A 57,671-nucleotide genomic window follows, 5' to 3' on the forward strand; every position below is an offset into this window, starting at 1 on the left:
CACGGTCAGCGTGGTGGTGACGGGGTCAAAGCCGGTTCCAGTCGCCGCCTGGACCACGAACCCCGAGGAGGCATGAAAGGCACCGGCTTCGCATTCCGCGGCTTCGAAATTGTGCAGGGCGGCTTGCAGCAGTGGCAGCTTGAGCGCCTCGAACCAGCCGGCGGTGACGTTGAAGACACCCATCGTCACGCTCTTTCTCAGGCGGATATAGGTTTTGTCGACGTCCAGCTCGACCTTGAACTGATCCTTGAGGGCCTTGACCAACAACGGCCGGGCGAAGGTGTCGATGTCCTGCAACTGGGACATGGCGTTGTCCAGCGTGCTCTGGGCCGTGAAGCCGGCGGTGATGCAGTCCATAAGCGACTGGCGTTGCGCCGCAGAGGCGTGCTGGTACCAGTCTGGCAGTGCGTCGGGCGCGGTCTTGAGTGCATCTAACTGTTGCGGCGTGGCTTTTTTCAGCCAGTCGGGGATGGCGCTCTCGAGGAAAGTGGTGTGCACACTCTCCGAGACGGCTGGGCGAATCTCGTCCATTGGGGGTAAAGCTGCCATGAGTCACTCCTTGGATTTGGGAGCGGACAGCACATCACCCGCGCAGGGACATGACGCGGTAGATAGGTATGCACAGGCAGATTAACTATCTACCGCCACCTGCAGGTGGGGAAGGCTCAGATTCAGTCTTCCTATGCTTCAGGAGCATCACCATGACCGACGAAACACGCCCAACCTCCGCTGCGACCCCTCTGCCGTCTTCCTCCGTGGGAGTGTCGTGCCAGAGTTTGATGCAGTCCCAGCCACTTTTGACCTCATTACTGCACTACACACGGCTTCGCGCTCGTATGCGTCAGCACCTCGGAATGTTTGTCGAGCAGATGCAAAGCACGGATCCGCTGGTCTACTCCCACGCCGATCCGAGGTATCAACTGTACTTCATGAAACACTGCGGCTTCTTGCCCGATGCACCGCGTCTGCAAGTGTTGGGGGGCGGGCAGGTGTACTTCGATGATCTGATTGCTTCGTCCACGCCGCCCATAAGGCTGCCCCTGAGTGAGCAGCAATTGGCGCGAGGCGAAGTGCTGGAAGAAGTGCTGCGCGTGTTGCAGCGCAGCGATCCAACCCTGCAGAAAATACCTGGGGAAGAGGGTGAGACGTTGGCGGTGCGCGCCGGCAAATTGCGCGAAACCCTGGGTCGCTATGCGGGTTGCTTCAGACGTGAGCGGATTGATGCGCTCATGCAGGCCCTCGCCAGGCAAGTCTGCCGGGACGTGCGCAGTGTGCTCGATGCCTGTCCCCATCTATCTGCGCCCATCGCTCAGCGGTTGGTAGCGACATTGAATCCCGAGCAATTACGGGCGTTTCGTAGCAGCGGTCTGTTGCCGCAGGTGCAGGCCGAACAGGCCAGGGTGTGCGAACGGTTCATCCGCGAATTCTGTCTCTATGAGGACCTGCAGTACGGTACACCGCCGGCCCTGGACAGCATGCGCTTGGGCTTGCGCTTGCTGGAGACACTGCCCGGCTGGGAACCGGGCACTCGCATTGAGCTCAAGCAGCAATTGGGGGGCGCTCCCGTGGATGCCATCGGGATCGAGACGGCTGAACCCGGCAGGATGCTGGAAGTGCCCGTCCAGGAGGATAGGCGGGATTTCTACACACTGGTCTGGGACGCATTGCGGCCCCAGGAACGCAGCCGCCTGCACTTGTCGAACCCAGAGCAATTGAGGGCTGCCGTGGAGGCGGCGGTGCTGCCTGAGACTCAGATGAACAGTCTACTGGAGAGCCCGCCCGTCGAGGATGTGACCCGCGACCTCTTCGAGTCGATCACCCTCGGCAGGGGGCGCACGAACGGACGGGGCGCGGAGCCTGGACAGCACACGCGTAACCGCGTTGACGGGCGGATAAATAGTTAACCCCGCTCCCTCCTGCGGGGGGGCTAGGATCCGGTGATCTTCAAGTCACACAGTAGTCATCCCATGTCCAAGTCCCTCGCAGTGGAACCCTCCGCATCGTCCGCACCCATCGATCAAGGCCAGCATTACACGCTGATCAAACAGGCCATCGCACCATGCCTTATCCAGGCCTCGCCTGAGCGTCGTCAGGCCCTCAAAGAGACTGCGCCGCAAATTCCCGACTGGTACGCCGCCGCCTCCCAGGTCCAGAAGGACCAGCTCAAGACCCTGATGGATGCGCGCTGCGATGCGCTCAACCAGTTGGAAAAGTCCATGGGCAAATTGCAGTCAGTGACTGCGTTTGCCCAGCCGTTGCTGGAGGCGGCCTTGAAAAAAGCGGGCTTCGAACTGGACGTCCATCAAACCTGGCTGCGGCTTTATTCACCGGTGGAAGATGCCTTCGGCCGGCCAACGGGCGGGTTCAAGAGCAAGTCCTTTTCGTTGTTGCAGGCGGCGTTGAACAACTTCGAAGCGCGGGAGGCCGAGAAGGGATTTTTCAACCAATCCTCAGGCTTTATCACCCCACCCGATGCGCGCGGCCAGTTCGAACGCCATGCCACTTCGTTGCAGATCGAAACCTTTGTGCAATTGTGCCGTGACCTGGACCTTGGCGCGCAGTACCAGGCCTACCTCAAGACCTTCCTGGAACCCCAGGACGCGGTCGCCGAGGGCTTGCTGCGCGAGCGCTACCTGACCCACCAGAAAGCCGCGTTCAAGGCGGCGGCCTACCTGGCCCTGGTCAAGGGTGATATCGACGCGAGCGATCATGCCTTGCTGATGCGTGTGCTGGCCGGTGAACAATCGATCATGCTGGGCGACAAGCAAGTGTGGTACCGCGTGCCGTGCATGATGAACCTGCGCATGAGCGATTGCCTGGTCATCGACCCCTGCGTCAAATATCGCTATTCCCAATGGGTGATCATCTACGTCCCGGACGACCCCGAGCATCCGATCAAGCGGTACGCGTCATTCGCCGACTTCAGCAACGCCGTGACAGCCCGTCTTACTGCCGGCACGCAGACCCATGGCGACCGCTCCGTAGAGTTACCGGTTACCGAATACCAGCGGTTCTACAGCCGGTTCATTGATTACCGGCATCGCCCCTACTACTTTCGCCGGCTCACCGAGCTGGTGGTGGATGCACCGCCAGGATCGTTCATCGAGGATTGGTTGCGGTCCGAATGGGGCCAGTACCTCACGTCACTGGTGACGCCGTCGTACCTGCAGAGTATTCCATCGATTTTCGGTGAGCCTCGGCAGCAGATACGGGTGCCGATCAGCGCGCCGGAATTCAATATCGGCGCGAATGCGATCAAGGGGCTGTGGGAGGAAGTGGACCTGTGGCCCCATCGCTACGAAAGCTTGCGCAAGCGCCTGTCTGCCGATGCGCGGGCCCAGGCCGTGAGCACTGCCGACGCGGACGATGCTGAACGTGCGCGGCGTCTTGAGCATTATCTGAATACCGGCCTGTTTGCCGTGAACCTGCTGGGCATGGTGGTTCCGCCGCTGGGGGTGGCGATGTCCCTGGTCACGGCGGGGCAGTTGCTATACGAAGTGCTGGACGGTGTTATCGAGTGGGCACAGGGGGACCGCGAAGCCGGTTGGGCGCATATCACCGATGTGCTGGAAAACCTGGCCCTGCTGGCGGCCGGTGTGGGCGTGGCTCACTTGACCCTGTCGCCCTTCATCGAGCAGCTCAAGGCGGTGCAGTTGCCCAGCGGCAAGACCCGGCTGTGGAAGCCCGATCTGTCCATCTACGAGCATACTTCGCCGTTGCCCGCCGGTTCCGTCGCCGACGCACAGGGGCTGCACCAGGTCGACGGCAAACAGCTGCTGGAACTGGAGGGCAAGCGCTATGCGGTGCGGCAAGACCCGCAGACCGAGCGTTTTCATATCGAGCACCCGTCACGGGACGATGCCTATTTGCCGCGCCTGACCGCCAATGGCGAGGGCGCCTGGAACCATGAACTTGAGCAACCCTTGAAGTGGCAAGGCGCTACCCTGATGCGCCGCCTGGGGCCGGTGATGGACGGTTTCAGTGACACCGAGCTGGAACAGATCCGCCACGCCAGTGGCGTGACGCAAGACCGCTTGCGTCGGGTGCATGTCGAAGGTGAGCCGGTGCCGGCGATCCTGCTGGATACCGTTCGCCAATTCCGTGCCTATCGCGATGCGGGGACGGTGGCCGAGGAAATCGGCGCGGGCAAGCATTCCAGCGCATTGTGCAGCTTTCCAGCCTCACTGGCCGTGGACCTCACGGGTTGGCCGCAACAGCTGGCGATCGAAGCGTTTTCGGACACCGAGCCAGGCAGCCCGTCGGTGAAGTACGGCGCTCCCGGCGCTTCCACCCGCGACACCCTGCGGATCAGCCGTACAGAACTGATGAACGGCCAGTTACCCGCGCGGGTGATCGCTTTTCTCGATGAAGCCCAGATCCACACCTTGTTGCCTGGCTACACCCCCAGGACGCCGGAACTGCGCAGCGCGGCCCTGAAGACGCGCCTGCAAACCTTCGCGGTCACCCAGCGCGCGCGATTGATGCGCAGCCTCTACGCCGAGCAGCAGCCGCCCACGGACGCCGCAACCCAATTGATCAAGCGCCAGTTTGCGCGGGTCCCGACGCTGATGGTCCAGGAGTTGTTGGGAAGCGCTACTGCGCAGGAGAGAGCAGTGCTCGACACCCAGCAGCGTGTGCCGCTGCGGCTGGCGCAGCAGGCACACGAACTGCAGCAGAACATGCGCCTGACCCACGCCTACGAGGGCCTGTACCTGGAGGCGCTGGCGGATAAGGACACCGAAGCCCTGGTCGTCAATTCAGTGCCGAGGTTGGCGGGATGGAAGGACAACCTGCGCCTGGAAGTGCGTGAGGCAGAGCTGGACGGTGAGCTACGGGCCAGTTTCGGCCCGCAGCAGGCGACTGAACGCAAGGTGTTGGTGCGGGTTGGAGAGGGCCGTTACCAGGCACGCAATGTCCGCGATGAAACCCTGCATGAGCCCGACGACCTCTACTCAGCCATCCAGCACGCCTTGCCCGACGAGCACCGCCAGGCCATCGGCTTGCCGAACATCAAGCAAGGGCAGGAGCTGAAGGCCAGGATCATTGCCGCGGCGCTGCCCCGTGACCAGTTGCGCACGGTGCTTAAACTCCAGCAGCGGCGGTACCTCTTTTCACATCGGCCGTCACTGCGCCTGGCGAGCGGGAAATTGGGGTACCTGGCCAGCAACCACGGTCAGAATACGGTCTGGGGGCATATCATCGAGGAGCGCGTGCGCACCCTTTTCCCTGGGTTTACCTTCGAGCAAATAAACGCGTTCATCGACGACATGGGGTTGGAGTACCAATCCCGGCTCAAGGCCCTGGAGCTGGAGTACAAGACACTCGACAACACGTTGCAGAACTGGCAACGCGAACACTTCAACCAGGTCACCGAGGAGCAGCGTCGTTCCGGGGCGTTCCAGCAACAACGGTTCGCCCGGCTGCGGATCGTCAAGGCCTTGCGCGAAGCCTGGCGCCGCACGGGCCCCGAGGATGTGGATATCAGCGGGTATGCCCATGGGCAAGTCCTCGACCTGTCCGGCGAAGACCTGCACGGCCAGCTTGAGCAACTGCCGCTGTTGACCGCCAATTTCGACCATGTTTCGGCCCTTGAGCTATCGGATGCGAAAATCTCGACCGACCCTAGCCCCTTCCTGCGTTATTTCAAGCGGCTGCGGCGGTTGGGCCTGGATGGCAACAAACTGAGGGTGCTGCCGGAGCCGATAGGTCAGATGCAGCGATTGACCGCACTGGACCTGTCCGATAATCGGATCGTCCTGGACACGAACGCCGTCAACCACTTGAGTGGGCTTACGGAGCTGAACTACCTGGGGCTGGAAAGCAATCCGCTTGGCCGCGCGCCCGACATCGGCCGCATGCCGGACCTGGGCATGCTGCTGCTCAGCAACAGCGGGCAGACCACCTGGCCCACGGGCTTGTTTGAGCAACCACGGGCGCGTTCGTTCGTGCTGGACCTGAGCGCCAATCGGTTGGACAGCGTTCCCCAGGTCGAACCTGGGTCAAGCCACGCAAACACCGTGGCACGTACCCGTATCAGCGTGGAACCGACGTTCATTTCTGCGCAGAATCTGGAGATCGTCAGGGGCTACCGACTGTCCGTCGGGCTGGAGCCGGACCGTACCTATCCGCTGCGTGGGGTGATGGACAGCATCCATTGGCGCAGCGGCCTGAGCGATGAGCAGTGGCAGGCCAAACAGGACACCTGGGACGCCCTGGAAAATGAGCACGGGTCCGAGCCGTTTTTCGATGAGTTGCGCAAACTGTCCGAATCGGCAGATGCACTTGAACAAGAGGGCGCGGCCAAAATCGATCTCACGCGCAAAGTGTGGAAAATGATCGAATCCGCGGCCGCCAACACAGCCTTGCGTGAAAAACTGTTTGCCATGGCCGCGGCGCCCACCACCTGTGTGGATGCCGGTGCCCAACTGTTCAATGCCATGGGCGTTGAAGTGCTGGTGGCGCGGGCGTACGACTCGCTTCTCCCGGACACGGTGGAGCGCGACTTGCTGGCTGTGGCGCGCGGCAAGTCACGCCTGGATGAACTGGGTCGGATCGCTCGTGCCCGGGTCGATGCGCTGCTGGCCGAAGGGCGCAAATACCCCGAGCGCGACGCCGATGGCGAACGCATCACCCATCGCGATGCGCAGGGCAATGCGATGCGCGACATCGACGAGGTAGAGGTCTACCTGATCTACGCGACCGAATTGGCGCCCCGGGACAAATTGCACTTGCCCTGGCAATCCGCTCGGATGATGTTCTCGGAGCCGGACGTGACCGCGGACATGATCGAACAGGCCCGCAAGCGAGTGCTCGCCCTTGAGGAAGGTAACCTGTTGCGGCAATCGATCAGTGAGCAGCCGTTCTGGCTGGATTATCTCCGGCAGGCCCACACAGAGCCCTTCAGGACGCTGCAAGGCAAGGCAGAGGCCTGGCTGGATCTGCGCGATGCCCAGCAAGCCTGGCTCGACGCCGCTGATCCGGTGCAAAAGGACCGTTGGCGCAGCGAGGTACTGCGGCTGGCGGAACACCTGGGCAAGCCGGCCGCCGAGGTGCCGCCGGGGGCACTGATGACCCAGGCGCAGCTCGACGCCGAAATGGAGAAACTGGCGGCGCAAGACCGGGCCCAGGTGGAAAAGCTCACCGACGAAGCGTTACAGCGCGCCAAGTTGGACAGCATCGAAGACTTGTACCAGGACTTGTAACCGGACGCAGGCCGTACACCTCAGAACAGGAAGTAACGCTGGGCCATCGGCAGCACATCCGCCGGTTCGCACCATAACAGCACGCCGTCGGCCTTGACCTGGTAGGTCTGGGGATCGACGTCGATGTCGGGCAGGTAATCGTTGTGGATCAAGTCGGTTTTCTGCACGTCGCGACAACCCTTGACCACGGCGATCTGCTTTTTCAGGCCCAGGGCCTCGGGCAGCCCGGCGTCACGGGCCGCCTGGCTGATGAAGGTCAGGCTGGTGGCGTGCAAGGCGCTGCCAAAGCTGGCGAACATCGGCCGGTAGTGCACCGGTTGCGGCGTGGGGATCGAGGCGTTGGCGTCGCCCATGAGGCTGGCGGCAATCGCGCCGCCCTTGAGGATCAGCGTCGGCTTGACCCCGAAGAACGCCGGGCGCCACAGCACCAGGTCGGCCCACTTGCCCACTTCGATGGAGCCGACGATATGGCTGACGCCGTGGGTAATCGCCGGGTTGATGGTGTACTTGGCGATGTAGCGCTTGATCCGGAAGTTGTCGTTGCCTGCACCGTCGCCCGGCAGCGGGCCGCGCTGTCTTTTCATTTTGTCGGCGGTCTGCCAGGTGCGTGTGATGACTTCGCCGACGCGGCCCATGGCCTGGCTGTCGGAGCTGATCATGGAAAATGCGCCAAGGTCATGCAGGATATCTTCGGCAGCGATGGTCTCGCGGCGGATACGGCTTTCGGCGAAGGCGACGTCTTCGGCGATGCTCGGGTCGAGGTGATGGCAGACCATCAGCATGTCCAGGTGTTCGTCGATGGTGTTGCGGGTGAAGGGCCGTGTCGGGTTGGTGGAGCTGGGCAGCACATTCGCAAAGCCGCAGGCCTTGATGATGTCCGGCGCGTGGCCGCCACCGGCGCCTTCGGTGTGGTAGGTGTGGATGGTGCGGCCCTTGAGCGCGGCGAGGGTGGTTTCGACAAAGCCGGACTCGTTGAGGGTGTCGCTGTGGATCGCCACTTGTACGTCGTACTCGTCGGCCACGCTCAGGCAGTTGTCGATGCTGGCGGGGGTGGTGCCCCAGTCTTCGTGCAGCTTCAAGCCGATGGCGCCGGCCTTGACCTGCTCGATCAATGGCTCGGGCAGGCTGGCGTTGCCTTTGCCGGTGAAGCCGATATTCATCGGGAATGAGTCGCTGGCCTGGAGCATGCGCGCCAGGTGCCACGGGCCAGAGGTGCAGGTAGTGGCATTGGTACCGGTGGCGGGGCCTGTGCCGCCGCCGATCAGGGTGGTGACGCCGCTGTTCAGGGCCTCTTCGATCTGCTGCGGGCAGATGAAGTGCACATGGCTGTCGATGCCGCCGGCGGTGAGGATCATGCCTTCACCGGCGATCACTTCGGTACTGGCGCCGATGGCCATGGTCACGCCGGGCTGGATATCCGGGTTGCCGGCCTTGCCGATGGCGTGGATGCGGCCATTTTTCAAGCCCACGTCAGCCTTGACGATGCCCCAGTGATCGATGATCAAGGCATTGGTGATCAGGGTGTCGACCACTTCATGGGCGAGCAACTGGCTTTGGCCCTGGCCATCGCGGATCACTTTACCGCCACCGAATTTCACTTCTTCGCCGTAGACGGTGAAGTCCTGTTCGACCTCGACGAACAGCTCGGTGTCGGCCAGGCGGACCTTGTCACCGACGGTGGGGCCGTACATGTCGGCGTAGGCTTGGCGGCTGATTTTCATGTGGTTGCCCTGAAGATATGTGTTGAATGTGAGATCGCTATCGGAGGCAAGCCCCCTCCCACCTTGATGTGTGAACACGGTCAAAATGTGGGAGGGGGCTTGCCCCCGATAAGGCCCTAAAGATCACCCATGATCCGACCTGCAAAGCCGAATACCCGCCTGCCACCACTCAAATCCACCAACTCGACCTCGCGACTCTGTCCCGGCTCGAACCGCACCGCCGTGCCCGCCGGAATATTCAGGCGCATGCCACGACTCGCCGCCCGGTCAAACGTCAGTGCGTCATTGGTCTCGAAGAAATGGTAGTGCGAGCCCACCTGAATCGGCCGGTCGCCACTGTTGGCCACGCTTAGAGTGACGGTGCGCCGGCCCACGTTGAGTTCGATGTCGCCAGGCTGGATCCGGTATTCGCCAGGAATCATGCAGGTTGCCCCAGTTTCTTGAAGTAAATGGCGGTCGGGCTGTAGCGCCCGTCCGGGCTTTGGCAGTAGTCGGGCAGTTCACCGAGCCTGGTGTAGCGCAGCGACTGGTAGAAGGCTTCGGCCGGTGAACCGGCTTCGGTGTCCAGGTACAGCAGGCCGCGCTGGTGCTGGCGTGCGGCGAGCTCCAGGGTGTGCATCAGTTGCTGGCCCAGGCCATGACGCCGCGCGCTGCTGTGTACCAGCAACTTTTGCACTTCGGCGCGGTTGAGGCCGTTGGCTTTTTGGCACAAGGCCAATTGCACACTGGCGATCACCTGTTCGTCGCGTACCACGACCCAGAGCAACAGGCTGGCGTCTTCAATACTCGCCTGCACAGTGCTCAGGTAAGCACGCGCCTGGGCCTCATCGAAGTCCGCCATGAAGCCGACCGATGCGCCGTGCCTGACGGCATCCAGCAACAACTCGATCAAGCCCGGGCGGTAATGGGCAAAACTTTCTGCATTGACTCGACGCAGGTGCGTGGCGTTCATCGTTTTCACTCCTGGGGCGGTTCGGCGCCCGGGTTCAAGGCCAGTTGCATGAAGGTCAGGTCCAGCCAACGGCCGAACTTGATGCCTACCTGCGGCATTTGCCCGGTGGTCACGAAGCCCAATCGTTCATGCAGGCGCACGGAAGCCAGGTTGCCGCTTTCGATGGCGGCGACCATCACGTATTTACCGCCTTCCCGCGCACGTTCGATAAGCGCTTGCATCAGGCGTGGGCCGAGGCCTTTGCCACGCTGGTCGTGACGCACATACACCGAGTGCTCGACGCTGTAGCGGAAACCTTCGAAAGGGCGCCAGTCGCCGAACGAGGCATAACCGGTGACTTCATCGTTTTCCAGCGAGACCAGGATCGGGTATCCCTGGGCATGCCGCGCACTGAACCAGGCCTGGCGATTGCCCAGGTCCACCGGCTGTTCGTTCCAGATCGCTGTGGTGTTGAGTACCGCATCGTTGTAGATATCGCGGATCGCCGGCAAGTCGTCTTGGGTCGCATCACGAATCATGACCAGGCCTCACGCGATGGGTTGGTGGACGGTGACCAGTTTGGTGCCGTCGGGAAAGGTGGCTTCCACCTGGATGTCCGGAATCATTTCCGGGATGCCTTCCATCACCTGTTCGCGGCTGAGCAACGTGGTGCCGTAGTGCATCAGGTCGGCCACGGTGCGGCCGTCGCGGGCGCCTTCCATCAGCGCGGCGGAGATGTAGGCGATGGTTTCCGGGTAGTTGAGCTTCACTCCGCGCGCCAGCCGGCGCTCGGCCACCAGGCCTGCGGTGAAGATCAGCAGTTTGTCTTTTTCCCGTGGGGTCAGGTCCATGGTTCAGGTACTCCAGATTCGTGGTGAAACGGCTTCCCGGCCGAGCACCGCCGGGCGCAACAAGCGCCATAAATCGATCAGCCATGCCCGCGCCAGCAGTGCTTCACTGGCCAGGCAACGGGCGACCAGCAAGCCGGGCAATTGGGTCAGGTCGCCGCGTACTGCATGGGGCAGGGTGCGGCAGTGTTCCAGTAAGTCTGTGTCGATTTCACCGGTGAGCAGCAGCGTCGCGAACACCGGCTGGCCATCCAGCCCGATGGGCGACTCCAGCAAGCCGTCGGCGCCCACAATGCTCTGGCGTTCATGCCAGAGCAACCGGCCGTCGCGGCGGATATCCAGATGAGACTGGAAATGCCCCAGATCGAAGCGCTCGCCACTGGCCGGGCGACCCAGGGCGACCACGTCCCAGTAAAACAGACGGGCATCGCCCTGCAGGTCGATGCGCGTGGTGAGCTCGGCCTGGGCCGCACTGAACACGATGGTTTCCTGGGGCAGCCATTCCAGGGTGGCGCCGGCTTGCACGGTGAGTTTCAGTTGCTGATAGGCAGGGCCGCTGGCGCGATACCACTTGGCCGCGCCGGGGCTGGTCAATTGCGCCCAGGCGCCTTCGGCGACATGCGCGCGGATATCCAGGCGGTCACCGCCGGCAATCCCGCCGGGCGGGTGCACGATGATGTGCTGGCACACTTCGGGGCCCTCGGCGTACAGGTGCTTCTGCACCCGCAGCGGGCCCAGGTGGCGACGCATCACCGGGCGGGTGGTGTCACCGATACGGGCGTAGCCGAGTTCCAGCTCGGCATGCCAGCTGGGGGTGAACAGGGCGGTGGAGGCGGGCAGGTTCATGGTGAATGCAGGTGGTCTTTTTTTAGGCCGTGCCTGGGTAAAGCAAAGGACGTGCCGGGGGCAAGCCCAACGTCACGGTGGGCAGGCGCAGTGAATTGCGCCGTATTGGTGCGCCATGGTCGAGCGCGGCCCGCTCGCTGAGCCGTTATGGTGCGCGCACATTAGTTATCTAACGCCTGCTCTCTGCGCCCCTCGCCAAGATGGTGGCACTGTAAGGGTGGTGGTCCACCCTTTTATCAAGGAGTGAACTGCATGACCTATTCCGCCCAGACCCTGTTGCACCGCCTGAGCCCACCTTTTGGCGCGTTGAATGATGCCGCACGTTACGCGGCGGCGCAGATCGACAGGACCAAGGGCCGATCCTGCGGCGGGTATATCTTTACCGACGCGCAGGGCTACTGTCGCGCTTCGTCCCCTCAAGAAGGGCGGTTGGAGGATTTTCTGTTCAGCGATGTCGAGACCATGGTCCCGGCCTTCGTTCAGATGCGAAACCATGGCTATCAATACGAGGCGTACTACTTCTGTGATATCGACCGTCATGCCCAGATCAGCCGCCTGCGCCCGGGCTGGTCGGCCTCCCGCATTACCCTCACGCAAAGTGTCCCCTGCTTCGAGGCCGTATTGGCGACCAGCTTTTTAAGGGTGTTCTACACCGTTGGGCCGCAAGGCTCCCTGGTCAGGTTCGTGCTCAATGAGGGGCCGATGCCACAGGACTTTGTCCTGCGCATGCGGGCTCGGCTGAAGGGGCAGGCGACACCGGCGCTACCCTTGGACAGCGAGCCGGTCGAAGCCTACATCCAGGAATTGCTGGCGGTCGGCCAAGTATCGGTGGTCGTCAGCTCGCCGGTCTGGGCGGGGTGGCGTGCAGACCTGTCCAGCCAGTGGCGTGCCTACTTGCCCAATCCGAACCCCATTGTCCAAGAGCCTTACCTGGGGCCGATCCTGGACGACCCCGAAAAGGTCATGGCGCTGGTCCATGAGCAACTGCTGCGTAATCCCGACGCGCAGCAAGTCGGATTCATCCTCAAGCACCGCAGCCGCCAGGCATTCATGGCGACCGAGCCGGTAGTGGTGGCTCAGGTGCAGTTCGATCCAGCGGTTGTGTTTCGGTCGGACAACGACGGCAATTTCTTTATCCCGCATATCTGGACACTTGTGGGGGCCTATACATTGTGTGCCGATGTGCCCGCGCCGCCGAAGGTCAGGCAACCGTGGTTGTATGAGCGCTTTATCCAACCGCTGCCGTTGGCCCATGCTATCAATTTGTCCAGGGTGGTCACCGGCGGGCCCGGGTTCGGGTTTTATCTGAGCACTTATGACGGTGCGCAACTCAAGTTGCTGTTCGCCAATGCCCAGGCGCAGTCGCCATTTTTCAATCCAACACCGACGTCGCAGCGCGGCATCGACAACAACCTGAATGCGGGGTTGGTGGCGGGCGTTATGACGCCCCTGGAGTTTGTACGGAAAGTGGCTGCAGCCAGCGAGCTGACGGTGCTGCGCACCAGCCTGTTGTGGGACGTTCCCGGACGCGTCGGTGCGCAGTGGAAACCCTATGCCCGTCATGCCCTGACCTTTGGTCCGGCGTTCGTGATGGCTGATGATGCCGCGCGCTACGCCCACGAGCAAATCGGCAGCCGGCGCGATCACAGCTACATCGGCCTGATTCTGCAGCGTGATGATCACCGCTTCGTCGCGACCGAGCCGTTGGCAAACCCAGGCGGGCGTTTCGACTTGAGCCAGGTCTACCCGCTGGACCGCCATGGCCAGCTCATCTTGCTGCCGAAGGGGCATCGTGTACGGGGTATCTATAGCTCGCGCAGACGCGCCGAGAACGGCGCTTTCAAGTGGTCTGAAGAGGAAGCGGCAATCGCGGGCCAGATGTTTACGGACACGGATTTGCATGCTGTGTTCGGCCTGCAACAGGACGTCCCGCTGGCCTACCTGTCGGGCTCGGCGGACAGCCTGCTGTGCTATGAGCCGTTTGCGCCGGGCATGGCCCATGACCTGCGTGCCCGCGTCGCCCCTGGCCCCGGTGGCAGTGAAGTGCAGCACCAATTGCAGGACGGCACGTTGCAGCCTGGCGACCTGGTGCGCGAAACGGTCTTGGGCGGGTTGCTGCGGGTGGTGGTGGGCAGCCGGGTCTGGGGGCCTGCGGGCAAGGTGGAGAGCGACTGGTCCGGGCCGTTCGAACCCGATGAGTACCGGGTTGCCTCACCACCGGAACTGGGCCCCGTATTTGCCACTGCCGCCCAGGCCGTGGAGCACGCCTGTGCCCGTGGGCGCACGCGCTACGCCATCGGCGCGAGTGGCCTGGGGTTGGTGATCAAGCATGTGACGCTGGATGAGTTCGCTGCCACGCCTGTCCTGCCGGGGCACTTGCTGGATCGCCTCTATCACGCTGCAGAGTTCGGCGCCCCGGTCCTGATCGATGAGTTTCGAGTGTATGCCGTGTACTACGCCTGCCAGCGCATGACCCGCGCACTGGTGGGGCAGGAGGCCTGGCTGGCCCGCCATTTCATCGATGCGCAGGCGCTGTATCAGGCCCTCTACGATGAGCGTGGCGTGAGGCGTGGAGGGCTGATGTCACCGTTGCCGCTGTACTGTTCGCCACTCGATGGCGCACTGCTGGAGTTCCACACCCGGCAAGATCCGTTTCCCCTGTTTGTCGACGACTCCGGCCAGGTCGATCCGCAGGTGCTGCCGGCCAAGCTGGCGCTGACACTGACGCCACGCAGCTATGTCCGCCACATGGCGGCAAGTGGTCAATTGTCTGTGCGGGTGACCAGTGAATGCTGGGACGTGGCAGGGCGGGTCGGAGCCGACTGGCTGGCGTTCGCGCACATCAGCCGTCGCCTGTTGGGCCCGGTATTCAGCAACGCGGATGACGCCGCGCGTTATGCCCTGGAGCGCCTGGGCACGCGGCGCGACCAAGTGTACGGCGGGCTGATCCTGCGGCGTACCGACGGCTTGTTCACTGCCACCGAGCCGTTGCCGGTGCAGGTCGAAGACTTCGCGCCGGGTTGGATTCGCCTTGATGAACTGGTGACGCAGGCTATGTTTCTGCACGCCAGTACCTGTGTGGCGCGTTACCACTCGCGGGTGGCGGGTGAGGTGCCCTTTGCGCTTCCCGAGCAGGAGCGCGCGGTGTACTGGAACATGTTTTCCACGGCGTTCCTGGCGGCGATACTCAGCCCTTCGACGGTGCCGCCCAGGCATTCGGTCGGGCCTGAATACCTGTTGTGCGACGACGATGCGCTGTTGTGCTACACGCCCAGCCACAACGCGCTTGAACAGAGCCTGGAGCATAAAGTGTCGGTGCGCGGCCGCGACAAGGATCACCCCGAACGCAACGATATCGAACGCAGCTTTCGCGACGGCACCCTGACCCCCAGCGAATTCGTCAATCGCGTTGCCCGTGCGGGTGAACTGCGGATTGTCCAGGGCAGTGCACTGTGGGGGGCCGCGCGCACGCTCACGCACTGGGTACCCGGTGCTGTCTCGGCCATGACGGGGCCTGTCACGGCGGATACGGAACTGACGCCGGTGTTCGCGCAACGCATTGACCTGCAGGCTTATCTGCACCGCCTGGCTGGCCCGCGTGAGCGTCTGCAGTTCGGCCTGCTGTTGAAGGCCAGGCATGTCGAGCGGTATGTGGCCAGTGTCCCGCTGCCCGGTGACAGTGGGGCATTGAGCCTGGACCGAGTGATGCTCGACGGCCTTGCGCCCCAGGGCTTCGAGCTGCTGGGGCTCTACCTGTGCCCACCGGCAAGGACGGACATTCTGGAGCACGACCCGTTGTACAGCCGTTTCGTGTCGCCCCAGGACCTGGCGCGCGCCTGGGGCGTGCGAACGCCGACCCATCATGCCTATTTGCCGATCTATGTGGGGTGTGTGGACGGCGCCTGGCTCAAACTGAACCCCACCAGCGCCACGCCGTTCGCCGCGGGCATGCCTTCGACCGAGATCTGGCGGCAGCTTAAGGCCGGACGCTTGCAGGCCTTGGCGTATGTGCGTCAGTTAGCCGGTGCCCTGGAGATTCAGGTGGAGCAGGTCAGCACCACGTGGAGCGTGCGCGGCAAGGTCGACGCCGACTGGGTTGCCGGCACCAAGGCCGCAGACTCGCGGCAAAACCGTCCATTACTGTTCGGCCCGCTGTTTTCACACCCGGACGACGCTGCCCGCGCGACCGCCCACCGCATGGGGACATTCCAAAAGGAGCAAGGGCTGGGGGCGATTCTGGTGGATGCTGCGCGGGCTTCGTTCATTGCGGCCGAACCCCTTGAGGACCACGGTATCGAGTCATCGGTGCCGCAACGCCTGTTTCTGTATGAAAGCACGTTGCTGTTTCCCGACCCGCCGACACCGGACTATCCCAAGGGTTACCAACTGCAGGCTTGCCATCTTTTCTACAAGACAATGGGCGAGGGCTCCGGCAATGAAGACCTCGCGGCTCATTTCGTCAGTCGGGACGAGTTGGGGTTTTATCGCAACCTGTTGAAAGTGGGCGGCGTCCAGGGCGCCTTCTGCTACCTGACCACGCGTCAAGGTGCTTTGCTCAAGTACCAACCCAGGTTTACCCCGCGGGAGGAGGAGCTGTTCACTGGCCAGTTGTTTTTCGGCCCTGTCGATTACCAGCCGACTGAATGGCTGTCGCGCCTTGCCACCGATGGGCACCTGTACGTGCTGGAGCCGGATGACTACTGGACACTCAGCGGCTTGTTGCATGTGGATTGGTCGGTGCGCGACGGCCAGCAGCAACCGCACATGGAGGTGCAGCCCCAGCGCCCGGCCAAGGACGAATTCTGACGCCTTGGCGCACCACACATAGTTAAGACCCTGCGGGAAGGACGGGCGCTTTAAATGTCCGTTTCCCAGATCACGCCCGAGGGGGCTTCACGATGGATACCCATGCTTCGCCGCACGCCGATGACAGTCGGCAAACACCTGCCTCAGGCGCTGGCCTGCCGGCACTCAGCCCGCCGTTCATCACCGCGGATGACGCCGCTTATTGGGCCCACCGGCACATCGGCAAGAAACGCGAGGGGGAGTACGGCGGTGCGATTCTCAAGTACACAGAGCGTTACTTCGCGACGGTGCCAAAAAGGGGCGCCGCCAAACAGATTGCCCTCGACAGTGTGATCCCGATCGTGGACGGCAAGCCGATCCTGCCGGCGGGCTATACCTGCTACGGGTTCTACCACTCCCATCCCGATACCGATGACGACTTTCCCGCCAGGCTGTTCCCGCCCCGGGAGCGCACCCTCCTGCGGGGTCTGTATTCGTATCCGGACATGCAGGTCATCGAGCGGTTGAGCGGCCACGTGGCGGCGAGCTACCTGTCCGGGCCGGATGGCACCTTGTTGAAATTTGTAGTGCGCACCCGGGGGAAGCTGCAGGCGTTCCTCTCCCAGCTTGACCCGGTCAACCACCCGAACATCGATTTTTTCAAGGACTACGTGCCGGCGCTGGCCGAGGCGGGTGCACTGTCGGTGCTGGTGGCCAACAGTGCCTGGGGCGGCGTGCGGGGGCGGGTGAGCAAGGCATGGGTACTCAACGACTGGGCCCTGAGTCGGCCCTTGACGGGCGGTGACCGGATGCAGCCGTTCTTCTCTCCGGTCATGCCCAAGCCGCTCGTGTCCGAGTTGATTCCCGCCACCGACAAGGCACTCGACCAGCCCTTTTTCGGGTATCTGCTCAAGGCCACGGGAGAGGACGCCTATGTCTGTACCCTTGGCGAACGGTTGACCCCGGAAGGCGCGCTGCCCCCGCAGGTATTTCCACGGGGCAACGATGGCCAGGCGCAGTTGCCGCCAGGCTTTTTGATCGAGGGTGCCCTGCTGGGCCGGACCTCGGCGAGCCTGCCGGCGATTTCACCGGTGTTCCTGGCGAGCCTGGCCGAGATGCTGGCATCGGCGCCGGCGCTGTTCGACCCACAGAGGTCGCCGACCCTGTATCAGCGGCTCATTGATAAAAGCCTGATGAGCTATACCCTCTCGGGGACGCATGCCGAGCGTTCGTTTCTGGGGGCGGATGGGGCGGCGGCACAACCGCAACTCGAGGACGGTACGCTGACCGAATACCGTTATGTCGACCGCTTGGCGAGCATGGGCGAGTTGAACGTCCGCGAGGGCGGAACGATCTGGCGCAGCCTCGGGAAAGTCCAGCCCTGGTTTGAACGGCAGCAGGCTGACCTGAGCCCGGCCTTCTTCAGGGCCGATGACGCGGCCCGTTATCTCTATGAGCGCGTGCGTCAGCGCGACATCCTGCAACTGGGGTTTATCCTGCAGCGCAGCGACGGCAGGTTCGTGTCGACGGCGCCTATTGGCGACACCGAGCTGCTCGCGCAAATGGGCCTGTCATTCGGTACCGTGCTCGATGCCATGGCCTTGCCACCGGATTACCGCTACCACGGCTTTTTCATCGCCGTGGACACCGACCCGGAAAAAATACGCAAGATATTGGCCGCTGGCTCGGATTATGACGATGAATGGACGCTGGACGAACGACTGCTGTTGACCCTCAATGTCCCTTTGCGGACGTATGTCGCCAGTTTCACCAGGCGTGGGCAACCCATTCCCAGCCTCTACTATTCGGGCACGGCGGGTTCGCTGATCAAATATGTACGCAGTGGCAGTGCGCTGGAACTTGATCTTCATGACGCGCTGCAGGAAATCCAGCGCACCGGTACCATCAAGCCGCGGCTTGACCGGTTCCGCGGCGCGCCCCCGCATGTCCTCGATAAGATGGTGCGCGCGGGCGAGTTTCATGTCATCGAGACAAACCCGGTGTTCGGCAATTCCCGGGGCCGGGTGCCTGTCACATGGCAACCCTTTGAGCCGTTTGTAGCGGTGACTCCGGTGGAGCCGGCGTATACCTGGGTCGTGTCTCACCCGGAACTGGCGGCTGAAGTGGTGCACGCCCGGTTCAACCTCAAGCCGGGAGTGAGGCAGGTCGCGTTCATTCTCAAAGACACCCAGGCCCCAGCGTATTTCGCCACGTTGCCCCTACCCTTGACCGAGGCGGTCGGCAGGTCGTTGTTTTCGCCTGCATCGGTGTTCGCACGCGATGCCAAGGGCGAGCCAGTGATACCCGAGGGGCATGAACTGCACGGCATTTGCTATCAGTCGCTCCCAGCCCTTGGGATGAATACTCGAGAGCATTGGCTGTACGAGAGCTTTGTGGCGCCCGAGGACCTCGGCGCGGCGATCGCCCAGGCACGGGCAGCGGACCGGACGCTGCGTTCGTTTTACCTGAGCACCCGAGATGGCGCGCAACTGCAATACCGGTTCAGCGGGACCGGCCTCGAGAGCCAGTTGTATGGGGTCACGCCTACCGGTCGCGTCACCGATAACGGTCACCAGGCCAGCCTGCTCTCCGGTGCGGTAACGCCCACTGAGTACGTGCTGCGGGTTGCGGCGGCAGGGGCGCTGTCGGTGCAGGTGGCCGGCCGGCTCTGGGACGTGACCGGGCGCGTGGAGCAAACCTGGAAACCCTTCGCCCGGTATCGGACGCCGGTGTTCAGCGCACCGTTCCTGCATGCCGATGATGCGGCGCGGTTTGCCCATGAACAGGTGAATGCCGCTCGGTACGCGCAGTACTGCGGCTGCATCCTCAGGACGCCGGACCAGCGGTTTATCGCCACCTTGCCGATTGCTTGCACCGACGCCGGGCGCTTTGCCCTCGAGACAGTATTCCCCGTGGATCATGCCGGCGTGCTGTTGGTCCCCGAACCCTACACGCTGCATGGACAGTACGCCTCATGCCGTTCGCTGGCGCGCCTGGATCGGGGGCATATGCAGCGCCAGGGCTGGACGCGGGAAGAGGCCAGCGTGGATTGGCAACGGTTCAGCGATGCCGACCTGCACAGCCTGATCGGCAATCGACACTGGGTCTCCACCGGGTATCTCTCCTGTGATGAAGATGGCCTGATCGCCTTTGATCTCACGGGGGCCAAGGAACAATTAGCGCTGATGGCCGAGGTGGCGCCCGGTAGTGGGTTTGAGGCACGCGAGCCGCTGGCCATGGTGCGACACGTATCCGCCCTGGGCCTGCGCATTGTGCTCGGCAGCCCATTGTGGGGACCGCCGGGCAATGTCTTGGCAACCTGGCGCCCGTACCCGGCCTCGGCACCTTTTGCAAGACCGCAACAGGTGGCTTTCGGCGCGATATTTTCCACTGCCCGGGATGCCGTCACGGACGCCCACCGACGCCTGCGACGGGGCTATCACCCGGCCCAGACGGCGTTTGCGTTTTTGCTCAAGCACGCCGACAAGGATGAGTACGTGGTGAGCGAATTTGTCCCCGCAGACGCGGCCAACCCGTTGTTCACCCAGGCAAGTCTGTTTGCCGCCCAGGAGGACGGGGCGTTCATCTACCCCGCGCCGTTCGAGTTGCACGGTTTGGTGTACGCGCGCCGGTGGATGCCCGAGGCGCTGCAGAATCCACAGCGCTGGCTGGCCAGGCACTTCCTGTCCTCGGCTGACTTGTACAGCGCCTTCCTGGCCGCCAGGCGTTGGCGGGATACGGGCAGCGAGGTGACCCTGCCTGTGTTCATTTCCACTCTGGATAATGCCTTGCTCGAGTACCAGGCAGACATTTCGACGCGGCTCTTCGACCCGGTCAAACAATCGTCCGGTATTTTTGAGGACGTACACACCCGACTGAGTTCGGGTCAGTTGTCAGCCCAGGCCTTTATCAGGAATGTCATCGCCACCAGCTGGCTTGGCGTGTTGGTGACCAGCGAATGCTGGGACGAGGAAAGCAACAGGCTGGGAGCGGACTGGCTGCCCTATGCGGACTTCAGTCGCAGAGCGTTGAGCCCGGCGTTCTTTGATCAGAACGACGCCGTGCGCTATGCACACGAACGAGTGGGTGAGCGTCGTGACAAGATCTACGCAGGCTTGCTGCTCAAGCGTGTCGATGGCCTGTTTGTCGCCACCGAGCCGTTGCCCGTGGCGACGGAGAATTTCGATCCCAAGTGGATCCTGCCGGATGAGGATGTGCGTGCCGACTGGCTGGCTCCTGGCCTGACGCTGGTGGGGCGCTACCGTTCGCGCCGCGATGTATTGCCCGGCTTCATCCTGGATGAGGACGGCGAGGCGGTTTACCGGGCGATGTTTTCCACCGAGGTGCTGGCCACGGCACTCACCTGCCAGCACCTGTGGAGCCATGAGTATCTGTTCGGGCTCGACGGTTCGGTAGTCGGGTTCAGTTGCAAAAACGCATTGGGCACGACGCAGCAAGGCCGGCTGGCAGACGACCTTGAGGCACTCAGGCAAGCCGTGGCACCGGCCGGGCGGACACCCCACGACCCACTGAGCAATCAGCTGGAGCAACAGATGCGCGATGGCCGCCTGACGCCTGTCGAATACGTCAACCGGGTACTTAACGTCGCGTCCCTGTCGGTGGTGCAGGGCAGTGCGTTGTGGGGCAATGCACAGGCCCTGGGCAGCGCCTGGCTGCCTGCCCGTGGGTTCCTGAGCCCGGATCGGTTCATCCACGCCACGGCGGACCGTGCCATGGGGCCGGTGTTCAGCCATATCGACGACGCCGCACGCGATGCCCATGAGCGGGCGGGCGGGCACGAGCGCCTGACCTACGGATTTATCTTCAAACTGGCCAACGGGCATTGGATGGCCAGCCTGCCGGTGGAGGGTGAAGACAAGAGGTTCCCCTATGATCGGGTGCTGCTGGGCGGGCGCTTGCCGGTGGGCTGTACGGTGGCGGCACTGTACCTGTACGCCCCGGCCCGGCAGCCGCAAGAATTGCGAGCGTCCCCGGTGTATCACGCGTTCATCCCGCCGAGTGTGCTGCGCGCCGCGTTGGGGGTGGTGCGTACGAGAAAAAATGCCGGCGCAGCGGCCTTTCTGCCGCTGTACCTGTCCTGCGCCGACAGCGCCTTGCTCAAATACCAGGCCACGCGGCTGGACGATGATTGGGATGCCGAGCCGCAGTTGCAGGCATACATCAAGCGGTTGAATGGGGACTTCAACCCCCGTGAATACATCCTCCAGGTCGCCCGTGCGGGGCAGCTCGATGTGCTGGTGACGGGTGATATCTGGGCCGGCAAGGGCCCCGTCCTGCAAACCTGGAGCGAGCGTTCCGGCTCTACGGCCGCTGAGGCGCTGGATGCCAGGGTTGCCCTCGGGCCGTTGTTCTCCCATCCGGACGACGCCGCGCGCGATCTGTGGCGCCGCTACCCGGCCGCTCCAGGCAAGGCGTGGATGGCCGCCATCCTGCAAAACCCGGCAGGCAACAGTTACCTGGCCAGTGAGCCGGTGGACGACAGCGGGCCCAGTGTCTATGTGGGACTGCGCAGCGGCACGCGTGCCTACCAGCGCCTGTTTGGCGGGGTGATGAACCTGGACCCACGCACCACGCCGCGCCCCAAGTACCCGGCGGGTTATCGCGTGATGGGCGTGCAGCAACTGCACAAGTGGGAGGTCGGTCTGGAGCAATCGGCGGATCGGTATGAACAGGCCATCGCCGACAACTTCATCTCACAAAAAGAGTGTCGGTTCGTGGTCGATATGCTGAGGCAGGATAACGTGGTGGGTGCCCGTTACTACTTCACCCCCAGGGCGGGCGCGCTGTTGGTCTATGCGCCCAGCTTCGAGCGTGCCGAGCACGACTTGTTGCTGTTCGGCTGGGTCGATCCCGAATCGGACAAACCCAGGGTCAGTACCCGCGAGGCCCTCACGACGCTGTTCAATTCCGGCAGGTTGTATGTGCTGGAGCCCGATTCATTCTGGCAGCCGAGGGGGCATGTCGCGTCGCGGTTCTTGATGGAGCTGCGCAAAGTGCCGCACGGTTGAGCGTTGAAGGGGGGGGCGGCTCAGATCGTCACCAGGCCGCGCACGCCCTCGCTTTCCATCTGGTCTCCGCGCCCCTGCTGCACGATCTCGCCCCGGGACATCACCAGGTACTGGTCGGCCAGCTCGGCGGCGAAATCGTAGAACTGCTCCACCAGCAGGATCGCCATGTCACCGCGTGCGGCGAGCTTCTGGATCACCGCGCCGATTTCCTTGATCACCGAAGGCTGGATGCCTTCGGTGGGCTCATCGAGGATCAACAGGCGCGGCCGGCTGGCCAGGGCCCGGCCGATGGCCAATTGTTGTTGCTGGCCACCGGACAAGTCGCCGCCGCGCCGGTGTTTCATTTGCAGCAACACCGGGAACAATTCGTAGATAAAGGCCGGCACCTCCCTGGCCTCCTTCGCGCCAAAACGCGACAGCCCCATCAGCAGGTTTTCTTCCACCGTCAGCCGGCCAAAGATTTCCCGGCCCTGGGGTACGTAGGCGATACCGGCGTGCACCCGCTGGTGCGGCTTGAACGCCGTGATGGCCCGGCCTTCCCAGGTCACCGCGCCTTCCTTGGCCGGCAACAGGCCCATCAGGCACTTGAGCAAGGTGGTCTTGCCCACGCCGTTGCGCCCGAGCAGGCAGGTGACTTCGCCGACCTTCACATCAAAGGACAGCCCGCGCAGGATGTGGCTACCGCCGTAGTATTGGTGCAGCTTGTCGACTTGCAGCATTCTCAAACCTCCTTAGATCCCACATAAAGCAAGCCAGTGTCCTGGTCAGCGACCGAGGTAAACCTCGATCACCCGCTCGTTTTCCTGCACCTGCTCCAGCGACCCTTCGGCCAGCACGCTGCCCTGGTGCAGCACGGTCACGTGGTCGGCAATCGAGCCGACAAAACTCATGTCGTGCTCCACCACCATCAGCGAATGCTTGCCCGCCAGGCGCTTGAACAGTTCGGCGGTGAACTCGGTCTCGGCGTCGGTCATCCCCGCCACCGGTTCGTCCAGCAGCAACAGTTGCGGGTCCTGCATCAGCAGCATGCCGATTTCCAGGAACTGCTTCTGGCCGTGGGACAGCAACCCGGCCTGGCGCGGTGCGCAGGCGGTCAGGCGGATGGTGTCGAGCACTTCATCGATGCGGTCTTTCTGTTCGCCGCTCAGGCGTGCGCGCAGGCTGGCCCACACCGATTTGTCGGTCTTCTGCGCCAGCTCCAGGTTTTCGAACACGCTCAAGGCCTCGAACACCGTGGGTTTCTGGAACTTGCGACCGATGCCGGCCTGGGCGATCTGCACTTCGCTCATGCCGGTCAGGTCGAGGTTTTCGCCAAACCAGGCGGTGCCGTGGCTGGGGCGGGTCTTGCCGGTGATCACGTCCATCAGCGTGGTCTTGCCCGCACCGTTGGGGCCGATGATGCAGCGCAGTTCGCCGACGCCGATGTACAGGTTCAGGTCGTTGAGGGCCTTGAAGCCATCAAAGCTCACGCTGATGTCTTCCAGGGTCAGGATGGTGCCGTGGCGGGTGTTCAGGCCCTTGCCGGCCGCCTGGCCAAGGCCGATGGCATCGCGGCCGCTGCCCGCATCGAAAATGGGTTCCAGCATGACGTTCCTCATTTCTTCAACAGGCCGATAACGCCCTTGGGCAGGTACAGGGTGACGAGGATGAACAGCGCCCCGAGGAAGAACAGCCAGTACTCCGGGAAGGCCACGGTGAACCAGCTCTTCATGCCATTGACCACGCCAGCGCCGAGCAATGGGCCGATCAGCGTGCCGCGCCCGCCCAGGGCCACCCACACGGCGGCTTCGATGGAGTTGGTCGGCGACATTTCGCTGGGGTTGATAATGCCCAACTGCGGCACATACAGCGCCCCGGCCAAACCACACAACACCGCGCTCAACACCCACACGAACAGCTTGAAACCACGCGGGTCGTAGCCGCAGAACATCAGGCGGTTCTCGGCATCGCGCAGCGCGGTCAGCACCCGGCCGAACTTGCTCTGCGCCAGGCGCCAGCCGATGTACAGGCTGGCCACCAGCAAGGCGACGGTGGCGACAAACAGCACCGCCCGCGTGCCCGGCTCGGTAATGCCAAACCCGAGGATGCTGCGGAAATTGGTGAAGCCGTTGTTGCCGCCAAAGCCGGTCTCGTTGCGGAAAAACAGCAGCATGCCGGCGAAGGTCAGGGCCTGGGTCATGATCGAGAAGTACACGCCCTTGATCCGCGAACGGAAGGCGAAGAAGCCGAACACCAGCGCCAGCAACCCCGGCGCGAGCACCACCAGGCACAAGGCCCAGAGGAAGTGTTCGGTGCCCACCCAGTACCACGGCAGTTCGGTCCACGACAGGAAGGTCATGAACGCCGGTAGCTCATCGCCGGCGGCCTGGCGCATCAGGTACATGCCCATGGCATAACCGCCCAGCGCAAAGAACAGGCCGTGGCCGAGGGACAGCATGCCCGCGTAGCCCCACACCAGGTCGAGGGCGAGGGCGACGATGGCGTAGCAGAGGATCTTGCCCACCAGGGTCAAGGTATAGGCCGAGACATGAAAGAGATTGTCCGGCGGCAACAGCGACAGCAGCGGCAGCGCGAGCAGCACCGCGAGGATCATCGCGCCGAGGGCAATCGTCAGCTTGGGGCCGGCCTTTTGCGTGGCCGTGAGCATCAATGGCTGGTTCATCAGTCGATCACCCGTCCTTTCAGTGCGAAGAGTCCCTGCGGGCGTTTCTGGATAAACAGAATGATCAGCGCGAGGATCAGGATCTTGCCGAGCACGGCACCGATCTGCGGTTCCAGGATTTTGTTGGCGATGCCCAGGCCGAACGCCGCCGTGACGCTGCCGGCCAACTGACCGACGCCGCCAAGCACCACCACCAGGAACGAGTCGATGATGTAGCTCTGGCCCAGGTCCGGGCCGACGTTGCCGATCTGGCTCAGAGCGACCCCGCCCAGACCTGCAATACCCGAACCCAGGCCAAACGCGAGCATGTCCACGCGCCCGGTGGGCACGCCGCAGCAGGCGGCCATGTTGCGGTTCTGGGTGACCGCCCGCACGTTGAGGCCCAGGCGGGTCTTGTTCAGCAGCAACCAGGTCAGCAGTACCACGCACAGCGCAAAGGCGATGATCACGATGCGGTTGTACGGCAGCACCAGGTTGGGCAGCACCTGGATACCACCGGACAACCACGCCGGGTTGGACACCTCGACGTTCTGCGCGCCGAACACCAGGCGCACCAGTTGGATCAGCATCAGGCTGATGCCCCAGGTCGCCAGCAGGGTTTCCAGGGGCCGCCCGTAGAGGTGACGGATCACCGTGCGCTCCAGGGCCATGCCGATGGCGGCGGTGACGAAGAACGCCACCGGCAGCGCGACCAATGGGTAGAACTCGATGGCCGCCGGTACGTAGCGTTGCATCAGCAGTTGCACCACGTAGGTGGAGTAGGCACCCAGCATCAGCATCTCGCCGTGGGCCATATTGATCACGCCCAGCAGGCCGAAGGTGATCGCCAGGCCCAGGGCCGCGAGCAGCAGGATCGAACCCAGGGACATGCCGCTGAAGGCTTGCCCGAGCAGTTCGCCGATCATCAATTTGCGCTTGACCTGGGCCAGGCTGGTTTCGGCGGCGGTATGCACGGCGGCATCGCTTTCAACGCCCGGCGCAAGCAGGGCTTCCAGGCGCGTGCGGGCCAACGGGTCGCCGGTACTGCCGAGCAAACGCACGGCATTCAGGCGAATGGCCGGGTCGGTGTCGACCAGTTGCAGGTTGGCCAGTGCCAGGCTGAGGGCGCTGTGCACCTGCTCATCGGTTTCCGTGGCGACTTGCTGGTCGAGGAATTTCAACTGCGCGGGTTGCGCGCTTTTCTGCAAGGTCTTCGCGGCGGCCAGACGCACCTTGGGGTCGGCGGCGAGCAGTTGCTGGCTGGCCTGCACGTTATCGATCAGGCCGCGCAGGCGGTTGTTCAGGCGTACGGTCCTGGTCTCACCGTTGACGGTGAGCTGACCTTGTTGCAGGGCGTCCACCAGCTCGATGCGCGCCGGGTCAGGCTGGGCGGCCCAGTCCTGGAGCAGTTTGGCTTGTTGGGTGGGGTTGGCGGACAGGAAGTCTTCGGCGTCGCTGGCGTGTGCGGCCAAAGGCAGCAACAGCAGCAAAGCCAGTAAACAGCGGTAGAGGGCAGTGGGCATAAACAAATGTCCTGATCACGCGCGGACAAGCTTGATGTGGGAGGGGGGCTTGCCCCCGATGGCGGTGGGTCAGTCAGCACATGCAGAGCCTGACACTCAGCTATCGGGGGCAAGCCCCCTCCCACATTGTTATCTGCGCTTGGGGCTTAGTTACTTTTCACCGCATAGTCCGGCTTCTTGTCATTGCCGGGGATGTACGGGCTCCACGGTTGTGCGCGGATCGGCTCCTGGGTCTGCCACACCACCGAGAACTGCCCATCGGCCTGGATCTCGCCGATCATCACCGGCTTGTGCAGGTGGTGGTTGGTCTTGTCCATGGTCAGGGTAAAGCCCGATGGCGCGGCAAAGGTCTGGCCGGCCAGGGCTTCGCGCACTTTGTCGACATCGGTGGACTTGGCTTTCTCGGCAGCCTGCGCCCACATGTGGATGCCCACGTAGGTGGCTTCCATCGGGTCGTTGGTCACGGCTTTATCCGCGCCCGGCAGGTTGTGTTTCTTGGCGTAGGCTTTCCAGTCGGCCACGAACTTCTTGTTCACCGGGTTCTCCACCGACTGGAAGTAGTTCCAGGCCGCCAGGTTGCCCACCAGGGGCTTGGTGTCGATACCACGCAATTCTTCTTCGCCCACCGAGAACGCCACCACCGGTACATCGGTGGCTTTCAGCCCCTGGTTGGCCAGCTCTTTGTAGAACGGCACGTTGGAGTCGCCGTTCACGGTGGAGATCACCGCGGTCTTGCCGCCGGCGGAGAACTTCTTGATGTTGGCGACGATGGTCTGGTAGTCGCTGTGCCCGAACGGGGTGTAGACCTCTTCGATGTCCTTATCCGCGACGCCCTTGGAGTGCAGGAACGAGCGCAGGATTTTGTTGGTGGTGCGCGGGTACACGTAGTCGGTGCCCAGCAGGAAGAAGCGCTTGGCCGCACCGCCTTCTTCGCTCATCAGGTACTCCACCGCCGGGATCGCCTGCTGGTTGGGCGCCGCGCCGGTATAGAACACGTTCGGCGACATCTCTTCGCCTTCGTATTGCACCGGGTAGAACAGCAGGCCGTTGAGTTCTTCGAACACCGGCAACACCGATTTGCGCGACACCGAAGTCCAGCAGCCGAACACCACGGCGACCTTGTCCTGGGTCAGCAACTGGCGGCCCTTCTCGGCGAACAGCGGCCAGTTGGACGCCGGGTCGACCACCACCGGTTCGAGCATCTTGCCGTTCACGCCGCCCTTGGCGTTGATCTCGTCAATGGTCATCAGCGCCATGTCTTTGAGCGAGGTTTCGGAGATCGCCATGGTGCCGGACAACGAGTGCAGGATGCCGACCTTGATGGTCTCGGCGGCCTGGATCGTCCAGGTCATGCCCATGGCGGCAATGGACGCCGAAAGAGTGAAAGCCTTGATCAAGCTACGACGCTTCATGGTGCGATCTCCGTGAACTCAAGATTGTTATGAGAGGGACAAAGTCGAGGAGGTGATTGCAAGCGCTGTGCCTAGTCGGGAAAAGGCATGAAATAGTCGCCTGGCCGCGTGTTGCGCTCGGGTTGCGCACCATCAAATGGCAGGGCTGCGTGCCAGGTGCATCGCTATGCGCTACAACGGGGCGCGGTCAGCGCTTGCGCATCAGCCCGATGAAAAACACCCCGCCAATCGCCGCCGTGGCCACGCCGATGGGCAGGTCTTCAGGGGCGATCAGCGTGCGGGCGGCCACGTCGACCCAGACCAGGAACAGACTGCCCAGCAGCACGCAGATCGGCAGCAGGCGGCGATGCTCGGCACCGACGAGACGCCGAGCGATGTGCGGCACCATCAGCCCTACAAAACCGATGGAGCCGCTGATGGACACCAGCACACCGGTCATCAATGAGGCCACCAGGAACACCTTCAGCCGCACGGTGCGGGCGTTCAGGCCGAGGGTCACGGCGGTCTGTTCGCCGGCCATCAGCGCGTTCAACGGGCGTGCCATGCCCAGCAGCACCAGAAGTCCCAGCAGTACCGTCAGCGCCGGAATCGCCAGCAGCTCCCAGCGCGCCAGGCCGAGGCCGCCGAGCATCCAGAACATCACCGCCGAGGCGGCGCGATGGTCGCCCATGAACAGCAGCAGATTGGCCGCCGCCATCATCACAAAGGACACCGCCACACCGCACAGCAACAGACGATCGCTTTCCAGGCGACCGTTGCGACTGGCCACGGCCAACACCACCAGCATGCTCGCCAAAGCTCCGACAAACGCGGCGATGGGCAAGGTCAGCAGGCCGATGACTTCGCCCACATGCAGCACCACGATCACCGCGCCCAGGGTGGCGCCGGACGTGACACCAAGCAGGTGCGGATCGGCCAGCGGGTTGCGCGTGACTGCCTGCAACACCGCGCCGATCAACGCCAGCCCGGCGCCCACCAGCGCGCCGAGCAGCATGCGCGGTACACGGATCAGCCACACGATATGTTCCTGCCCGGCCGGCCAATTCACTTCACCGATGCCGAGCGCTTTGTACAGCAGGATGCGCCACACGACGTCCACTGGCACCCGTGCCGGGCCGAAGCCCAGCGAGAGCACGCAGGAGACCAGCAGCACCGCGCCAAGCGTGGCGAGCAGCAGCCCATAGCGACGGGTGATCATTCGCCGTGGAACCCCTTGGCCAGGGTTTCCACCGCCAGCACGTTGTCGATACCCGGCGTGGCCTGCACGTAAGGGATCACGATAAAGCGCTGGTTGCGGATCGCATCCACCGCTTGCAGCGCCGGGTTGTTGAGCAGGAATTGCTCCTTCTGCTCGGCAGTGACTTCGCTGTAGTCGACGATCACGATCACCTGCGGGTTGCGCTCCACCACGGTCTCCCAGTTGACGCGGGTCCAACTGGCGTCGATGTCATCGAGAATGTTGCGCCCGCCCGCCGCGTCGATCAGCGCCTGGGGCATGCCCAGGCGGCCGGAGGTCATGGCGCGGTCTTCACCGCTGTCGTAGAGGAACACCCGGGGCTTGTCGGCGGGCAGGTCCTGTTGCACCTCGGCGACCTGCGCCTGCCTCTGCGCGATCAAGGCATTGGCGCGGTCCTGCACATCGAAAATCCTGCCCAGGTTGCGCAGGTCGTTATAAGTGTCTTCCAGGGTCGCGGCCGGGCGCTTCATCACGAAGGCGCAGGATTCGGTCAGCTCATACACGTTGATGCCCAAGGGTTGCAGCGTGCTTGGCGTGAGGTCGCCGCCCACGCGCATGCCGTAGTCCCAGCCGGCGAAGAAGAAATCCACATTGGCGTTGAGCAGGGTTTCCACCGAGGGATACTTGCTCGCCAGCTCCGGCAGGCCGTCGAGCAGCCCGGCCATTTCCGGCGTGACCGACTTCCAGCCGGTAACGCCGCTGTAACCGGCCATGCTCGGCTTGAGGCCGAGGGCGAGCATCATCTGGGTCATGTTGATGTCGTGGCTGACCGCGTGTTTCGGCGCTTCCTGGAAGGTCACGTCGCGGTTGCAGCTCTTGATGGTCACCGGGTAGTGGGTCGCTTCGGCGAGTGCCCCGGTGGCATTGAACAACAAGGTAGTGGCAAGCAGCGAACGCAGGATCATGGTTGGGTTATCCAGGTGATTCGGGGGTAGCCGGACAGCGGGTGGGGATCGATCAACGCTTCGACGCCAAACACATCGCGCAGCAGTTCGCGGGTCAGCACCTCATGGGGCGTGCCGCTGGCGACGATGCGCCCGTGGTTGATCACATACAGGCGATCGCAGAAGGCGGCGGCCAGGTTGAGGTCGTGAATGCTCGCCAGGGTGCCGATGTGCAGGCGCTTGACCAGCCGCAGCAGCTCCAGTTGGTAGCGCGGGTCGAGGTGGTTGGTCGGCTCGTCGAGGATCAGCAGCTGCGGTTGTTGGGCCAGGGCGCGGGCCAGGATCACACGTTGCTTTTCACCCCCGGACAGGGTGGCGAAAGCGTGATCCTCGAAGCCGTGCATGCCGACTGACGCCAGCACCCGTTGGATCAACTGCCGGTCGTGCAGCGTGTCGCCGTCGAACAGGCCCTTGTGCGGCGTACGGCCCATGGCGACCACTTCATCGACGCGCAGGCCGAACGCATCCGGGAACTCCTGCAGCACCACGGCAATGCGTTGCGCGCACCACTTCGAACTCTGTTTCCACACGTTCTGATGGTCGAGCAACACGTCGCCGCACGCCGGTTTGCTGAACCGGTAGGCGCAGCGCAACAGGCTGGTCTTGCCGCTGCCGTTAGGCCCGATCAGGCCGACGAACTCTCCCGCACCGACTTGCAGGCTGGCGTCACGCAGTTGGAACTGGTGATGACAATGGTCATGCCCCGGCGGGGTCCAGGCCAGGTCGCTGAGGGTGAGTGCGGTCATCAGAAGGTGTAGTCCGCCGTGACAAAAAACGAGCGTGGTTCGCCGAGGATCCACTGCTGGCCGTCGTTGTATTGGCTGACGGCGTAGGTGCGGTCGAACAGGTTGTTCAACTGCAGGCCCAGGGTGGTGTTGCGCAGGGCTTTCCACGACACGGTGGCATCGACCACGGTGTAGCTGGGCAACTCATTCTGGTTGGCCATGTCGGCATAACGTGCATCCACATAACGCACACCGGCACCGGCGCGGATATCGTCGGTCACCGCCTTGCTCAGCCACAGGTTGGCGGTGCGACGTGGGACGTCCACCGGGCGGTTGCCGTCGCGGGACACTTGCACGCCGTTGACGTCCTGTTTGAAGTCGTCGTACTGCGCATGCACGATGGCCGCGTTGGCTTGCAGTTGCCAGGCGTGGGGCAGTTGCAGGTCGAGGCTGGCTTCCAGGCCACGGGAGGATTGTTGGCCGACTTGCTGCTGCAGGCTCGGATTGCCCGGCACGTCGGTGAGCAGTTTCTTTTTGACGATGTGATACGCCGCCAATGTCCATTCGCCGCGCTGATCCCAGAAGGCCTGTTTGATGCCGATCTCGGTCTGCCTGGCCGTGGACAGGTCGAACTGCTGCTGGCCCGGGCTCAGGGAAATCAGGCCACCGACGCCGTCGGTGCTGGTGGCGTACTGGCCATAGACCGAGGTGTCGGGCGTGATCGCGTAGACCAGGCCCGCCTTCCAGTTATTGCCGGTAAGGGTCTTGTCGGACTGGCTGCCGGTGCGCAGGTCATCACGGTCGATGTGCGCGTAGTCGCGGCGGATGCCGGTGATCAGCGACAGTTGGTCGGTGAGCTGCAGGCGGTTTTCCGCGAAGCCGGCGACGGTTTTGGTGGTGCTGGCGAACAGCGGCTTGAACGGGTCGTTGCTGGCGAACTGGCCCGGCGCGGGGTGGTTCACGTCGATGGGTTGGCCGCTGGCAAACGTGTCGGTAAACGGCGAGTTACTGGCCAGGCGGAAGCGGATACGGTTGTATTCCACGCCGGTCACGGTCTGGCTGTCGAGGCCGAACAGGCTGTGCTTGAAGGTGAAGGTCTGGCGGTCGCCCACCTGTTCCTGGTTGTGCTTGATGCCATAGTTGCCGCTGCGGGTCAGTTGGCCGCCGATGAAGTTGTAGTTCTCCGCGTTCTGCCAGCGACGCTGGTTTTTCAGGTAATACAGCTCGTTGGTGGCGCTGACGCTGTCGTTGATCTGCCACTCGCTGGTCAGGCGTGTCCACTGGTCGTTGTAGTGCTGGGTGTCGTTGCTGACGTTGTAGTTCTTGTTGCGCAGGCCCTTGTGCAACTGGCCGTTGATCAGCGGTGTGCCGAAGTAGTTCTGCGGGCGCTGGTCGCCGTAGTCGCTGGCGAAAGTGAAGCTCAGGTTGTCTGCCGCCTGCCAGCGCAGGGCACCGCTGACGAAGTCGCTGCTGGAGTCGCCGCGGTCGATGAATCCGTTGCTGCGCAGGCGATTGAGGTTCAGGCGGTAGCTCAGGGTGTCGGTCAGCGAGCCGCCGCTGTCCAGGGCTTGTTGCTGGCGATCATACGAGCCGTAGCCGAGGTGGATGTGGTTTTCGATCTCGCCTTCGAAAGGCTTTTTCGGCACGGTGTTGATCACCGCACCGGTGGCGCCTTCGCCGTACAGCACCGAGGCCGGGCCGCGCAGTACGTCGACGCGCTCCACCGACCAGGTGTCCACCGGGAAGGTCGAGGTGCCCATGCCCATGTACATGCGGTTGCCGTCATACAACTGCATCACCGAGCCCTGGCCGGTAAAACCCCGGGCCGACAACGAGGTGCCGCCGTCGCCCGGCGTGCCGGTGCGGCTGATGCCGGTGGCGCGGGAAATCGCGTCCTGCACACTGGCGTCGCCGCGTTCGCGGATCTGCACGCCGGTCTGGCTCTCGACGCTGCCGGGGGTTTGCAGGGCGCTGAGGTTCAGGCGCGAACCGGCGGTGGTCGGGGTCTTGAGGTCGACGTGGTCATCGTCCACGGCAGGTGCAGTGACGGGGCTGGCGGGCAGGGTCAGGGCCTGGGCGCTGGTATGCAGGGCGAGCAGGCACAGGCCGGACGCGAGGTACTTGTTCATCGGACGAAAAAGTCTTCTTGAAGGCAGTGCTCGCCGCTGGGCGCGGCGAGCTGGAGTAAGCAGTAAGTGTTATAAGTTAACACTTACTGCGGCGTGGGCGAAAGCCCGCGTAAGACTACATAACGCCTCTATGTAGGGCATCTCGCCGACTTCATGTCGAACCTGAGGCAGATTCACGTTGTGCGAACAGCCGCGACAACACCAGGCGGTCCAGCACCCACACCACGATCAACGACGCACCCACCAGCGGGAAAATGATCGCCAGCCCGAACATGATCACCATCGCGGTTTTCCACTTCGGCAGGTCGTGGCGCAGCGGCGGCACGCCCAGCCCGCCCACCGGACGACGTTTCCACCAGATCACCACGCCGCTGACCGCGCTCAGCAGGATCATCAGGCAGATCAGCAGCACGATCAGCTGATTGACCCAGCCGAACATCTTGCCTTCGTGCAGCATCACGCCGGTCTCGGTGGCGCGCGCCACCAGGTTGTAATGCTCCCAGCGCACATCGGCGAGGACCTTGCCGGTGTACTGGTCGACGTGCAGGGTAGCGTCGTTGCGTGGGTCGTTGGCGAACACCGCGACGGTGAACACACCTTCGGCGGTGGTGGGGAAGGTGATGCTGTAGCCGGGCTCGACGTGGCGTGCGTTGGCCAGGTCGACCACCTGTTGCAGGCGCACCGTGGGTGCAGCGGGACCGGCGTGCATGGCGCCGTGGTTCATGTGCTCGGCGTGGTCGCCGGACATCGGCATCGGCGTGTTCTCCATGGCCCAGGGCACGGTCTGTTGGCTGGCGGTATTGAGGCTGCGCGCCTGCTGGTCGGACTGCGGCACGTTGTTCCACATCGCCGCTGGAAAGCGATTCCATAGCTCGGCGTACTGCTTGCCCCAGAAGCCGGTCCAGGTCATGCCGCTGAGCAGCATCACCAGCAACAGCGAGGCGCCCCAGAAACCGGTGACCGCATGCAGGTCGCGCCAGAACACCCGGCCACGGGTGGTGAAGCGTGGCCATAGAACACCGGCTGATGATTTGCCGCGCGGCCACCACAGGTACAGGCCCGACACCACCAGCATAACGCCCCAACCGGCGGCGAGTTCTACAAGACGGTCGCCGACCGTGCCGATCATCAGCTCGCCGTGCAGGGCGCGGGCGATGGCTTGCAGGTTGTATTTGGCATCCTGCTCGCCGAGGACCGTGCCGCGATAGGGGTCGACAAAGACCGTCACTTCGCGGCCGTCCTGATGCGTCACGAATTGCGCGCTGCTGGTGGCGTCGGCGGGGGGCAGGTATTTGCTGATCGCGGCCTTGGGGTAGGCCGCCTGGGCGCGTTGCAGTTGCTCGTCGGCGCTCAGGGCGTGCGCGGCGCTCTGCACCTTGAGCAGGTCGCCGTACATCAGCGGGTCGAGCTGGGGTTTGAACAGGTAGATGATGCCGGTCAGGGCCAGCAGCACCATGAAAGGGGCGACGAAGAGCCCGGCGTAGAAGTGCCAGCGCCAGGCCAGGTTGTAGAAGGATATTTTTTGAGTGCTCATCATTGGGCTCCGCAAGGCTTTGAATTTTTTGTGTCTGGTCGGCCGTCATCGGGGGCAAGCCCCCTCCCACATTTGATGGTGTTCACAACATCAAAAGTGTGGGAGGGCGCTTGCCCGCGATGCTCTTAGAAGCTCATGTCGACTTTGGTCCAGAGTGTTCGGCCTGGCTCCTTGATGGCTTGCGGGTCACTCGCCGGGTAGCCGAACCCGGCGTTACCGGCCAGGTTCAGGTGCTCGGCATAGGCCTTGCCGAACAGGTTGTCGACGCCGGTGCTGACCTTGAAGTGCTTGTTGATGCGGTACGCCGCATTCAGCGAGAACACGCCAAAGCCGCCGCTCTTGTCGAAGTCCTTGCCGACCACATTGCCTTTGTTCTGGTCGATGCGGTTCTGCGCCGCGACCACGCGCCACAACGCACCGGCGCTCCAGTCGTCTTCGCTGTAGGTCAGGCCCAGTCGTGCATCCAGCGGCGGCATCTGCGGCAGCGCCTTGCCGTCGCTGCTGTTTTTGCCCCAGGCATAGGCGAGGGTGGCGTCGGCTTTCCAGTTGCGGGTGAGCTTGTAGGCCGCGCCCAATTCGCCGCCCACGATGCGCGCGTCGACGTTGCGGGCCTGGGAGGTGGTGCCCATCATGCCGGGCCTGTAGTCGAACAGGATGAAGTCCTGCACCCGGCCGACGTAACCCGAGGCCCAGGCTTCAAGGTCGTCGGCTTTGTATTGCGCGCCGAAGTCGAGCTGGGTGGTTTTCTCCGGCTTCACGCCGTCGAAGGCATTCACCGAACCGACCGCGCCGGTGTTGGGGGAAAACAGCTCCCAGTAATCCGGGAAGCGCTCCGAGTGGCCCAGGCCGGCGTAGAGGGTGGTGGGGCTGTCGGCCAGGTCGTGTTCATACCGCACGAAGCCCGAGGGCAACGTGTCGGCGCGGGTGTCGTCGGCGGTCGGGTTGGGGCGGGTCATCATCCCCGAGCCGCTGGTCTGGCGCAGATCCTTGGCCGAAACGCGGTCCAGCCGCGCACCGGTGATCAGGCGATCGCGGTCGGCGGCGTACCAGGTCAGTTCGCCGAACGCGCCGTAGTTGTGGAAGTTGGCGTCCTTGACCCGGGGCAAGTCCTTGTAGGTGTCGATGCCCATGCTGCTGCGCTGGCGGTGTTCGTTGGTCTGCGCGTCCAGGCCGCCGATCAGTTGCACATCGGCCCAGCGCCAGGTGGCCTTGATACGTGCGCCGAGGGTGCGTCGGTCGACGTTGGACGCCATGGGCCCCGCCATCATGCCGGTGCCGGATGGCGTGCGCAGGCTGTAGTTGTCCATCACGTGGTCGGCGTAGTTGTAATAGACCTGGGCCTCGACCTTATCCAGCACCTCGCCGATGTTGGACTTTTCAAAGCGCAGCCCCAGGCTCTCGCGCAGGAACTGCGAACCGTCCATACCGCGCCCGGCATAACGCGCCTCGCCATCGCCACGGCCGGCGGTGAGTTCCAGCAGGGTGTCGGCGTCGGGGGTGAAGCCGACCGCCACATTGCCATTCCATTTGTCATAGCGCGAGGCGACGGTGTCGTTGTTGCCGTCCTTGTAGTCATCGGCGTGGGCCTGGTTGCCGATCACCCGCACGTAGCCCAGTGGCCCGCCGGCAGCAGCGTCGATGACCTTGTCGAAGCGCCCGTTGGAACCGGCCAGCACACTGGCGTTGAGACGTGTGCCGAGTTCGCCGAACTGCTCCGGCTCGCGCTCGAACAGAATGGTGCCGGCCGATGCGCCCGGGCCCCAGAGCACGGTTTGCGGGCCTTTGATCACGGTGAGCTTGTCGTAGGTCTCGGGCGAGATGTACGAGGTGGGGGCGTCCATGCGGCCGGGGCAGGCGCCGAGCATCATGCTGCCGTTGGTGAGGATGTTCAGGCGTGAGCCGAACATGCCGCGCAGCACCGGGTCGCCATTGGTGCCGCCATTGCGCACCAGGGCGAAGCCGGGGATGGTCTTGAGGTAGTCTCCGCCATCGCTGGCGGGCACCGGTTGGCGTGGGTCTTTCGGGTTGGTGATAACGGTCAGCGGTGAGCTGGGGGCGATTGCCGTGATCACGGTGGGCGTCAGCTCATGTTCGGCGTGGTCATCGGCCTGAGCGTGAGGGGCAAGCAGCGCGCCGCACAGGGCAGCGAGCACAGGGGTATATCCCATACGGGAGTCAGCAGGAAACCTGGACATGACACATTCCATCTAGCAATCGTAAACAACACGGCCAGCAGCCTGCGGCTGTCTGTCTAAAGTCGGCCGGTGTGAAGTAACGGTGTTAAGTGCCTACGAAGCGATGGGCGGCGCGCGGCTGCGGGCGCCGGGGAAGATGCTCTGCCGGGCATGGCCCAGGCGTGTGGCGGGGGTGAGGGCGCTGGCGGGCGGCGGGCTGCTCAGGGTGAGGATTGAAACGCCGCCGGGCAGGGCGGGGCAGCTATAGAGCAGGTCGCAATAGCCGCACTTGGACCAGAGGGCGTGGTGTTCGTCAGGCGCCTTGGGGTGATGGGAGGCGCCGTGGTCCATCGGCATGTCCATCGACATACCGGCGTGATGGTCCATCGGCATCGCTTGGGAAATCAGCGGACCGATAAAGATCATCAGCATGGCGAACAGGCTGATCCAACTGCCGCGCTTCATACGCGAATGTGGAGACAACCTGGCGCGAGGGGCGCCCATCGAGTGTCAGCCTATTGGGCGTGCTTGTGCTCGTGGGTGGCCATCGGCGGCACTTTCTGCACCGACACTTCCACCTCGACCTTGCTGGCTTTTTCGAAGGTGAGGGTCAGCGGGAATTGCTTGCCGTCGGCAAGCAGGCTGCGGTCCTTGAGGCCCAGCAGCATCACGTGATACGCCATGGGCGCGAAGGTCAGCTCGCCCTTGGCCGGTACGGCGACGCTGGGCACCTGCTGCATCTTCATCAGGTCGCCCTGCATTACATGCTCATGCAGCTCGGCCTTTTCCGCCACGGGGGTGTCGACACTGAGCAGGCGGTCCGGGCTTTCTCCGGTGTTGTGAATCACAAAGTACGCCGCGACGGTTGGCGCATTCGGTGGCAATTCCTGGGACCAGGGATCGCTGACCAGCAGGTCGCCGGCCTTGTAGTCATCGGCATTGGCAGCACTGAACACCGGCAGCAACAACGCAGCCAGAAGCAGGGAAGATTTGAGCATGGCAGTTCTCCAGAACGGTTCTAAACGCAGTTCACTTGCGAAGAAGATCAAGCCGTTGGAGAGGCGCGGGGGTTGAGGCTTGGCCATTGCTGACGCGGGGGCGGGCTGTGCAGCCGGGGCGGCGGCAAGCGCTGTGAAGTATTGAATTGGGTGAGATACAACTGCGGCACATGCCCCGGCAACGCCACCAACGGTGCCGAGCCCGAGCAACACCAGCAATGCTGCATGGTGGAATGATCGTCCTGCTGCGGCGCCGGGATCTCCAGCTTGCCCAGGGCGATGGTCTTGAGGCTTGCGCCATTTGAGGAACAGAAACTGCCCCACAGCAATTGCCGGACCGGATCGCTGGACTGCTGCATCGCGCTGGCCATCGGCATGGCAAAGGCATTGAACAGCACTGCAAGGCAGGCGATCCAGGCAATTGCAAAGCGTTGACGGGGCATGGCGGACAATCCGTAGGGTTAAACGATCAGGCGGGTATTTAGCCTGATCGGTGGGGATAAGTAAAAAGGGGCGGTGTGGTTTGGTGTCGCAGTGACTGGTTTGAGGATAGACGGGGAATCGAGTGGATGCCGATCTTCAAAGCTGCACAGTTCAAATGTGGGAGGGCTGGTGCAACGATTCACTTGCCACCGCTAGCGCCAGCCCAGCCAACAAACCAGTGGCTGACACACCGCCATCGGGGGCAAGCCCCCTCCCACATTTTGCCAGTGTTCGGCTATCGCTTGGTGTTGAGCCTGCGGGTTGCGCGAGCAATGTCGTCTCTCCCTATTTTGATCAAAGAACCATCGCCTGGGTCCTCTTCGATGCAGGCTTCGAGGAAAGCATCCATATATTCTTGCGTTAGGAGATAGTCAGCGGCGTCGAAACGAGTGAATCCTGTCTTTCTGTCAGGGAGGTATTGGGCCTTTTCCAGCCATTGGTTTAATCGCGCTGCTACTTCAGGTTCATCCGATTTCAGGGCTTCGGCTTCAACGCTGAGTGCGTCCGCAAACTCGGAATTTGCGATCATGTGTTCGATAATCGTCTGTTCGGCAGGTCGAGTTGAGGGTGGCTTACAGATCTTGTCAGTAATGGCGAGCCCTCAGGGATGGACCCGTCCGGCTTTTCACCGTGTCCGATGGAATCAGCAGTGAAGACCTTTTGGTCAACCTCAGCGAAACCCTGGCCTCAGCCAATGCGCTGAGTTGTGACATTGCCTTCAACCTGGAAGGCGCGCCACGCGAAGCATTGCTCGGCGTCGCGCAGTTGATTGAGCTGGCGCAGTTGCTTGCGGAGCGTGTACACGATGCTGCCGGGCCAACGAAAAGCGCTGCGTGATGATGCCGTTCTAAATGTGGGAGGGGGCTTGCCCCCGATGGCGATGGACCCGTCACAGATGTTTAGACTGATACACCGTAATCGGGGCAAGCCCCCTCCCACACTGAATCGATGGTGTTTAGAGAGTGGCGATTGCCTGTAGTACCGCAGGCACAGTAGTGAATTCTCGATCTACCATCGCCAACACCGGCCGCTTCAACACCAACACCGGCACCCCGCGCTCCCGTGCCACCTCCAACTTCGGCTCCGTTGCCGTGCTCCCGCTGTTCTTGCTGATCAGCACATCAATGCCGCGCCGCTCGAACAACGCACGCTCATCCGCAATCAAAAACGGCCCGCGCGCGCCAATCACTTCACACCGCGCATTCCCCGGGTACACATCCAGTGCGCGCAGCGTCCAGAACTGCTCCGGCGGGATTTCATCCAGATGCTGCAACGGCTCGCGGCCCAAGGTGAACAGCGGGCGTTTGAAGGGCTTCAACGCTTCAATCAACGAAGCCCAATCACTCACCGCACGCCAGTCATCCCCCATCTGCGGCTGCCACGCCGGTCGGCGCAATGCCCAGCAAGGCACGCCGCACGCGCGCGCAGCTTCGGCGGCATTGCGGCTGATCTGCGCGGCATATGGATGGGTCGCGTCGACAATCAGCCCAATCCCTTCATCCCGAACAAATCGCGCCAAGCCCTCGGCACCACCATAACCACCGACTCGCACCTGACAGGTCAGGTCGGTGGGCACACGTCCAACCCCGGCCAGGCTGTAGATATGTTCCGGGCCCAGCGTACGAGCAATGGCCAGCGCTTCAGTCACGCCACCCAACAGCAGGATGCGTTTCATAGCGGCTTGACCACTTCCAGCAAGGTAATCGGCAACGCCTGGCGCCACGTATCGAATTCCCCCAACGGCTGCGCCTGCGCCACGTGGATGCGCGTCAGTTCGCCGCCATGCTGGGCACGCCAGTTCATCAGGGTCATTTCGCTTTGCAGGGTCACGGCATTGGCCACCAGCCGACCACCGGGGCGCAGGTGTTGCCAGCAGGTATCGAGCACGCCGTTGCGGGTGACGCCGCCGCCGATGAAGATGGCGTCCGGGGCTTCCAGGCCGCTCAACGCCTCGGGCGCCTTGCCGCGAACCAGTTGCAGCCCGGGCACGCCAAGGGCGTCGCGGTTGTGTTCGATCAGGCCTTGGCGACCTTCATCGGCTTCAATCGCCAACGCGCGGCAGCTTGGGTGCGTACGCATCCACTCGATACCGATGGAACCGCTGCCCGCGCCCACGTCCCACAGCAACTCACCGGGCATGGGGGCCAGGCGGGCGAGGGTCATGGCGCGCACATCGCGCTTGGTCAGTTGGCCGTCGTGCTTGAAGGCTGAGTCGGGCAGGCCTGCCAGGCGCGACAGGCGCGGTGTTGCCCCAGAGGCGACGCAGTCGATGGCGAGCAGATTCAAATCGGCGACGCAGGCGTGCTGCCACTCATCCGCCATACCTTCCACACGCCGCTCATCCCTGCCGCCCAAGTGCTCGAACACGCTCAACCGGCTCTGGCCGAAACCGGACTGCGCCAATAACGAGGCAATCAAGCCAGGACTGCGACCGTCATTGCTCAGCACCAACAAGCGCACGCCACTGGCCAGGTGCGCGTTGATCGCGGCCAACGGTCGGGCCACCACGGACAACGTCACCACGTCCTGCAACGGCCAGCCCAACCGCGCCGCCGCCAGGGACACCGACGAGGGCGCCGGTAAAATCAGCAACTCTTCAGCGGGCACTTGCCGTGCCAGGCTGGCCCCCACGCCATAGAACATCGGATCGCCGCTGGCCAGCACGCACACCGGCTCGCCGCGCCGCGCCAGCACCGGTTCCAGGGAAAACGGGCTCGGCCACACCTGGCGCTCGCCACGGATACACACCGGCAACAGGTCCAACTGGCGCTGGCCGCCTATAATCCGCGTGGCGTGCAACAGGGCATGCCGGGCGTTCCTGCCCAGTCCCTTGAAGCCGTCTTCTCCGATGCCTACAACCGTCAGCCAGGGCGACATATGAATTCCTTGAACGACATCCGACGGGCAGGCTTTTCATGCCGCCGGACAAAGCAGGCATAATACCGCGCCTTTACCCACCAACCGGTAGCCCCGTGAACCCAACGCCCGCTGTGAATACTTTGCGCCCCTCGGCTTGTCCGGGGTTGCTGCGCATTGTCCAGGCGTTGGACGGCGGCATTTGCCGGATCAAGTTGGCCGGTGGTTCGATCAGTGCTACACAAGCCCATGCCGTGGCGGACGCGGCCCAGGCCCATGCGGGCGGGGTGATCGAGGCGACCAACCGGGCCAACCTGCAGATTCGCGGGATCGGTGCCCAAGAGCAGGCATTGATCGCCCTGCTACTGGCCGCAGGCCTGGGTCCCGACAATGCCGCCGGCGACGATGTACGCAACCTGATGCTCAGCCCCAGCGCCGGGATCGACCCGCAGATGCTGTTCGACACCCGCCCGTTGGCTGAGCAGATTCTCGCCACCCTGCAAAACCATCCCCGTTTCCATGAACTGTCGGCCAAGTTCGCCGTACAACTGGATGGCGGCGAAGCCCTGGCGATGCTCGAACATCACCACGACCTGTGGCTGTCGGCCTTTATCCGCAATGGCCAGACGCTCCTCGCCTTTGGCCTGGCCGGTTGCCCGGGGCTGGATGCGCCGCTGGCCGCCGTGCCGCTCGAGCAGGGGCATGCGCTGGTGGTGGCCGTGCTGGAGGCGTTCCTCGAAATGGCCAGCCCGGAACAAACCCGCATGCGGCATTTGGCTGTGGATAACTTGCTGGGGCATCTGCGCCTGCCATTGCTGTCGGCTGAAGGCTTCAAACGCCCGCCCAGCGGGGCTTTGCTGCACCTCGGCACTTATCCACAGGTTCAAAGGAATCAGTTCTACGTCGCCGTCATCGCACCCTTGGGGCGCCTGGACGCGACGATGCTCAAAGGCGCCGCACACCTGGCCAGTGAGTACGGCGACGGCACCTTGCGCTTCACCCCTTGGCAAGGCGTGCTGTTGCCCAACATCGAAAAACCGCACGCCGTGACCGAGCGCCTGGCGCAACTGGGCTTCCTTTGCTCCATCGACCAACCCCTGGCGCGCATGACCGCCTGCACGGGTTCCAGCGGTTGCGGCAAGGCCCTGGCCGACACCAAGGCTGACGCCGTGCAACTGGCTGCGCTGAACCCCGGCCATGACGTGCATCTGTCCGGCTGCCCCCGTTCCTGTGCCGCCGCGCATGTCGCGCCGGTCACCTTGCTGGCGGTGAGCCCCGGCCACTACGACCTCTATTTCCGCGAGGCAGCCCAGCCCGGTTTCGGCCGGCTGCACGCGCGCACCCTTTCCATTGAAGCGGCGGGCGCCCTGTTGCGCGCTCGTCCACGGAGCAACACCGATGATTGATTACATCCGCGACGGTCAGGAGATCTATCGCAACTCCTTCGCCATTATTCGCGCGGAAGCCAGGTTGGAGCGCATTCCGGCCGACCTGGAGAAACTCGCGGTGCGGGTGATTCATGCGTGCGGCATGGTCGAGGCCATCGACGGCCTGCAGTTTTCCGAAGGCGCGGGCAAGGCCGGGCGCGATGCGTTGGCCGCTGGCGCGCCGATCCTGTGTGATGCGCGGATGGTTTCCGAGGGTGTGACCCGTGCGCGCCTGCCGGCCAATAACCCGGTGATCTGCACCCTGCGCGACGACAGCGTGCCGGAGCTGGCGCGTGAACTGGGCAACACCCGTTCCGCCGCCGCGCTGGAGCTGTGGCGCCCGCATCTGGAAGGCAGCGTAGTAGTGATCGGCAATGCGCCGACCGCGTTGTTCTACCTGCTGGAAATGCTCGATGCCGGTGCGCCTAAACCTGCCTTGATCCTTGGCTTCCCGGTCGGGTTTGTCGGCGCCGCCGAATCCAAGGCGATGCTGGCGGCGGACAGCCGTGGCGTGCCGTTCGTGATCATGCAGGGCCGCCTGGGCGGCAGCGCGATGGCCGCCGCTGCGGTGAATGCCCTGGCCACGGAGGTCGAATAATGCCGGCACGCGGACGTTTGATCGGCCTGGGCGTAGGCCCCGGCGACCCGGAACTGATCACCCTCAAGGCCCTGCGCCTGCTGCGCGAATCGCCGGTGGTGGCGTACTTCGTGGCCAAGGGCAAGAAGGGCAATGCCTTCGGCATCATCGAAGATCACCTGGTGCCGCAACAGACCTTGATGCCGCTGGTGTACCCGGTGACCACCGAGGTACTGCCGGCGCCGATGTCCTATGAGCAGGTGATCAGCGATTTCTACGACGCTGCCAGTGTCGACGTTGCCGCGCACCTGGATGCCGGTCGCGATGTGGCGGTGATCTGCGAAGGCGACCCGTTCTTCTACGGTTCCTACATGTATCTGCATGACCGACTTGCCGAACGCTACGAAGCGCAAGTCATCCCCGGCGTGTGCTCGATGCTCGGCGGCGCCTCGGTGTTGGGGGCGCCGCTGGTGTATCGCAACCAGAGCCTGTCGGTGCTTTCGGGCGTGTTGCCCCATGAGGACCTGAAGCGCCGCCTGGCGGACGCCGACGCGGCGGTGATCATGAAGCTGGGGCGCAACTTCCCGAAAGTGCGCCTGGTGCTCGAAGAACTCGGCCTGGCCGAGCGTGCCCTCTATGTGGAGCGCGCCACGATGGCCAACCAGAAGATCGTGCCGCTGGATCAGGTCGACCCGGCATCTTCGCCCTATTTCTCGCTGATCATCGTGCCGGGTGAAAGGTGGCAAGGTTGATGAGCCCGTCGATTGTCATTCTGGGCCAGGGCAGCCTGGCCACCGCGCGCAGGATCCAACAGGTTTATCCCGAGGCGCTGATCCACGGTCTTGCCGGACGCGTTGAAGGTGCTGACCAGGCCTACAGCGAGTTCGGCACGACCCTGCGCCAGTTGTACCAGCAAGGCACGCCGCTGATTGCGCTGTGCGCGGCCGGTATCGTGATCCGCACCCTGGCGCCGCTGCTGCTGGAAAAAGGCGAAGAGCCGGCCGTGCTGGCCGTGGCTGAAGACGGCAGCGCCGTAGTGCCGTTGCTGGGGGGCCTTGGCGGTGTAAACGTCATGGCGCGCGAAATTGCTGCCGCGTTGAATGTGGCCGCTGCGATCACCACCAGTGGCGAACTGCGTTTTGGCACCTGCCTGCTCAACCCGCCGCAGGGCTACGAGCTGGCCGACCTGGAGTTGGGCAAGCGTTTCGTTTCCGACTTGCTGGCCGGTGAAAACGTGCGCATCGAAGGCGCAGCGCCTTGGCTGGACCAAGCCAACTTGCCGCAGGACCCACAAGCGCGCCTGGCGATTCATGTCGGCAGTGCCGAGCGCCAACCCACCGCCAATGAATTGCTGATCTACCCGAAGACCGTCAGTGTGACCTGCAAACCCGGCGCGCAATTGGCCGAGCGTGTACGCACGGCGTTGCATGAAGCGGGTCTGGCCGTGCAATCCCTGGCGTGCCTGCTGGCCAGCGAAACGCAGATGGCCGAAGCGTCGCTGCATGAGGCGGCATTGGCGCTGGGTGTGCCGTTGCGTTTTACCAGCGTTTGCCAGGACGCCGATATCGTGGTCAGCGTGGCTGAACAGCCGCTGGAGTTGTCGCAGATTGGTCGTGTTCGTGGCCGCCTTGCCGTGATCGGCCTTGGCCCCGGTGCCGCCGAGTTGATGGTGCCTGCGGTGAAGGCTGAGTTGGCGCGTTGCACCGATGTGCTGGGTTACGAAACCTATGTGCGCATGGCCGGCCCGTTCCGCGATGATCAAGTGCAACACTGCACCGATAACCGCGAAGAAATGCAGCGGGCCCGCCACGCCTTCGAGCTGGCGGCCCAAGGTCGCTCGGTGGTGGTGGTGTCCTCCGGTGACCCGGGTGTGTTCGCTATGGCGGCTGCGGTGATCGAGGCGCTGCACGAATCCAGCGATCCGGCCTGGCATCAGGTCGACCTGGAAATCCTGCCCGGGGTCTCGGCCAGCCTGGCCACTGCCGCCCAGGCGGGCGCACCGCTGGGCCATGACTTCTGCGTGATGTCGCTGTCGGATAACCTCAAACCCTGGTCGATCATCGAAAAACGCCTGGACCTCGCGTCCCAGGCCGACCTGGCCTTGGCGTTCTACAACCCGATCTCGCGTGCGCGGCCGTGGCAACTGGGGCGCGCCCTGGAAATCGTCGCTCTGCATCGCACGCCGCAAACGCCGGTGGTGCTGGGCCGCGATATCGGTCGCCCGGGGCAGACCCTGCGTGTCACCACGCTGGGGCAACTGACGCCGGATCAAGTGGACATGCGCACCATGGTGTTGATCGGCTCGTCCACTACCTGCACATTTCCCCGTGCCGATGGTGGCGAATGGGTCTACACACCACGATGGTACGGTGAAAAACCCGCTTCCTGAAAACGGCCTGTCGGTTGCCTGAAAGCGCCGAATAGCCCAGGGATTTTTCTGGCGTTATTCGGCGTTTTTTCTTTTTTTTACAACGAAATATGGAGGCACGCCGGTCATGCCGCGTTATTGCTGGGCGTTACGGTTTAACGCCTTGCGCCAAGGGATGTTTATCGCCTGGAAAGCCCATCGGCCGGTGAACTAGGGTGGACACAAGCCCCACGTTGGGGTGCTTGTGGAGAATCAAAATGGAGCGACATCACAGACGGATCAACACGACAAAAAGGCGCAAGTTGATTGCTGCCTACAAATTACCGGGCGCGTCAGGCAAGCACGCAGCTGTACCGCTGGACACCGAAGATGACTTCAACGCAGCCGTGGTCAACAACGGCGTGATTTCGTTTGCCGAAGGCCTGTCGGGTCTGAAGCGAGAATATGTCCGTAAGAGTTATTTGCTGGCCAGCAGTTACGTCAGCGATGTATTGAAAATACACCGCGGTACCGAGGACTGGTACGACGAATTCATCAAGGTGATGGTCAGCCTGGGGTGGCTCCCGGTGCGCAGCAGCTTCGAACGGGTCTCACGTTCGGGCAAGGGGCTGACCGTGCAGCTGGCGGCGCTGAATCTTATTGCCACGCTGTTGGCTTCCACGTCCTTGTCCGCGCCGCTGCTGGGCATGCTGCCGAAACTGGCGGCCGATGCATTGGAGGCGTTGAAGCAGACGCCGGCGTCTTTTGAATTGTTCAAACGCAACAGCTCGGTGCACCAGGGCGGTGATTTCGGCCTGGCCTCTTGTGCCGAAATCGATGGCGAATTGACGATGGTGCTGGTGACCTACAGCACTCACGGCGTGAGCAAACAGACGGGGCTGCCCTTCCTGGAGTGGGACAGCTCCTCGTTCGAGGCCTTCAGCGGGCAGACGTGCCTGGTGCTCAATACCTCGGTGATCAATGAAAAGACGATCCAACTGATGCGCGAAAGCGCGGGCGACAAGGTACAACTGGCAATTGCCAAATACCGGATCTAGGGCACCAGGTAGCCGCGCACGCCGGTAAAGATGATTTGTGCGGCCAGGGCACACACGAACAATCCCATCAACCGACTGACAATCTGCAAGCCCTGGTCACCGAGGATGCGTTCGATACGGTTGGACAGGTACAGCACCACGCCCACCGTGAGGCTGGCCAGGGCGATGCTGAGGATAGCGGTAAGCTTGTCATCCCAGTGCGGTTGGCTGACGCCCATCACCAGCAGCGCACCGATGGTGCCGGGGCCGACCGTGAGGGGGATGGTCAGCGGCACGATGGTCACGTCCTGCTGCACGTTGTCGGTCTGCACCGCCGACTTGCCCTGGGCCATGCCCAGGGCGGAAATGAACAGCACACTGCCGGCGCCGATGCGGAAGGCGTCGACGGTGATGCCGAACACACTGAAAATCACCCGGCCGAACAGGTAGAGCAACACGCTCGAGACCAGGGTCGCCAGCGCCACTTTCCACGCCAGGCGCCGCCGCTCTTTGCTGGAATAACCACGGGTCAGGCTGATAAAGCAGGACAGCACGAAGAACGGGCTGTAGAGCACCAGCATTTTCAGGTAGACGCTGAATAACACGTGGAGCATGGGGGCGGCTCGCAGGAGGAAAGTGTGGAGAGTCTATCAGGCGAAAGAGATCAAAGGCGGGAGGGGCGGTGCGACGATTCGACTTGCCCCTCCCACATTTGACTGCATTTCAAGTTCAGGAAGGTGCGTGTTCTGGGCGCTGTTGCCGCTGGGCGACCCAGAATTCCACCAGCTCGCGCAACTGCGACAACTCCACCGGCTTGGCCATATGCCCATCCATCCCGGCCTGGCGCGCACGTTCCTTGTGTTCCGACAGAATGTGCGCCGTCAACGCCACCACCGGCGTGCGGATGCGCTGGTGGCTGACTTCCCACGCGCGCAGTTGCTGGGTCGCCGAGAAACCATCGAGGATCGGCATTTCACAGTCCATCAACACCAGGTCATAACGCTGGGCCTTCATCGCCTCCAGCGCTTCCTCGCCGTTGCTGGCGGTGTCCGGGTCGAGGTTGAGCTTGCCGAGCATGCCGCGGATCACCTTGGTGGAGATGCTGTTGTCTTCGGCTACCAGGATGCGGAAATCCGCCGGCACGGTGATGGCGGCCGGAGTGCTGAGGACCGGACGTGGCGGCACGTTGCCTTTGCTGCGCTGAGTCAGTTCGTCGGCCAGGGTGGTCTTGAGCGTATAGCCGGCCACCGGTTTGGCGAGGATGCGCTTGATCCCGCAATTGCGCGCAATGATCTTGCTCGGCGCATTGCTGATGCCGGTAAGCATGATCAGCAGGATGTCATGGTTCAGGCTCGGGTCCTCCTTGATCTTCGCCGCCAGTTGCATGCCGGTCATGCCGGGCATGTTCTGGTCCAGCAGCACCACGTCGAAGTAGTCGCGCAGGTGCGCCTTGGTGCGCAGCAACGCCAGGGCTTCCTTGCCCGAGGGCACGGCGCTGACGTTGAGGCCCCAGGCGGAACATTGTTGCACCAGCACTTTGCGGCAGGTGTCGTTGTCGTCCACCACTAGCACGCGCGCGCCTTTGAGCGGGCCGTCGAGGTCGGAGGTCGGGTGTTCCAGGCGCTCCGGGTCCAGCGGCAGGGTCAGCCACAGGGTGCTGCCCTGGTGGCTGCCGCTCTTGATGCCGAACTCGCCGTTCATCAACAGGATCAACTGGCGGGCGATGACCAGGCCCAGGTGGCCATTCAGCCGGGTGGCCGAGAAGAAATTCTTGCTGTGCAGCTCACTGTGCAGCAGGGCGTCGCGCTCCGAGGCTTCCATGGGCAGGCCGCTGTCCTGCACGGCAATGCGCAGGCGTGGCTTGGTGCTGCGGTCGTCCAGTGCCACCACGATCAGCACTTCGCCTTCGTCGGTCTTTTGCAGGGCGTTTTCCAGCAGGCTCAACATGGCCTGGCGCAGGCGCGTCGGGTCGCCGCTGATCACGCGGGGCACCTGGGGCTGGATAAAGCTGATCAGTTCGACATTCTGCTGCTCGGCCTTGGCGCGGAAGATACTCAGGCAGTCTTCGATCAGCGCATTGAGGTCGAATTGCACATCGTCCAGTTCGATCTGGCCGGATTCGAGCTTGGAGATATCGAGGATTTCATTGATCAGCGTAAGCAGTTCGTTGCCGGCGCTGTGGATGGTCTGCACGTAGTCGCGCTGTTTCACCGACAGCGGCGTACCCAACAGCAGTTCGGTCATGCCCAGCACACCGTTCATGGGGGTGCGGATTTCGTGGCTGATCTTGGCCAGGAACTCGGCCTTGGCCGCGATTTCGGCATTGCTCGCCGCCAGGTCGCGGCTGAGGCTGAAACGCGCCTCGACAATCGCACGCTGGCGTTCGCCCAACGCCAGGCTCATCAGCAGGCCGCTCAGGCAGATAAACGCCAGCAGCGTGACGATCAGGCCCTGGGGCGAGACCATCGTCAGGCCCAGCAACGCTGGCAGGATGATCAGCGTACCGATGTTGAACACCACCATCGCCACCACGAACAGACGTGCCGGGCGGTAGCCTTTCTGCCAGTGATAGGCCGAGACAAACAACATGCTCAAGCCGGCCAGGGCCACCAGGGCGTAGGTGATGATGTTCAGCGGCAGGGTGTTGACGAACAACAACAGCAGGCCGCACAGCACGATGAACAGGATGTCCGCCATCAACAGCTTGTTCAGCGGGTGCGGGCCCAGGGGCATGAAGAACCGGTAGGCAAACATCAGCCCGCACGGCGCGGTGAGCAATAGCGCCAGGTAGGCGCCGGGCGTCTGGATCGCATGCCAGTTCGGCAGCCATGGGCCCACCAGGTTGAGTAGCAGCGCCAGGCTGAGCATCAGCAGCACTTCGCAGGCCGCCAGCCACAGGCTGCTGCGCGAGCGGTGGTAGGCGAAGCGCGTGAGGTTGTGCAGGATCAGCATCAACAGGCAGCCGAACAGCAGGCCGTAGATCAGCGTCTGGGTCTGGTCGGCGGCGGCGAGCACGGCCGGTTCCAGGGTGATGTAGGGCCGCAGTTCGTGTTCCGAGACCAGGCGCAGGTAGACCTCGAGGGGGTTCTGGCTCTGGGGCATCGGCAGCATGAAGTCACTGCTGGGCAACGGCCGTTCAGCCTGGGGCTGGCGTGTACCGGTGCTCTGTTGTTCCACCAGGGTGTCGCCGTCCAGCACGTAGAGGCTCAGGTGCGACAGGTCCGGGGCGAATACCCGCAGCACTTGTTCGTGCTTGCCGGGTTGCAGCTTGAAACGTACCCACAACGCACCGTCCGGTTCCGCGGCGGTAATGCGGTCCAGGTCGATGGGGCTGAATTGGTTGGTGTAGCGCGAGGAACGGATGTCGCTCAGTTGCAGGTCGGCCTGTTCATCAAGCAATACTGCCCAGCCACTGCCTTGCGCGGCGGCCTGGGCCGGGAACAAGCAGAGCAGTGTCAGCAGACTGACAGTGAAACCTATGGCGATCCTGAGCCAGCGCACGGCGAAATCCCTTCGTAGGTTGATGCACGGTTAACTATGCGCGGGTAGGCCTGCATACGGCAAGGGCCAGCGGCCCCTGCCTAGCCGAACGGATAGCTGCTTACTGGTTCTCGCCACGCTCCCGCGCAATGGCGCGATAGCCGATGTCCTTGCGGTAGAAGCAGCCTTTCCAGTCGATCTTCGCGGCCAGCTTGTACGCCTGTTGCTGCGCGGCGTCGACGCTGGCGCCCATGGCGGTGGCGCATAGCACACGGCCACCGGCCGTCACGACCTGGCCATCCTTGAGCGCGGTGCCCGCATGGAACACCTTGCCTTCCAGCGTAGCAGCCGCGTCCAGGCCTTCAATCACATCGCCCTTGGCGTAGTCGGCAGGGTAGCCACCAGCCGCCAGCACGATGCCGACGCTCGGACGTGGATCCCACTGCGCTTCAACCTTGTCCAGGGCCTGGGCCAATGCCGCTTCGACCAACAGCACCAGGCTCGATTGCAGGCGCAGCATCACCGGTTGGGTTTCCGGGTCGCCGAAGCGGCAGTTGAACTCGATGACTTTGGGGTTACCGGCTTTGTCGATCATCAGGCCGGCATACAGGAAACCGGTGTACACATTGCCTTCGTCGGCCATGCCGCGCACGGTCGGCCAGATCACCAGGTCCATGACGCGCTGGTGCACATCGGCCGTGACCACCGGGGCAGGGGAGTAGGCACCCATTCCACCGGTGTTCGGGCCGGTGTCGCCGTCGCCGACGCGCTTGTGGTCCTGGCTGGTGGCCATCGGCAAGACGTTCTTGCCGTCGACCATCACGATGAAGCTGGCTTCTTCGCCGTCGAGGAACTCCTCGATGACCACGCGGGAACCTGCGTCACCGAAAGCGTTGCCGGCGAGCATATCGCGCACGGCGTCTTCGGCTTCCTGCAGGGTCATGGCGACGATCACGCCTTTACCAGCAGCGAGGCCATCGGCCTTGATCACGATTGGCGCACCTTTTTCGCGCAGGTAAGCCAGGGCCGGCTCGATCTCGGTGAAGTTCTGGTAGTCGGCAGTCGGGATCTTGTGGCGGGCCAGGAAATCCTTGGTGAAGGCTTTGGAACCTTCCAACTGGGCCGCACCGGCGGTAGGGCCGAAGCAGTCCAGGCCACGGCTGCGGAACAGGTCCACGACGCCGGCCACCAGCGGCACTTCCGGGCCGACGATGGTCAGGGACACATTTTTCTCGGCAAAGTCCGCCAGTTGCTCAAGTGCCAGCACGTCGATGGCAACGTTTTCGCACTTGGCTTCAATGGCGGTGCCAGCGTTGCCGGGCGCGACGAAGACTTTCTGGACACGCGGGTCCTGGGCAACTTTCCAGGCCAGGGCGTGTTCACGGCCACCGCTGCCAATGATCAAAACATTCATGTCAAAAACCTCAAATTCTGTAGGCGCTCAGGGTGCGCTTCAATGTGGAGCCGAACTCATGTGGCAAGCCCGATCGCCACACAAGCCCGCTCCCACATTTCGATCGAGTTGAATCAGTGACGGAAGTGACGCATGCCGGTGAAGACCATGGCGATGCCAGCTTCATCCGCGGCGGCGATCACTTCGGCATCACGCATCGAACCACCCGGTTGGATCACGGCGGTTACACCGGCTTTCGCGGCGTTGTCCAGGCCGTCACGGAACGGGAAGAACGCATCGGAAGCCATCACCGACCCCACCACCTGCAAACCGGCGTGCTCGGCCTTGATCGCGGCGATACGCGCCGAGTTCACACGGCTCATCTGGCCGGCGCCGACCCCGATGGTCTGGCGGTTCTTGGCGTAGACGATGGCGTTGGATTTAACGTACTTGGCCACCTTCCAGGCGAAGATCAGGTCGTTGATCTCCTGCTCGGTCGGGGCGCGCTTGGTCACGACTTTCAGGTCTTCGCTGCCGATCATGCCGATGTCGCGGCTCTGTACCAGCAAGCCACCGTTGACGCGCTTGTAGTCCCAGGCCGCTGCACGCTCGGCCGACCACTCTCCGCAGGCCAGCAGGCGCACATTGGCTTTGGCTGCCACGATGGCGCGGGCTTCTTCGCTGACGCTTGGGGCGATGATCACTTCAACGAACTGACGCTCGACGATCGCCTTGGCGGTCTCGGCATCCAGTTCGCGGTTGAACGCAATGATGCCGCCGAAGGCCGATTCGGTATCGGTGGCGTAGGCCAGTTCGTACGCCTGGCGGATACCGCCTTCAGCATCCGGGCTCACGGCCACGCCGCATGGGTTGGCGTGCTTGACGATCACACAGGCCGGCTTGACGAAGCTCTTCACGCATTCCAGCGCGGCGTCGGTGTCGGCCACGTTGTTGTAGGACAGCTCCTTGCCTTGCAACTGGGTCGCCGTGGCGATGCCGACTTCGGCAGGCTTGGCTTCCACGTAGAACGCCGCGCTCTGGTGCGGGTTCTCGCCGTAGCGCATTTCCTGGGCCTTGATGAACTGGCTGTTGAAGGTGCGCGGGAACTGGCTGCGGCCTTCGGTGCTGAGGGTTTCAGCGGCCTGGTTCACGGTGCCCATGTAGTTGGCGATCATGCCGTCGTAGGCGGCGGTGTGTTCGAACGCCTTGAGCATCAGGTCGAAACGCTGGGCGTAGGTCAGGCCACCGGCTTTCAGGCTTTCCAATACGTTGGCGTAATCACTGGCGTTGACCACGATGGCCACGTCTTTGTGGTTCTTGGCCGCCGAACGCACCATGGTCGGGCCGCCGATATCGATGTTTTCGATGGCGGTCGGCAGGTCGCAGCCTGGCTTGTTGATGGTGGCTTCGAATGGGTAGAGGTTGACGGCCACCAGGTCGATCGGCTTGATGCCGTGCTCGGCCATGATCGCGTCGTCGGTGCCACGACGGCCGAGGATACCGCCGTGGATTTTCGGGTGCAGGGTCTTGACCCGACCGTCCATCATTTCTGCGAAGCCGGTGTAGTCCGCCACTTCCACTGCGGCCACGCCATTGTCCCGCAGCAGTTTGAAGGTCCCGCCCGTGGAGAGGATTTCCACGCCCAGGGCTTCCAGCTCCCGGGCAAATTCGAGGATCCCGGTCTTGTCGGAGACACTGATCAAGGCGCGGCGGATCGGCAGGCGGGTAGTCTGGTCGGTCATTTCAATTTCCATCAAAAGCAAAGGAGTCAGCAAAAAAGGCGACCGGTTTTACGCGGGCGCCTTTCTGGTTTGATTGAATGCTTACAGCAAATCGTATTGCTTGAGCTTTTTGCGCAAGGTGCCACGGTTGAGGCCCAGCAGCTCACTGGCTTTGGTCTGGTTGCCCTTGACGTAGTTCATCACGCTTTCGAGCAAGGGCGCCTCGACTTCGGAGAGCACCAGGTTGTACACGTCCGTGACGGAAGCGCCCTCAAGGTGGGCGAAATAATTGTGCAGCGCCTTCTCGACACTCCCGCGAAGGGTCTGGCCTTCTTCGCTCGGCGTGTTGAGGTGCTGTTTCAAATTGACGTTGTCGCTCACGGGTGTTGTTCCACTCACTAAAGTCTCGGTCATCATCGTCATGCGGCCACCCCCTCTCCGTCCCCTGTCCCCAGGCTCTTTTCACGCTCGCTGAAGTACTCTCGAACGGTGGCGACCTGTGCTTGCGTATCATCCAAACGATTGAAGTGGGCGCGAAACTCCCTGGCGCCCGGCAGGGTTGCGAGATACCAGCCGACATGCTTGCGAGCAATGCGTACTCCCATCACGTCCCCATAGAAGGCGTGCAGGGCGGCCAGATGCTCTAGCAGAATACGTTCCACTTCGATCAGCCCCGGTGCCGGCAACACTTCGCCGGTACGCAGAAAATGATCGATCTCACGAAAAATCCACGGACGCCCCTGGGCGGCCCGGCCAATCAACAAGCCATCGGCACCGGTGGCATGCAGCACGCGCCTTGCCTTCTCGGCGGAGTCGATGTCGCCATTGGCGAATACCGGCATCGATACCGCCTGCTTGATCGCAGCAATGGTGTCGTACTCGGCTTCACCGGTGTAAAGGTCGGCGCGGGTACGGCCATGCACCGCCAGCGCTGTAATGCCTGCCTGTTCAGCGATCTTCGCCACTGTCAGGCCGTTCTTGTTGTCCCGGTCCCAACCGGTACGGATCTTCAGGGTAACCGGCACATCCACTGCGGCGACAACGGCCTGCAGGATCTCGGCCACCAACTGCTCATCTTTCAACAGGGCCGAACCGGCGGCCTTGTTACAGACCTTCTTGGCCGGGCAGCCCATGTTGATGTCGATGATCTGCGCCCCCAACTCCACGTTGGCACGGGCCGCATCCGCCAGCATCTGTGCATCTCCACCGGCGATCTGTACCGAGCGGGGCTCGGGATCACCTTCGTGGATCATGCGCATCCGCGATTTGCGGGTGTTCCACAAGCTCATGTCGCTGGTGACCATTTCCGAGACTACTAGACCCGCGCCCAAACGCTTGCACAGCTGACGAAAGGGCTGGTCGGTGACGCCCGCCATCGGGGCGAGGATCAAGCCGTTCTGCAATGTGTATGGGCCGATGCGTACCGCCGACATAGGACTTCCCTGTTGTGGGGCCGGATCATTAGAGTTCGAAAAAGGGTTGGCATGATACCCGCTCTCGATGACTGGATAAAGGCTGAATTGGATAAAATCTGAACAGTTATTTCTTTATCGCCAGCGGTTTGGTTACGCAGGGGAAAGTCAATAACCTGCCGTCAAACTTCAACGCGTGAACCGATTCACTCGGGCGAATGGAAGCTCAGGCTGTAATTCACGGCTTTGTTGCCCGGATCGAGGATATCCAGTGAGATATGGATCGGGGTTTGCGATGGCATTTCGCTAACGCCGGCCAGCTCACCGCTGAGGTATTCGGCGGGTTTGAAGCGACGGCTGGCAATCAGGTTGCCGTTCAGGTCGGCAAAACGCAGCTCCAGCAGCGGGAAGGGCTGGGAGAAGGTGGCGCGGTTGTAGATGATCGCGTCCACCACCAGCGCCCCGGCGAAATCCGGGTGGCTGCGCACTACCAGGTTACTGCTCTTGATATGGGCAATATCGACCCGCGATGGCACGGTGCAACCCAGGGTGGGGCACAGTTGCTGGAACCACGGGCGATAGGCGTCCTGGCGGGCCAGGTCGTCGAATTGGTAGGCGATGTATTGGCCTGCGAGGCCGGCGGCGGCGATCAGCACCAGCAGCAGCCAGACCAGGCGACGGCCCAGGCCTGTCGGGCGTTTTTGTGCGTAGAGGTGCAGTGGATCGTCTTCCAGGTCCTGCAGCAGGTCGTCATGGGCGCTGGTTTCAGCGCGTGGGCGCTTGCGGCGGGGGGGCAGGCGATCGTCGGGTTCGGCCGCTTTGGTCAGCGGTGTAAACGGTGGGTCGATGTCGTCATCGTCTGGTGTTGAACGCAGGGGGGGCTCATCGTCGCGATGGTCGGTGTGGAACGACATGGACGGTTCGGTGCGCTGCCTGGTCGCAGGTTCTGGCTGGTCTTCGGTGACGTGGAGGCGCTCTTCAGGCGGCTCGCTGAACAGGCTTGCCGCCCATTTTTCTTCTTCGGCCTTGACCGTGTCGCGGCTGGCGCTGAAGGACTCATCCTTTTGGCGGCGGTCGGTGCCGGGCTGGCGACGATCTGCGCCAACAGGCTGCGTGTGCTGAATCTCGCGGCGTTCCAGCTTGGCCAGTTCTTCATCCAGGTCCAGGTTGTCCAGGTCCAGCTCTTCCGCGCTCCACTGCTTCTGGCTGATCGCGCGCGGCGCCTCGGGAGTCGACTCGGGCTGCGGTGTCGGCGCCTGGGCGCGTTGCTCCAGCAGTTGGCGAGCCGCATTGAACACTTGCAGGCACGAGCCGCAGCGCACCACGCCACGGGCCACGCTCAATTGAGCGTGGTTGACGCGAAAGCGTGCTTGGCAATGCGGGCACTGGGTGACGAAACTGTCGGTCATGCGGCCATCCGATTCAGGCAAGCGCTCATTCTAGCGCCGACGACCGCTGATGCGTACCCAGCCATCGCGGTTGGCGATCGGGTCCAGCTCGAAATCCTTGGCGTAGGCAGCGGCGACGTCTTCGCCCTGCTCGGCCAGGATGCCCGACAGCGCCAGGCGGCCGCCCGGCTTGACCAGGCTCGACAACTGCGGCGCCAACGACACCAGCGGGCCGGCGAGGATGTTGGCCACCAGCACGTCGGCCTGTACCTGGGGCAATTGCTCCGGCAGGTAGAGTGGGAATTTGCCTTCAGGAATGTTGTTGCGCCCGGCGTTATCGCGAGAGGCTTCCAGGGCTTGCACGTCGATGTCGGTGCCCACGGCTTCCTTGGCGCCGAGCAGCAGGGCGGCAATCGCCAGGATCCCCGAGCCGCAGCCGAAGTCCAGCACGTAGCTGTCGGTCAGGTCCTGGCCGTCCAGCCATTCCAGGCACAGCGCGGTGGTCGGGTGGGTGCCGGTGCCGAACGCCAGGCCCGGATCCAGCAGCAGGTTGACGGCGTCGGGCTCGGGCGCGGCATGCCAGCTCGGTACAATCCACAGGCGCTGACCAAAACGCATCGGCTGGAAGTTGTCCATCCAGCTGCGTTCCCAGTCCTGGTCTTCGATGACTTCGCTGTGGTGCTCTGGCAGCGGGCCGCCGGTGAGCAGCTCCATATGGGCCAGGACGCTGGCGGCATCGGTGCCCTCTTCGAACAGGGCCAGCAAATGGGTGTGGGACCACAGCGGCGTGGTGTTGAGTTCGGGTTCGAAGATCGGCTGGTCTTCGGCGTCCATGAACGTTACGGAGACAGCGCCTACTTCGAGGAAAGCGTCTTCATAGGTTTCGGCTTGTTCTGGGCTGATGGCGAGACGGACTTGCAGCCAAGGCATGGCGGGCACCTTTGAAAAAATGAGTGTGCAGCGCGGTGGGGCTGCGAAAGGGCGCAAGTTTACGCGAGCAGCGGTCAGAAGACGACTGTGCTGGCGATTTGCAGTATTCAAAATATACACAGGACAACTGTGGGAGGGGGCAAGCTCTTTGTCACATTGGACCCTGTACATCCAGGAAATCCGGGGCCCGTAAACAACAAAGCCGCCCGGAGGCGGCTGTGTCGTTTGGCGCACTTACTGGTTGGCCAGCTTGTGTTCCAGGTAGTGGATGTTCACACCACCTTCGCAGAAGCCTTCATCACGGACCAGGTCCCGATGCAGCGGGATGTTGGTCTTGATGCCGTCGACCACGATTTCGTCCAGGGCGTTGCGCATACGGGCCATGGCCTCGTCGCGGGTAGCGCCCCAGGTGATCAGCTTGCCGATCAGCGAGTCGTAGTTGGACGGCACCTTGTAGCCGCTGTACAGGTGCGAATCCACACGTACGCCGTTGCCGCCGGGCGCGTGGAAATGCTTGATCAGGCCAGGGCTTGGGATAAAGGTTTTCGGGTCTTCGGCGTTGATGCGGCACTCCAGGGAGTGGCCGTGCATCTTCACGTCGTCCTGGGTGAAGGACAGCGGGTTGCCGGCGGCGATGCTGAGCATCTCCTTGACGATGTCGATACCGGTGACCATCTCCGACACCGGATGCTCTACCTGCACACGAGTGTTCATCTCGATGAAGTAGAAACGACCGTTCTCGTACAGGAACTCGAAAGTACCCGCGCCACGGTAGTTGATGTCGATGCACGCCTTGACGCAACGAGCCAGTACTTCCTGGCGCGCTTTTTCATCCAGGCCCGGTGCTGGCGCTTCTTCCAGGACCTTCTGGTGACGACGTTGCAGCGAGCAGTCGCGGTCGCCCAGGTGGATGGCGTGGCCTTGGCCGTCGGACAATACTT

The 57,671-nt window shown here is 63.1% G+C and carries 42 protein-coding genes and 2 pseudogenes (1 of these 44 running past the window's edge); 11 read left to right on the forward strand and 33 right to left on the reverse strand.

The annotated features are described in order from the left end of the window. A partial coding sequence (locus tag BM110_RS28570; RefSeq protein WP_139220354.1) for a dermonecrotic toxin domain-containing protein occupies nt 1–549 on the reverse strand: 549 nt, incomplete at its 3' end. A 152-nt stretch (nt 550–701) separates the two neighbouring features. Between BM110_RS28570 and BM110_RS28575 the strand changes: the two genes are divergently transcribed. The 3 genes and pseudogenes from BM110_RS28575 to BM110_RS30260 all read left to right on the forward strand — a co-directional run. Continuing rightward, nucleotides 702–1,904, forward strand: coding sequence for a hypothetical protein (locus BM110_RS28575; protein WP_092249862.1), 1,203 nt, complete (start codon nt 702–704; stop codon nt 1,902–1,904). 312 nt (nt 1,905–2,216) lie between these two features. Beyond that, a pseudogene (locus BM110_RS30255) lies at nt 2,217–2,942 on the forward strand (dermonecrotic toxin domain-containing protein); the annotation flags it as partial. A 3,225-nt stretch (nt 2,943–6,167) separates the two neighbouring features. Beyond that, nucleotides 6,168–7,202 (forward strand): annotated as a pseudogene (locus BM110_RS30260) (NEL-type E3 ubiquitin ligase domain-containing protein); the annotation flags it as partial. A gap of 20 nt (nt 7,203–7,222) precedes the next feature. Here BM110_RS30260 and ureC read toward each other — a convergent pair. From ureC to BM110_RS28610, 6 genes are all read right to left on the reverse strand, one after another. After that, entirely contained in the window at nt 7,223–8,923 is a 1,701-nt protein-coding gene (gene ureC / locus BM110_RS28585) for an urease subunit alpha (protein ID WP_071491633.1), read from the reverse strand. 116 nt (nt 8,924–9,039) lie between these two features. After that, nucleotides 9,040–9,345: an urease subunit beta gene (locus BM110_RS28590; RefSeq protein WP_058423547.1), complete on the reverse strand. Its 306-nt coding sequence runs from the start codon at nt 9,343–9,345 to the stop codon at nt 9,040–9,042. Next, on the reverse strand, nt 9,342–9,875 hold the full coding sequence (locus BM110_RS28595; RefSeq protein ID WP_071491632.1) for a GNAT family N-acetyltransferase: 534 nt from the start codon (nt 9,873–9,875) through the stop codon (nt 9,342–9,344). The genes BM110_RS28590 and BM110_RS28595 overlap by 4 nt, the downstream gene beginning before the upstream one ends. Nucleotides 9,876–9,880: 5 nt before the next feature. Then, nucleotides 9,881–10,393 (reverse strand): GNAT family N-acetyltransferase, encoded by a 513-nt coding sequence (locus tag BM110_RS28600; protein ID WP_092249871.1) that lies wholly within the window; start codon nt 10,391–10,393, stop codon nt 9,881–9,883. 9 nt (nt 10,394–10,402) lie between these two features. Continuing rightward, nucleotides 10,403–10,705, reverse strand: coding sequence for an urease subunit gamma (gene ureA / locus BM110_RS28605; protein WP_003171437.1), 303 nt, complete (start codon nt 10,703–10,705; stop codon nt 10,403–10,405). A gap of 3 nt (nt 10,706–10,708) precedes the next feature. After that, complete coding sequence (locus tag BM110_RS28610) at nt 10,709–11,548, reverse strand: urease accessory protein UreD (RefSeq protein ID WP_093514629.1); 840 nt, start codon at nt 11,546–11,548, stop codon at nt 10,709–10,711. 252 nt (nt 11,549–11,800) lie between these two features. Between BM110_RS28610 and BM110_RS28615 the strand changes: the two genes are divergently transcribed. Together BM110_RS28615 and BM110_RS28620 are read left to right on the forward strand one after the other, a co-directional pair. Next, on the forward strand, nt 11,801–16,354 hold the full coding sequence (locus BM110_RS28615) for a hypothetical protein (protein ID WP_093514630.1): 4,554 nt from the start codon (nt 11,801–11,803) through the stop codon (nt 16,352–16,354). 92 nt (nt 16,355–16,446) lie between these two features. After that, the gene (locus BM110_RS28620) at nt 16,447–22,362 is read left to right on the forward strand and encodes a DUF4329 domain-containing protein (RefSeq protein ID WP_093514631.1); all 5,916 of its coding nucleotides are present in this window, start codon (nt 16,447–16,449) and stop codon (nt 22,360–22,362) included. A 20-nt stretch (nt 22,363–22,382) separates the two neighbouring features. Here BM110_RS28620 and urtE read toward each other — a convergent pair whose 3' ends face one another. The 15 genes from urtE to BM110_RS28695 all read right to left on the reverse strand — a co-directional run bounded on the left by urtE (nt 22,383) and on the right by BM110_RS28695 (nt 38,691). After that, entirely contained in the window at nt 22,383–23,081 is a 699-nt protein-coding gene (gene urtE / locus BM110_RS28625) for an urea ABC transporter ATP-binding subunit UrtE (protein WP_071491627.1), read from the reverse strand. Between the two features lie 45 nt (nt 23,082–23,126). Then, on the reverse strand, nt 23,127–23,960 hold the full coding sequence (gene urtD / locus BM110_RS28630; protein ID WP_175538874.1) for an urea ABC transporter ATP-binding protein UrtD: 834 nt from the start codon (nt 23,958–23,960) through the stop codon (nt 23,127–23,129). Next, nucleotides 23,957–25,024, reverse strand: coding sequence for an urea ABC transporter permease subunit UrtC (gene urtC / locus BM110_RS28635; RefSeq protein ID WP_093514633.1), 1,068 nt, complete (start codon nt 25,022–25,024; stop codon nt 23,957–23,959). Before urtC ends, urtD begins: the two co-directional genes overlap by 4 nt. Beyond that, nucleotides 25,024–26,526 (reverse strand): urea ABC transporter permease subunit UrtB, encoded by a 1,503-nt coding sequence (gene urtB / locus BM110_RS28640; protein WP_093514634.1) that lies wholly within the window; start codon nt 26,524–26,526, stop codon nt 25,024–25,026. Before urtB ends, urtC begins: the two co-directional genes overlap by 1 nt. Nucleotides 26,527–26,672: 146 nt before the next feature. Further along, a complete protein-coding gene (gene urtA, locus BM110_RS28645; RefSeq protein WP_093128435.1) occupies nt 26,673–27,938 on the reverse strand; it encodes an urea ABC transporter substrate-binding protein in 1,266 nt (421 codons plus the stop codon). 187 nt (nt 27,939–28,125) lie between these two features. Next, complete coding sequence (locus BM110_RS28650) at nt 28,126–29,136, reverse strand: FecCD family ABC transporter permease (RefSeq protein WP_093514635.1); 1,011 nt, start codon at nt 29,134–29,136, stop codon at nt 28,126–28,128. Further along, complete coding sequence (locus tag BM110_RS28655) at nt 29,133–30,080, reverse strand: ABC transporter substrate-binding protein (RefSeq protein WP_093514636.1); 948 nt, start codon at nt 30,078–30,080, stop codon at nt 29,133–29,135. Before BM110_RS28655 ends, BM110_RS28650 begins: the two co-directional genes overlap by 4 nt. Then, the gene (locus BM110_RS28660) at nt 30,077–30,865 is read right to left on the reverse strand and encodes an ABC transporter ATP-binding protein (protein WP_093514637.1); all 789 of its coding nucleotides are present in this window, start codon (nt 30,863–30,865) and stop codon (nt 30,077–30,079) included. Before BM110_RS28660 ends, BM110_RS28655 begins: the two co-directional genes overlap by 4 nt. Further along, the gene (locus BM110_RS28665; protein ID WP_093514638.1) at nt 30,865–32,973 is read right to left on the reverse strand and encodes a TonB-dependent receptor; all 2,109 of its coding nucleotides are present in this window, start codon (nt 32,971–32,973) and stop codon (nt 30,865–30,867) included. Before BM110_RS28665 ends, BM110_RS28660 begins: the two co-directional genes overlap by 1 nt. 151 nt (nt 32,974–33,124) lie before the next feature. Further along, nucleotides 33,125–34,507, reverse strand: coding sequence for a PepSY-associated TM helix domain-containing protein (locus BM110_RS28670; protein WP_093514639.1), 1,383 nt, complete (start codon nt 34,505–34,507; stop codon nt 33,125–33,127). 125 nt (nt 34,508–34,632) lie between these two features. Continuing rightward, nucleotides 34,633–36,702 (reverse strand): TonB-dependent copper receptor, encoded by a 2,070-nt coding sequence (locus BM110_RS28675; RefSeq protein WP_093514640.1) that lies wholly within the window; start codon nt 36,700–36,702, stop codon nt 34,633–34,635. Between the two features lie 93 nt (nt 36,703–36,795). Then, complete coding sequence (locus tag BM110_RS28680) at nt 36,796–37,185, reverse strand: DUF2946 domain-containing protein (protein ID WP_093514641.1); 390 nt, start codon at nt 37,183–37,185, stop codon at nt 36,796–36,798. A gap of 11 nt (nt 37,186–37,196) precedes the next feature. Beyond that, on the reverse strand, nt 37,197–37,679 hold the full coding sequence (locus tag BM110_RS28685; RefSeq protein ID WP_093514642.1) for a copper chaperone PCu(A)C: 483 nt from the start codon (nt 37,677–37,679) through the stop codon (nt 37,197–37,199). Nucleotides 37,680–37,726: 47 nt separating this feature from the next. Further along, on the reverse strand, nt 37,727–38,122 hold the full coding sequence (locus BM110_RS28690) for a DUF2946 domain-containing protein (RefSeq protein ID WP_093514643.1): 396 nt from the start codon (nt 38,120–38,122) through the stop codon (nt 37,727–37,729). A gap of 275 nt (nt 38,123–38,397) precedes the next feature. Continuing rightward, nucleotides 38,398–38,691 (reverse strand): hypothetical protein, encoded by a 294-nt coding sequence (locus tag BM110_RS28695; RefSeq protein WP_092249918.1) that lies wholly within the window; start codon nt 38,689–38,691, stop codon nt 38,398–38,400. Between the two features lie 101 nt (nt 38,692–38,792). Here BM110_RS28695 and BM110_RS28700 point away from each other — a divergent pair, with 101 nt between their 5' ends. Continuing rightward, the gene (locus tag BM110_RS28700) at nt 38,793–38,999 is read left to right on the forward strand and encodes a DUF6124 family protein (RefSeq protein ID WP_093514644.1); all 207 of its coding nucleotides are present in this window, start codon (nt 38,793–38,795) and stop codon (nt 38,997–38,999) included. A 118-nt stretch (nt 39,000–39,117) separates the two neighbouring features. Here the strand turns inward: BM110_RS28700 and BM110_RS28705 are convergent, their stop codons facing one another. Together BM110_RS28705 and cbiE are read right to left on the reverse strand one after the other, a co-directional pair. Next, nucleotides 39,118–39,837, reverse strand: coding sequence for a cobalt-precorrin-6A reductase (locus tag BM110_RS28705; protein ID WP_093514645.1), 720 nt, complete (start codon nt 39,835–39,837; stop codon nt 39,118–39,120). Next, nucleotides 39,834–41,039 (reverse strand): precorrin-6y C5,15-methyltransferase (decarboxylating) subunit CbiE, encoded by a 1,206-nt coding sequence (cbiE, locus tag BM110_RS28710; protein ID WP_093514646.1) that lies wholly within the window; start codon nt 41,037–41,039, stop codon nt 39,834–39,836. Before cbiE ends, BM110_RS28705 begins: the two co-directional genes overlap by 4 nt. A 38-nt stretch (nt 41,040–41,077) precedes the next feature. Here cbiE and cobG point away from each other — a divergent pair, with 38 nt between their 5' ends. The 5 genes from cobG to BM110_RS28735 all read left to right on the forward strand — a co-directional run bounded on the left by cobG (nt 41,078) and on the right by BM110_RS28735 (nt 46,427). Beyond that, entirely contained in the window at nt 41,078–42,424 is a 1,347-nt protein-coding gene (gene cobG / locus BM110_RS28715) for a precorrin-3B synthase (RefSeq protein ID WP_093514647.1), read from the forward strand. Continuing rightward, the gene (locus BM110_RS28720) at nt 42,417–43,043 is read left to right on the forward strand and encodes a precorrin-8X methylmutase (protein ID WP_071491608.1); all 627 of its coding nucleotides are present in this window, start codon (nt 42,417–42,419) and stop codon (nt 43,041–43,043) included. The genes cobG and BM110_RS28720 overlap by 8 nt, the downstream gene beginning before the upstream one ends. Beyond that, nucleotides 43,043–43,774 (forward strand): precorrin-2 C(20)-methyltransferase, encoded by a 732-nt coding sequence (locus tag BM110_RS28725; protein ID WP_071491607.1) that lies wholly within the window; start codon nt 43,043–43,045, stop codon nt 43,772–43,774. Before BM110_RS28720 ends, BM110_RS28725 begins: the two co-directional genes overlap by 1 nt. Next, a complete protein-coding gene (cobJ, locus tag BM110_RS28730) occupies nt 43,774–45,411 on the forward strand; it encodes a precorrin-3B C(17)-methyltransferase (RefSeq protein ID WP_093514648.1) in 1,638 nt (545 codons plus the stop codon). Before BM110_RS28725 ends, cobJ begins: the two co-directional genes overlap by 1 nt. A gap of 236 nt (nt 45,412–45,647) precedes the next feature. Next, nucleotides 45,648–46,427: a hypothetical protein gene (locus BM110_RS28735; RefSeq protein WP_092249936.1), complete on the forward strand. Its 780-nt coding sequence runs from the start codon at nt 45,648–45,650 to the stop codon at nt 46,425–46,427. On the opposite strand, the gene BM110_RS28740 is transcribed toward BM110_RS28735, so the two are convergent. The 9 genes from BM110_RS28740 to accC all read right to left on the reverse strand — a co-directional run. After that, nucleotides 46,424–47,020, reverse strand: coding sequence for a MarC family protein (locus BM110_RS28740; protein WP_003171467.1), 597 nt, complete (start codon nt 47,018–47,020; stop codon nt 46,424–46,426). The two genes, BM110_RS28735 and BM110_RS28740, sit on opposite strands and share 4 nt — an antisense overlap. A gap of 115 nt (nt 47,021–47,135) precedes the next feature. Next, nucleotides 47,136–49,907, reverse strand: coding sequence for a hybrid sensor histidine kinase/response regulator (locus BM110_RS28745; protein ID WP_092249939.1), 2,772 nt, complete (start codon nt 49,905–49,907; stop codon nt 47,136–47,138). Between the two features lie 100 nt (nt 49,908–50,007). Then, the gene (purD, locus tag BM110_RS28750) at nt 50,008–51,300 is read right to left on the reverse strand and encodes a phosphoribosylamine--glycine ligase (protein ID WP_071493000.1); all 1,293 of its coding nucleotides are present in this window, start codon (nt 51,298–51,300) and stop codon (nt 50,008–50,010) included. Nucleotides 51,301–51,413: 113 nt separating this feature from the next. Next, nucleotides 51,414–53,021, reverse strand: coding sequence for a bifunctional phosphoribosylaminoimidazolecarboxamide formyltransferase/IMP cyclohydrolase (purH, locus tag BM110_RS28755; RefSeq protein WP_092249942.1), 1,608 nt, complete (start codon nt 53,019–53,021; stop codon nt 51,414–51,416). Between the two features lie 81 nt (nt 53,022–53,102). Further along, on the reverse strand, nt 53,103–53,423 hold the full coding sequence (fis, locus tag BM110_RS28760) for a DNA-binding transcriptional regulator Fis (protein WP_002555375.1): 321 nt from the start codon (nt 53,421–53,423) through the stop codon (nt 53,103–53,105). After that, nucleotides 53,420–54,433, reverse strand: a complete 1,014-nt coding sequence (dusB, locus tag BM110_RS28765) for a tRNA dihydrouridine synthase DusB (protein ID WP_092249945.1) — start codon at nt 54,431–54,433, stop codon at nt 53,420–53,422. The genes fis and dusB overlap by 4 nt, the downstream gene beginning before the upstream one ends. A 185-nt stretch (nt 54,434–54,618) precedes the next feature. Beyond that, nucleotides 54,619–55,821 (reverse strand): DUF3426 domain-containing protein, encoded by a 1,203-nt coding sequence (locus BM110_RS28770; protein WP_093514649.1) that lies wholly within the window; start codon nt 55,819–55,821, stop codon nt 54,619–54,621. Between the two features lie 30 nt (nt 55,822–55,851). After that, nucleotides 55,852–56,730, reverse strand: a complete 879-nt coding sequence (gene prmA, locus BM110_RS28775) for a 50S ribosomal protein L11 methyltransferase (protein WP_093514650.1) — start codon at nt 56,728–56,730, stop codon at nt 55,852–55,854. A 234-nt stretch (nt 56,731–56,964) separates the two neighbouring features. Further along, a protein-coding gene (gene accC, locus BM110_RS28780) for an acetyl-CoA carboxylase biotin carboxylase subunit (RefSeq protein WP_093514651.1) crosses the window boundary here: on the reverse strand, nt 56,965–57,671 show its 3' portion. It continues 655 nt past the right edge of the window; 707 of the gene's 1,362 nt are visible here — the last part of the coding sequence; the start codon falls outside the window, past its right edge; the stop codon is at nt 56,965–56,967.

The sequence above is a fragment of the Pseudomonas sp. NFPP28 genome (assembly GCF_900115535.1).
GTDB classification, from domain to species: Bacteria; Pseudomonadota; Gammaproteobacteria; order Pseudomonadales; family Pseudomonadaceae; genus Aquipseudomonas; species Aquipseudomonas extremorientalis.

Coding starts and splice junctions, on each gene's coding strand:
- BM110_RS28575 (WP_092249862.1), top strand. CDS start 702: ATGACCGACGAAACACGCCCAACCTCCGCTGCGACCCCTCTGCCGTCT.
- ureC (WP_071491633.1), bottom strand. CDS start 8,923: ATGAAAATCAGCCGCCAAGCCTACGCCGACATGTACGGCCCCACCGTC.
- BM110_RS28590 (WP_058423547.1), bottom strand. CDS start 9,345: ATGATTCCTGGCGAATACCGGATCCAGCCTGGCGACATCGAACTCAAC.
- BM110_RS28595 (WP_071491632.1), bottom strand. CDS start 9,875: ATGAACGCCACGCACCTGCGTCGAGTCAATGCAGAAAGTTTTGCCCAT.
- BM110_RS28600 (WP_092249871.1), bottom strand. CDS start 10,393: ATGATTCGTGATGCGACCCAAGACGACTTGCCGGCGATCCGCGATATC.
- ureA (WP_003171437.1), bottom strand. CDS start 10,705: ATGGACCTGACCCCACGGGAAAAAGACAAACTGCTGATCTTCACCGCA.
- BM110_RS28610 (WP_093514629.1), bottom strand. CDS start 11,548: ATGAACCTGCCCGCCTCCACCGCCCTGTTCACCCCCAGCTGGCATGCC.
- BM110_RS28615 (WP_093514630.1), top strand. CDS start 11,801: ATGACCTATTCCGCCCAGACCCTGTTGCACCGCCTGAGCCCACCTTTT.
- BM110_RS28620 (WP_093514631.1), top strand. CDS start 16,447: ATGGATACCCATGCTTCGCCGCACGCCGATGACAGTCGGCAAACACCT.
- urtE (WP_071491627.1), bottom strand. CDS start 23,081: ATGCTGCAAGTCGACAAGCTGCACCAATACTACGGCGGTAGCCACATC.
- urtD (WP_175538874.1), bottom strand. CDS start 23,960: ATGAGGAACGTCATGCTGGAACCCATTTTCGATGCGGGCAGCGGCCGC.
- urtC (WP_093514633.1), bottom strand. CDS start 25,024: ATGAACCAGCCATTGATGCTCACGGCCACGCAAAAGGCCGGCCCCAAG.
- urtB (WP_093514634.1), bottom strand. CDS start 26,526: ATGCCCACTGCCCTCTACCGCTGTTTACTGGCTTTGCTGCTGTTGCTG.
- urtA (WP_093128435.1), bottom strand. CDS start 27,938: ATGAAGCGTCGTAGCTTGATCAAGGCTTTCACTCTTTCGGCGTCCATT.
- BM110_RS28650 (WP_093514635.1), bottom strand. CDS start 29,136: ATGATCACCCGTCGCTATGGGCTGCTGCTCGCCACGCTTGGCGCGGTG.
- BM110_RS28655 (WP_093514636.1), bottom strand. CDS start 30,080: ATGATCCTGCGTTCGCTGCTTGCCACTACCTTGTTGTTCAATGCCACC.
- BM110_RS28660 (WP_093514637.1), bottom strand. CDS start 30,865: ATGACCGCACTCACCCTCAGCGACCTGGCCTGGACCCCGCCGGGGCAT.
- BM110_RS28665 (WP_093514638.1), bottom strand. CDS start 32,973: ATGAACAAGTACCTCGCGTCCGGCCTGTGCCTGCTCGCCCTGCATACC.
- BM110_RS28670 (WP_093514639.1), bottom strand. CDS start 34,507: ATGAGCACTCAAAAAATATCCTTCTACAACCTGGCCTGGCGCTGGCAC.
- BM110_RS28675 (WP_093514640.1), bottom strand. CDS start 36,702: ATGTCCAGGTTTCCTGCTGACTCCCGTATGGGATATACCCCTGTGCTC.
- BM110_RS28680 (WP_093514641.1), bottom strand. CDS start 37,185: ATGGGCGCCCCTCGCGCCAGGTTGTCTCCACATTCGCGTATGAAGCGC.
- BM110_RS28685 (WP_093514642.1), bottom strand. CDS start 37,679: ATGCTCAAATCTTCCCTGCTTCTGGCTGCGTTGTTGCTGCCGGTGTTC.
- BM110_RS28690 (WP_093514643.1), bottom strand. CDS start 38,122: ATGCCCCGTCAACGCTTTGCAATTGCCTGGATCGCCTGCCTTGCAGTG.
- BM110_RS28695 (WP_092249918.1), bottom strand. CDS start 38,691: ATGATCGCAAATTCCGAGTTTGCGGACGCACTCAGCGTTGAAGCCGAA.
- BM110_RS28705 (WP_093514645.1), bottom strand. CDS start 39,837: ATGAAACGCATCCTGCTGTTGGGTGGCGTGACTGAAGCGCTGGCCATT.
- cbiE (WP_093514646.1), bottom strand. CDS start 41,039: ATGTCGCCCTGGCTGACGGTTGTAGGCATCGGAGAAGACGGCTTCAAG.
- cobG (WP_093514647.1), top strand. CDS start 41,078: ATGCCGCCGGACAAAGCAGGCATAATACCGCGCCTTTACCCACCAACC.
- BM110_RS28720 (WP_071491608.1), top strand. CDS start 42,417: ATGATTGATTACATCCGCGACGGTCAGGAGATCTATCGCAACTCCTTC.
- BM110_RS28725 (WP_071491607.1), top strand. CDS start 43,043: ATGCCGGCACGCGGACGTTTGATCGGCCTGGGCGTAGGCCCCGGCGAC.
- cobJ (WP_093514648.1), top strand. CDS start 43,774: ATGAGCCCGTCGATTGTCATTCTGGGCCAGGGCAGCCTGGCCACCGCG.
- BM110_RS28735 (WP_092249936.1), top strand. CDS start 45,648: ATGGAGCGACATCACAGACGGATCAACACGACAAAAAGGCGCAAGTTG.
- BM110_RS28740 (WP_003171467.1), bottom strand. CDS start 47,020: ATGCTCCACGTGTTATTCAGCGTCTACCTGAAAATGCTGGTGCTCTAC.
- purD (WP_071493000.1), bottom strand. CDS start 51,300: ATGAATGTTTTGATCATTGGCAGCGGTGGCCGTGAACACGCCCTGGCC.
- purH (WP_092249942.1), bottom strand. CDS start 53,021: ATGACCGACCAGACTACCCGCCTGCCGATCCGCCGCGCCTTGATCAGT.
- fis (WP_002555375.1), bottom strand. CDS start 53,423: ATGACGATGATGACCGAGACTTTAGTGAGTGGAACAACACCCGTGAGC.
- dusB (WP_092249945.1), bottom strand. CDS start 54,433: ATGTCGGCGGTACGCATCGGCCCATACACATTGCAGAACGGCTTGATC.
- BM110_RS28770 (WP_093514649.1), bottom strand. CDS start 55,821: ATGACCGACAGTTTCGTCACCCAGTGCCCGCATTGCCAAGCACGCTTT.
- prmA (WP_093514650.1), bottom strand. CDS start 56,730: ATGCCTTGGCTGCAAGTCCGTCTCGCCATCAGCCCAGAACAAGCCGAA.